Source organism: Bartonella sp. CL25QHWL (assembly GCF_042195335.1).
Taxonomy (GTDB): domain Bacteria; phylum Pseudomonadota; class Alphaproteobacteria; order Rhizobiales; family Rhizobiaceae; genus Bartonella.
The window spans coordinates 288,356-338,614 of record NZ_JBHIOE010000001.1 but is presented as its reverse complement, the minus strand read 5'-3'; the positions used below and the strand labels follow the sequence as shown (position 1 = coordinate 338,614).

Sequence of the window (50,259 nt, the reverse complement as noted above, 5' to 3'; positions counted from 1 at the left end):
AACAATAAAAAGAGTCATATTAAAATGAAGTCGATCATTCTTGTAATTTTGATTGCAAACCTTTTATCGGCTTGTGCTTTAGCACCAAAGCTAAAACAGCCAAATGATAGGAACCGAGTGCCTATTAATAAAACAATCCCTGCCGAAATTAAGCGAGGAGACAGATGAAAACAAAACAAGCAAAACCAGTGAAAGCCGAACAACTTAGAAGTTATTATGAAGAAAGCCGTGGCTTAGAACGTGATCTTATCAATGAATTTATAAGGTCGCGCAGAACGGCATGGCGTGTCGCGAGTACTGTGGGTCTTTTTGGCTTATTCGGTATGATATGTGGAGTTGTTGGATTTTCTCAACCAGCTCCAACTCCCTTAGTATTGCGCGTTGATAATACGACGGGTGCAGTTGATGTTATCTCAATCATGCGTGAACACGAAGAAAGCTATGGTGAAGTTGTAGATAGGTATTGGCTAAACCAATATGTGCTTAACCGCGAAACTTACGACTACGATACCATTCAACTGAACTATGACACAACCGCACTTTTAAGTGCGGCATCTGTTCAACAAGAATATTATAAAATCTATGATGGAGAAAATGCACGGGACAAAGTGCTTTCCAACAAAGCACGTATCACAGTTAAAGTACGATCAATCCAGCCTAATGGACTCGGTCAAGCAACTGTACGTTTTACGACTCAGCAACTTGACAGCAACGGTGCTGCTACTGGACCAAAACAGCACCAGATTGCAACAATTGGTTACACCTATATCGGTGCACCCATGAAATCATCTGATCGATTGCTTAACCCCCTTGGTTTTCAAGTAACAAGTTACCGTTCTGACCCAGAAATACTGTTGAATGATTAAGGAATTGATTGTTATGAAAAAACTTGCGTTCGTTGTTCTATTGTCTTCGTTTTCTTCTCTTTATACGGTACCTGTGCAGGCGCTCAAAAGTCCATCAAATTCACAATATGATCACCGCATTCGCTATATAACATATAACGAAGCCGATGTGGTTCAAATTGAAACAGTTCTTGGTGTGGCAACACATATTATTCTTGAAGAAGGTGAACAGTATATAACTCATGCCTTTGGCGATTCTGAAGCCTATGCCTTTGCTCATAAAGGGCGGCATATTTTTATTAAACCAAAAGCAGAGCTTGCCAATACCAATCTCATCGTTGTAACTGACAAACGGAGTTACAAATTCCGACTACAGTTTCGGAATGACCGTGCGGGATCAACTTATGAATTGGCTTTCCATTATCCCGATTCAAACGATGAAAAGTCAGAAGAAAACAATCGACGCCTTGCGATTGAACGTGGTTTTCACCAAAGCGTCAACGGCTATAATCTCAGTTATACCATGAGCGGTCACCAAGATATTGCTCCGATAAATGCTTGGGACAATGGGCGCATTACTTATTTCAAATTTCCCGCTAACATGGATATGCCATCGATTTATGTCGTAGATGCTGAAGGAAATGAAAGCTTAATACCACGCACCGTTATCGGCAGTTCTAATGATATTATCGCCGTTCATAAGGTCAATCCTAAATGGCTCATACGGCTTGGTAAACGCGCTCTAGCTGTTTTTAATGAAGCCTATGACCCCAATGGCGGCGTACCAAACACAACAGGGACAGTATCTTCGGTGGTTTATCGTATCAATAAAGGAGGAAAATGATGTTTGACAATAAGGAAGGAGAGGGAAAAGGTACAAAACTGGACAACGTCGAGCAAAAACATATTGAAGGTGCCTATGGAGGGTCCGAACTAGGTTCTGAACGTCGTCCGACAATTCCAGGTACCCGTGCATTGTTAGTGGTAGGACTTATTGTCATAGTAACGATACCGATTGCATTGACTTGGAAAGCTTTTACAATGCGTAATACCGTGGAAGTTGAGGAAGAAAAACCACAACAAATAGTACAGCAAATTATACCAAACTACGTCCCTCGGATTATAGAAGAGCCAAAGACTGTAGAAGAAGCAGAAAAATCAACACAAATAGAAGATTCAAACCTAGATATTCCACCGGCCTTGAGTAAGCTTCTTCAAACAGCCATTCCTCCACATATGCTCCAAGATTCTGAAGAATTAGCACGCAAACGTATGCTCAGTTCTAGCCTTAACAACGGTGGTAGCGAAGGATCTACAGATACGAATAATAAAGCATCGAATAATGATACAGGTAATGGCGCATTATTTGATAACCTTCAGCCCGTGCGTTTAGGTCAATCACATGCGATGCAACTTCGTAACCGTGACTTTTTGATTACACAAGGAACGCAAATAGATTGTACGTTAGAAACAAAGATCATTACATCACAACCCGGAATGACGACGTGCTATTTAACACGCGATATTTATTCCACAAGTGGACGTGTTGTTTTGCTTGACCGTGGTTCTAAAGTCGTTGGTTTTTACCAAAGTGGCATACAACAAGGACAAACGCGCGTGTTTGTGCAATGGTTACGCATCGAAACGCCTTCTGGTGTTGTTGTCAATCTTGACTCACCAGGCACAGGTCCTCTAGGTGAAGCGGGTATTGGTGGCTGGGTTGACAGACATTTTTGGGAGAGATTTGGTAGTGCAATTATGGTAAGCATTATCGGTGATTTAGGAGAATGGGTAAGAGGAAAAGTTAATAAAAGCAGCAAAGAAAATAAAGAGAATTCACAAAATAAAGATGCTCAGAATGCTGAATCTATAGCAATCGATGTTCTTCAAAATTCCATCAATATCACACCAACACTTTACAAAAACCAAGGCGAACGAGTAAATATTTTTGTTGCTCGTGATCTGGATTTCAGCAATGTCTACAGTCTCGTCACACGTTAACCCGATACAGAAAGATCAAGCAGTTTTTCAGCTTCTGCAACCGCTTGATTGTTTCTTAGAAGATCCCACGATCACTGAATTATCGATTTGCCGCCCCTATGAAGTATGGACGAAAAGCTTTAAGGGTTGGCAAGTACATAGCGTACCAGAGTTAACAACCACTTTTTTGCAAACGCTTATTACAGCTATTATCGTTTATAACGGTATGGCTCCCAGAAGTATTAATTATGTGCTCTTGCCTGGTGGACAACGTGGTACAATTATACAAACACCAGCTGTTGTTGATGGTGCTCTTTCCTTTGTAATTCGTAAACATTCTCTTGTAGTTAAGACGTTAGAAGAACTCAAAGAAGAAGGGGCATTTGACGATTTTTCTGATGTAAGTTTTAATAAGCCTTCAGCAAAAGAAGCCAATAACTTGTTATCGAAGCAGGACTTCACACGGTTGGAACCATTTGAAGTTCAACTTTTGCAACATAAACGTGATGGAAAAATTCTTGAATTTTTACAAGAATGCGTCCTTCACAAACGCAACATTATTATTGCAGGTAAAACAGGATCTGGTAAAACAACATTTGCCCGCTCTTTAATTGAAAAGGTTCCTGTAGAGGAGCGTATTATCACAATTGAAGATGTTCATGAGCTTTTTCTACCCAATCATCCCAATCATGTACATATGATTTATGGTAACAATGTAGGCCGTGTTTCAGCTGAAGAGTGTCTAGATGCGTGTATGCGTCAGTCGCCCGACCGAATTTTTCTCGCTGAATTGCGAGGCAATGAAGCATGGGAATATCTCAATTCGCTCAACACTGGCCATCCCGGATCGATTACAACGACGCATGCCAACAGCGCTTTGCAGACATTTGAACGATGTGCCACCTTGATTAAAAGATCAGAAGTTGGCCGGCAACTCGAGTTAGAAATGATAAAAATCGTTCTCTATACAACAGTTGACGTAGTGTTGTTCTTTAAAGATAGAAAACTCTCTGAAGTCTTTTACGACCCAATTTTTGCTAAATCAAAAATCGCTTAAGGGAAGCTTCCTCTCTCGGTAAGATGATACAAACAAACAATAGCCGTAACTAGTTGTTACGGCTATTTATTTAACTTTTCCTATTCTCTTTTCTTTTCCAATGGATCTTCTACACTCTTCATGAATAAAAGAAGAAAAAAGTTAATAGACAACAACTCTACGAGAAAACCAAATTATACATAAGGCTCTCTCTATTCTCTTACCTTTGATCATTCTTCCCATTTATCTTTTGAAAAAGTATGTTTAATGCAAAAAAATAGCTATAAAATAAATATTTCAACAAAAGAAAAGAAGCAATTTTGATTCGCATATCAATGAAAGCTTCGTAAAACAGGTCCTTTCAATCATAATAAATAATTATCGTCATCAAGACCAAAACTTATCGTTTAAAAATTCTAAGCGCTATTTTCAAGTGATTAATAAATATGTTTTTTCACCAAACAATCTCCAGATACGGAAAACCTCATACGAAATAAACTATCATTTCGATTTAGCATCCATAAACCACATTCTATTTGGTAATAAAAAGTATAGTGGCATATCGACGTCTTCTTCGGACGAAGAAAGATTCTTAACCTACGGCTGTTCGTAAACAACTAAATTTCTCTTAAGCAAGCTTTGCTAACCATATCACGTGGCTTATGTCCCCATCCTAAAGAGGATATCCATAGACTACACAGGTAAGCTCTACTCTCTGAATATTCCTGCTCTCTTCTCTGCACCTCAAAAAGCAAAAATTCCTAAAAGCACAGATATACAATCCCTCTTCTTAAGCCACGTCACATTGATTTATAAAGAGTGTTCATTATTTTGCGTGTTGGATAAAAGATCTTAGTACCGTAAGATTCTCTCATTTCAAAGCTGTCTATTAACCAAAACCATGCTCTTGCACATTACAAGCGAATAAAGCCGTATAGAATGAAACTGTACAAAAAAGCACTAAAAATACCTTTTATAAACCATCCAAAATGCCAAAAACTGTCGCAACATTGGGAGTTTGCAAAGTGTCTAATGGCACCCAACTTGCTCTTCTATGAAGTGTAAAAATGGAGATGCTCTATAAATTTTATATTATTCATCGGAGCTTTACCATTATACCATCCACGAGCACTGTCGCGAAATGAGCTGGGGCTCCTTAAAGAAAGGTTTCTTTAAAACAAGCGCATAAATTGACAAGCCAGGTGTATTTGGGTTGGGGCGTTCTGTTTTGTATAAGGATTGTGATCTTATTAAAAAACGAGAGAAACAAAAGCGTGAAGCAATGCATAATCTCTATTATTTAAAAGACATTACTCTAGATACTTTTGAAAGTCATAAAACTGAACTAAAAAATGACGGCAAAATAGAAACTGGTTTGCACCTTTACAGCTTCATATTCTCCTCAAATTAGGAGGCTGTATACCGATTTCAAAGATTACGCCAACGAGAGATACGTAATACTCTTAACTCCCATCTGGTAAGTAAAAGCTGCAACAGCAAAAGCTTTTTTAGAAAAACAACGCCATAAAGTCATTAATGAACAGGCAATGAATTGGAGAAATGTTCCAGATTTTTATCAAACACTCTGCAAAGCAACAATAATGATACAACTGGCTTTGCGTCTGCTTATTCTTACAGAGGTTTCTACCATCCCTTGCATCAATTCGTGAAAATCAGATTGAAGGGGATATATGGACAATTCTTGGCTTGAGAATATAAAAGGTCTGCGTAATACTACAGGAGATTTCAGCATACCCTTATGATCAGAAGCATTAAAAATTTTAAAACAAGCGTGCTTGTTTTTTCGCAATGATTTCTTTTTTCTGCAACCGGTCGTGGTCCTTATTAATGTGAGTTTCCTATCACAATATATAAGAGAGATTAGTCTGAAAACCTGTCCACGTAAATTTCGCTCTAGTTTACGTAATTGGCTAACAGACTCCACCTATCACACCTCAAAGGGTGAAGCTTTTTACACGCACTGATCTGCAAATTATCCGCCTCCTCGCCTAGCAGATTTCACCTTCTAACCACTTTAATTACCACATCCTAAATAAGATAGTGTTTTACAGCACAACAGAATAAATATCAAAACAATGACCGATTATACCGTTAATACTTGGACACCTCTCTTTCATGTTAAGAAATATCTTTTATGCTAAAAAATAAAATAAAAAACACTTTTACTGCTTAAATAACTTTCTTCAGCATATATACAAGAAAAAATGAAATCCCCTAACATAATAAATGAGACCTAAACCTAGAAACCTCTATTTTTTATAGATAAAAACATATAAAATCAAAACCTATGAAACTCATAAAAACACAACATGTTTTCTTTGATGATTGAATTCATTCAACTCAAACGAACCTATAAACATCCCTATTCCACATTCGCAACACGTGTTCTTAGAATTCTCACTAGCGTTTTCTAAATTTTTGGAAAAAACTATAAATTTGATATTTTTTAAAAACGTCTTATTTTCTCTTTAATGAATTTAAATCTATGACGTTACAATAGTTTTAAATTACAGCCCCCTTAACTGTATGATTATCTCTACACAAAAGAGAGGGATTTTACGTTCTCCATTTTGAGAACTATAAATTTTGTTTTTTAATGCGATTAACAATAAAATCTTTAAAATAAAAAATATGACCTTTATATATAATGCTTTTATCAAAAATTCCTAATCCATGAATATTAGCAATGTTTTCGATATTATAATAAATGTGTCGTAAAATGACGAACTGTCATAATAATCACTCCTGTGTATTTCATTTAAATAATTTACATGCGTTTAATATTTGTATCAGCATTTATTTTTTGTTCTATATTTATACAGAGTTATCATTTTTTATAAAAAATGATTAATTGAATCTGCATCAAAGTATAAATTATGATAATAATTTAATAAAAATAAAAACACATAACATATTGATTTTATTGTTTTTACATAGAACGCTATTTAAAGTATAGTCTACCCAAAAGACTATTGCCTTTTTAAAGGCAATAATAACTATGCTAACCGCCTCATAGAAGCCAATAAATTTTTAGAGATTAAGCCTCAAAGAGGCACAAAAAACACGCACAATTTTCTATTTTTCTTTTTACTGTTCGTTAAAAGGTCAGTTTTCAAAGATAATATTCAACTATGAGTTTTCTGCTCAGCCATTGCAAGAATTGCTTAACTTTTTAGGGATTACTTCACTTTTAGAATGATTATAGCTACTGCGCCCCCATAAGCAGCCGATCTTCTTTTAGAGATTTAATTGCTAAAAGGAGATACAATTTTCCACCTTGCGCTTTATTTTCATCAATCAGTAAATTTTCAAAGGCGGCGTTCAACCATGAGTTTTTTAATTTCAGCAATCGCTTTCGCTGGATTTAATCCCTTTGGACAAGTTTGCGCACAATTCATAATCGTATGGCAACGATAAAGGCGGAAAGGGTCTTCTAAATTATCAAGACGTTCACCACACATCTCATCACGTGAATCCGCAATCCAGCGATAAGCTTGAAGCAAAACAGCGGGACCCAAATAACGATCACCGTTCCACCAATAACTTGGACATGAAGTCTGACAACACGCACACAAAATACACTCATAAAGACCATCGATTTTTTGGCGATCGGAGTGACTTTGTAACCATTCTTTTGCAGGTTCAGGAGAAACTGTTTGTAACCAAGGCTCAATAACTCGGTGTTGCGCATAAAAGCGATTCAAGTCAGGAACCAAATCTTTAACAACCGGCATGGAAGGCAAAGGGTAGACTTTAATGGGGTGTTTTACATCATCCATACCTTTGGTACAAGCCAATGTATTGGTTCCATCAATATTCATCGCACATGAACCACAGATGCCTTCACGGCAAGATCGACGAAGTGTCAAAGTTGGATCAATATGGTTTTTAATAAACAAAAGCCCATCAAGAATCATAGGACCACAAGCAGAACGATCCACATAATAAGTATCTAAATGAGGATTTTCCTCATCATCAGGCGACCAACGATACACGTGAAATTCCGTCAGCTTTGTAGCACCTTCAGGTTTAGGCCAAACCTTTCCCGGTTTTACTTGAGAGTTTTTGGGAAGCTTAATTTGTACCATATTTCATTCTCCCCTTAATAAACCCGTTTTTTAGGTGCAATGCGCTTTAAATCGATCCCACCATCAGCTTCAGATGTTAATGGGTCCACATGGACAGGTCGATATGATAATGTCACCTTACCCTCTTTTGACAAATGTGAAAGCGTATGTTTACGCCAGTTTTTATCATCACGCTCTGGATAATCTTCACGAGCATGAGCGCCACGGCTTTCTAAACGTGCTTCGGCAGAATGAACAGTCATGATTGCATTCGCCATGAGATTTTCAAGCTCTAATGTTTCAACCAAATCAGAATTCCATATCAGAGAACGATCTGTGACTTTGAGATCCGACAATTCCCCCCAGATTTTATTCATCCGCTGACATCCTTGTTGCAAAGAATCTTCTGTACGGAATACTGCCGCATCTTCTTGCATCGTGCGTTGCATTTTTTCACGCAATAGAGCTGTTGGTATCGCCCCTTGTGCAAAACGTAAACGATCAAAACGCGCTATAATTTCGTCAACAGCTTCTTCATTGAGGGGTGGAATTTCTGCATTCCGATCAATAACTTCACCCGCGCGAATGGCAGCAGCACGACCAAACACCACAAGATCAATCAACGAGTTTGACCCCAAGCGATTAGCCCCATGAACAGAAGCACATCCTGCTTCTCCTACCGCCATCAGCCCTGGTTGAATACGATCAGGCGAATCAGCCGTTGGATTGAGAACTTCCCCGTAGTAATTGGTAGGAATCCCACCCATATTATAATGGACCGTTGGCAAGATGGGGATAGGCTCTTTTGTTACATCCACACCTGCAAAAATCCGAGCTGATTCCGAAATTCCCGGTAAACGCTCGTGCAAGATTGCAGGATCAATATGGTTGAGAACCAAATGAATATGGTCCTTCTTAGGTCCAACACCACGTCCTTCACGAATTTCAAGTGTGATACAACGCGAAACCAAATCACGTGAAGCCAAATCCTTAAAGGAAGGTGCATAGCGCTCCATAAAGCGTTCACCTTCAGAGTTGATTAAATAACCTCCTTCACCACGAGCTCCTTCTGTAATTAAGCAGCCAGAACCGTAAATCCCTGTAGGATGGAATTGCACAAACTCCATATCCTGAAGTGGCAATCCAGCACGTGCGATCATTCCACCACCATCACCCGTACAGGTATGCGCCGATGTCGCGGAAAAATAAGCGCGTCCATAACCACCGGTTGCAAGAACAACCATTTTAGCAGAAAAACGATGTATTGTACCATCATCGAGATTCCATGCCACAACCCCCGTACAAACCCCATCCGTCATGATGAGATCGAGTGCAAAATATTCAATAAAAAATTGCGCATTATGCTTTAAGCTTTGTCCATAAAGCGTATGCAAAATGGCGTGGCCTGTACGATCAGCGGCTGCGCAAGTACGCTGAACAGGTGGACCTTCACCAAATTGTGTCGTATGTCCACCAAAAGGACGCTGATAAATTTTGCCTTCTTGCGTCCGCGAAAAAGGAACGCCATAATGTTCTAATTCATACACAGCAGCAGGAGCATTACGCACCAAATATTCCATTGCGTCGGTATCACCCAACCAATCAGAACCTTTCACGGTATCATATAAATGCCACTGCCAATTATCAGGTCCCATATTTGAAAGCGATGCAGCAATTCCCCCTTGTGCTGCAACCGTGTGTGAGCGCGTTGGAAAAACCTTCGTAATACAAGCTGTCTTTAATCCTTGTTCCGCCATACCAAGCGTTGCACGTAATCCTGCACCACCTGCCCCAACAACAACAACATCAAATTTATGATCTACAGTGCGATAAGGGGCGTTACCTGCTTTAGCGCCCAGAGATGATCCTGTACCCGCCATATTTGTTTAACCCCCTAATGCAATTTTCAAAAGAGAAAAAATAATAATACCACCTATGAGAAAACAAAATAAAATATTTAACGTCAAAAAGAATATCCGGAAACCTTCACGTGGAATATAATCTTCAATCACCACTTGCATACCAAGTTTCATATAATAAAGGACCGAAAAAGTCATCAATCCCATCAAAATAGCAACAATAGGATGTGCAAGTCTTGCACGCACAATGCTATAGTCCTTTCCCACAAGCGAAAGAATAAGAACAATAAAAAATATCAAAAGTGGTAGATTGATAAACCCTGTCAAACGTTCTAGCCAAAAATGCTCTGTTCCTTCATGAGCACTGCCACGCCCCCGTACTTTTCCAAGTTCCGTTCGAAAATCTTTTTTCATATCTCTTTTCACCCCCAGCTAAACAACGGTATATCCAATAATCCAAATCGAAAAAGTAACAATAAGAGAAATAAACACTGTCGCCCAAGCAGTGACTGTTGCCTTTTCTTTTGCCAAAAGGCAAGGTTTCAGATCCCAAACAATGTGGCGAACACCACCAACCATGTGATGAACCCCTGCCAAAGTATAAAGAAACAAAATACACAATCCAAACCAAGAACTATAAATCTCGTGAACCGTTCTGAATGCCTCCTCCCCGCACGCAATAGCAATTAACCAAACAGCAAGAAAAACCGTTCCAACATAAAGTGCCATACCCGTAATGCGGTGTGCAATGGACATAGCCATAGTAATTGTCCAACGATAAATACTTATATGAGGGGAACGAGGGCGCTCTTTTATCCTAGTTGTCTCTGTCATAAAATATCCTGACCTGGTTTTTACTGCAACCGCAATGAACGAGAAAGTTCGCGCAAAACGACTAAATATATTCTCTCGTTTTCACTTGTTTGGCATCTCAAGATACCGATACTACAGGTCGGTTGTCTCAAATAACGGATTAAAGGTCACGCATAAAAAAACCGATTACTCCACGGATATGATCCGCAAAACTTGCTTTAATCTAATACAATTTTATCTTCACGTCAAAGGTCTAACATCTTTTCTCAAATATAAACAGGCATTTTTTCAGATTAAACTTATCCTTTTGAGTATCCATGATATATGCAATGGTATCTTAAATTGCACCCATGATTAAGGATAAAAAGAGGAAAAAATTGATAGATTAAACATTTTTATGTCCCCTCCAAGCCTTTTAAAAGGCAAAACGAATCACGAAAGACACAAATAAGCGGCATAAAAGCCGCTTTTGCATAAAGTTTAGCCGATATAATCTTTACTCAGCAACTTTCTTTTCAACATCTGTGCTGACAGATGCTGCTTCTACTTTCTCAATAACCTTTTCAGCTTTTTTCCGATAATCTCTCTTTTCAGCGATACGCGCAGCTTTACCTCTCAAACCACGAAGATAATAGAGTTTTGCACGGCGCACTTTACCACGGCGCACCAGCTCAACACCTTCAATCAACGGAGAATAAACAGGAAACACCCGTTCCACCCCTTCACCATAAGAAATCTTGCGCACTGTAAAGGTCTCATTCAACCCACCGCCTGAACGTGCAATACAAACACCTTCATAAGCCTGAACACGCGTCCGCGTACCCTCCGTCACACGCACCATGACACGAACTGTATCTCCTGGCTTAAAGGCTGGAAATTGGCGCTTTTCTTCAATTTTTGCACATTGTTCAGCTTCAAGTTGTGCGATAATATTCATTTCTTTTATCCTTCATGTTCTTTATCGAACAGTCAGAGCGCTCAACTCTTACCAAAAAAGCCTTTATTAAGAATAAGGAGCTCTTTAGGCTATGTCTTACACAGGAGCGAATACACCATTCCTTCATTTTAATTTTGGAACTACAGAAAACCTTTTATAAAAAACTCTCTAAAAAGAGAGCCATGCAATACACTACCTTATCATATGAATCAAGTTTTCTGATGATTTTTATCATAACGCGCATAAAGATCAGGGCGACGTTGACGTGTTAACAATTCGGCTTGGCTTTGACGCCAATCTGCGATCGCTTTGTGATGACCTGAGAGCAATACAGGCGGAATACCCCGCCCTTCGAAAAGAGAAGGGCGTGTATATTGCGGATGTTCCAGCAAGCCATTTTCAAAACTTTCACACCTTGCAGAAGCTGCATTCCCCATCACTCCAGGCAGAAGACGTATAATAGCATCTAAGATAACCAATGCGGCTGTTTCACCCCCTGAAAGAATATAATCACCAATAGAAACTTCTTCTAATTCTCGTGCTTCTATGACTCGCTCATCAACCCCTTCAAAACGTCCACAAACTAACGTTACACCTGTATCACGAGCCAAGCTATGCGCGTAAGCTTGGTCAAAAGGGCGCCCACGTGGACTCATCAACAATCTTGGCGAATCCTGTGGACAACAATCAAGAGCCGCCGCCAATACATCCGCCCGCATTACCATACCCGCCCCCCCACCAGCAGGTTTATCATCAACGCTATGGTGTTTGTCTAAAGCAAAATCCCTAATCTGCACCGTCTCCAGTGACCAAATTCCGCGCTCTAAAGCTTGCCCTGCTAAAGAATACCCTAAAAAACCAGGAAACATTTCAGGATAAAGGGTTAAAACGCGCGCCTGAAACTTCATTTTATTTCTCATCCTTATTTTCTTAAACAGACTCTTAATAGCAAAAATAGCACAAACAAGATTTTTAACGCTATAGCGTTAAATTGAATCTCCTTGATCTGCGCTTTATTCAATACGATCCTTCTAAATACTTGCACTAAAAAAGACTCTAAAAATTCAGAACTATTTCGAGATAAAGTGCTTACAATATCTGCTCAAAAGTGCATTTTTAATATTTCCACACATTCCACTTTTTATTGACGAAATTCATCTGTTATTTTTTCCTTCATCTTTATTTTTAGATTCAAGCTATTTCCTTTTTATCATTGTCTCCCCCATCAATTAAACCAGCGGCCATGGGATCAACAACAAGAAAACCAGAATCCATACAAATTTCTGGTACCGCCGCCTTACTAAAGGGAATAAGGACTCTTTTACCTGTATTCAAACGTATTTCAAGCAAATCACCAGCCCCGAAATTAAAAAAACCACACACTTCACCTAAGATTTTTCCCCCACAATCTTGGACACACAAGCCTATTAAATCGACTTGATAAAACTCATCCTCCATCAAATCATCAATTAATTGATCACGCGTCACATAAAGGCGAATACCTTTTAAAGACTCAGCCGCATTACGATTTTCTATCCCTTTAAAACGTACAATCGCCTTATTTTTTTGTATGCGAAGAGTTATAATTTCATAAGAACGCCCCATATCATCATAAAGAGTGCTGTAAAACTTAAAACGCTGTGGCTCAGCACTTAGAATTTTAACAAAAACATCTCCTTTTATACCATGAGGCATACCAATAATGGCAAGATAGACTTTATTTTTAAGCTTTTCTTTATTATACTTCATACGAAAATATTATCTCTCAAAAATGAACCCTTCAATCTTATAGTTTTCTATTCAATCTTGTTGCCATATGAGACAATCTTCTAAAAGACCTTTCTTGGTAACAAAAACAAATTAATAAAGGAGAAAGTCTTATGGCAAATATTATGCTATTTTACAAAGATATCACGCCAATCAACAAAGTTTCCCATAAAAATCTAAAATTTGCTCCTCCAAGTGATATGTCTTTTGCCAAGGATACTCACTGGGTTCCTTTAGCAAGTACTGAATATTTTCAAGCAGCACTAGACTATCCTATTTTATTTATGTGCGCCGAAGATGAACAAAAAAAACGGCACTACACATCCGCGGCTCTTGTCGGTCTTTCTAATGACGAAAATGACTATATCGCTTCTGATAAAAGTTGGAAAACCAATACTTATGTTCCCGCTTTTGTCCGTCGCTATCCTTTTGTTTTGGCACAAATTAGCAATGAAAAAGAACTTTCTGTTTGCTTTGATCAACAGTCAGGTATGTTTAATGAAGTTGCAGGAACAGAACTTTTTAATTCCGACGGCTCTATTTCTCCTTTTATGGAAGAACGTATTCGTTTTCTTGAAAGTTTTAAAATCGCTATGGAAAAAACCTCTGAGTTTATTGATGCTCTTGTAGAAATGGATCTTCTAAGCCAAAAATCTATCAATGTGAAAAACGATAAAGGTCTCTCAGCTCAATTAGAACATTTTTGGGTTGTTGATGAAGAAAAATTGAATAAATTATCAGCAAGCCAACTTGCCAAACTTCATAAAAATGGCTTTTTAGGATTAATTTTTGCGCATTTGATGTCAACGCACAATCTTGTGAAAATACTCTCTCTCAAAGGTGAAAAGCAACTTATCAATCGTGAAGAGCAACCCCAAAACAAGAATGGTCATTCTAACGATGAAAAATCTAAAAAGAAAGAAACTCTCAACTAGATAATGCCTATCAAAAACGACAAGAGAAAAGATGAAAATATTCCTCTCATTCCAGCAGACCATGCAATTTTAAACGCAAGGAAAAATTGGTTAGAGTGTCTTACCCAAACACGTCGTATGTCAGCACAAACAGTGCAAGCCTATGAACGTGATACGCGGCAATTTTTGTCTTTTCTCTGTCAACACTTAAGTCATACACCAACCCTTACAGATCTTGCTCATTTACGCATCAGTGACTTGCGTGCTTATCTTGCTTATCGGCGTACAAACAATGTAAGTGCTCGTTCTTTAAGCCGCGGAGTAGCAGGCATCCGTTCTTTTTTCAAGTACCTATCACGTGAAGGAATCGTCAATGTTCCGGCGGCTCAACTTATCCGAAGCCCCAAACACCCAAGATCGCTCCCAAAACCTTTAGCGATCAAATCAGCACTTCACATAGTCAAACAAGAAAACCAGCTAGAAAATGAACCTTGGATTAGCGCTCGTAATGCGGCTGTCCTCATGCTTCTCTATGGCTGTGGAATGCGAATATCAGAAGCCTTAAGCCTCACACCAGAACAATTTTCTGATCCTGAAAAAACAAGTTTATTTATAACAGGAAAAGGTGGAAAAACACGCCTTGTTCCTCTCATCAAAATTGTTTACGAAGCTGTACAAAATTATCTCAAATGTTGCCCATATCCTTTAGTGGATAACCAACCCATATTTCGCGGGGCACGAGGCGGTCCCCTACAGCCCGCCATTATTCAGAAAACTGTACGCAACTTACGAGCAAGCCTTGGTTTACCAGAAACTGCAACGCCTCATACACTGCGCCATTCTTTTGCCACCCATCTTTTATCACGGGGGGGAGATTTGCGCACGATTCAAGAACTTCTTGGGCACGCTAGTCTTTCCACCACACAAATCTATACCCATGTCGATACAGACCATTTGTTAAAAATTTATCAAAAGGCCCATCCCCGTTCCTAAAAGTGTCTCATCAAAAAATTAGAGTGTTTCAACCTCAAGTGCCAAAGCATGAACACAAGTAGCTAACTCTTCTTGTAAAACTTTATAAATCGCTCGATGTATTTCTACGCGTGTCATATTAGAAAAAGAAGAAGATAAAATTTTCACTCGAAAATGTGTTTCTCCTTTACCATCAAAAGCATGTTCATTATGAGAATGCCCCTCATGAAGATGACTTTCGTTAATCACTTCAAGCTTTTGCGGATGAAAAGCATCCTGAAGCTTTCTCTGGATTATTGTTTCTATAAACATTTTTCATTCCTCAAACAAAATGAACGTGCAAAAATACACCTTTTTCATAATAGAATAAGTGTGAAAACAAATTTTTCAAAAGTCAATTCTTGTAAAATTAATCAATTTTGCATAAACCAATAATATGACAATAACATCTAAATTATTCGATTCAATTCGCATAAGCTCAAATAAAAAACAAAACGCTGAGCCAGAAGCACAACAGTGTCAGTGGGAAGGTTGTGAAAAAACAGGGGCCCATAAAGCACCAGCAGGTCGAAATCACGAAGGACAATATTTATATTTTTGTATTGAACACGTACGTGCCTATAATAAAAATTTTAATTACTTCTCTGGTCTTAGCAATAAAGATATCGCAAAATTTCAAAAGGATGCTCTCACAGGACATCGTCCGACATGGCCTACAGATCTGAGCAATGGTACATCGAAAAAAACAGCCGCTAATTATGCAAAGATTCGCTCTGGAACAGCTGCCTATCAAAATCGTATGCGCGATCCCTTCACGCTTTTTACTGGGCAGCATTCAAGCAATAAATTCTCACGAAAATTAAAGCCCTTAGAAGCAAAAGCTTTTGATACACTGGGACTACAGGCAAACGCTTCAGCAGAAGACATCAAAATGAAATATAAAGAATTGGTAAAAAAGCACCATCCTGATTCCAATGGTGGTAATCGTGCTTCAGAAGAGCGCTTTCGTGATGTTTTACATGCTTACAATTTGCTAAAAAAGTCTGGTTTGTGCTGAAAACATGCGCTTATATGAGTCTATTTTCATTTAGACCATCATTATTTGCGCAAAATGTTATTTTTTTTGCAAAACATTATAGAATACGTAAAAAATCTTTCTTCAATATCTAAGGCTCTCATTATAGAGCATTGCATAAATACTCTAACTCTTGTATCGTTTCTAATGAATAAATAGCATCCTCTCCCTTCCAGAAACACAATGACAAATCTTACCGTTGAAAATTTGCCCGATATTACACTTTGTGCTCGCGATCTATTTCATATTGAAACAGATCTGAAAGTCCCTGCTTTTAGCACAAAAAGTTCCCATGTTCCTGATATCGATTCTGATTATCTTTTTGATCAGCAAACAACTTTAGCGATTCTCGCAGGTTTTACCTTCAACCGCCGTGTAATGGTTTCTGGCTATCACGGTACAGGGAAATCAACGCATATTGAACAAATTGCTGCACGTCTCAATTGGCCTTGTCTTCGAATTAATCTCGATAGTCATGTAAGTCGTATCGATCTTGTAGGAAAAGACGCTATCGTTTTAAAAGATGGCTTACAAATCACTGAATTTAAAGAAGGCATTTTGCCATGGGCTTATCAAAATAATATTGCTCTTGTTTTCGACGAATATGATGCGGGGCGTCCCGATGTTATGTTTGTCATCCAACGCGTTCTTGAAACCTCTGGAAAACTAAGCTTACTTGATCAAAGCCGAGTCATCTCTCCACACCCAGCCTTTCGTCTTTTTGCAACAGCAAACACCATTGGTCTTGGTGATACAACTGGTCTCTATCATGGTACCCAACAGATCAATCAAGCTCAAATGGACCGCTGGTCTATTGTTACGATACTCAATTATTTACCCCATGATAAAGAGGTTAATATCATTTGTTCAAAGGTCAAATCCTTTCAAACGACTGAAGGAAAAAAGATAATTTCACAAATGGTTCATGTTGCTGATATGGTACGCCAATCTTTTATCAATGGAGATCTTTCAACTGTCATGAGTCCACGTACCGTCATTACTTGGGCAGAAAATACAACAATTTTTCAAGATGTCGGCTTTGCCTTCCGATTAACCTTTCTCAATAAATGTGATGAACTCGAACGTGCCACTGTTGCAGAATTTTATCAACGCGCCTTTGGACAAGAGCTTCCCGAATCACTTATTCATGGTGTTTCGCCTTAAGGAATCTGTCACTCATGGCTACCGATATTGGCGACAACAAAAATCCGGCAAAAGATTCTTCCAACAACACTCTTAATATTGAAGCTTTTAAAAAAGCACTTTCCACCTGTATGCGTGCAATTGCAGGCACAAACAACCTTGAAGTTTCCTTTAGTCATAACCGACCATCTTTAAGCGAAAGTTGCGCGCGTTTACCAGAATTACCTCAATACGCAACGAATAAAGACATCACCATTACCCGCGGATTAGGTGATTCCATGGCTCTGCGCAAAGCATGGCATGATAACCGCATTCACATGCAATTTTCTCCACTAGAATCAGAAGCACGTGCTGTCTTTGATGCCTTAGAACAAACACGTGTTGAAGCAATTGGTACTTTAGCCATGGAGGGGCTTGCAAAAAATCTTGATATCATGCTCGCCGATAAATACAAAAGAGCCCATTATCATAAGATTAGCAACCAAAGTGAAGCCCCCATCCAAGAAGCAATTGCACTTTTATTGCGTGAAAAAATAACAAAGCGCGCAGCTCCAAGAGAAGCCGGTCCTGTCTTAGAACTGTGGCGTCAAGAACTCGAACAAAAAGCAGCAGCAGAACTCAATGAACTCCCACATCATATTTACAACCAACAAGATTTTGCACAGATTGTTCGCCAAATGCTTGTTACACTCAAAATGACAGTGCAACAAGCTGAAGCTTCTAACAGTGAAAACAATAAAAAATTAAAAAATGCGTGTGAACCTCAAGACCAAGGAGAAGAAGAGAGTAAAAACAAAAAACACGCTCAAAGTGAAGAACAAACCAGCACTGAACAAGAAAGTGATGTGCAAGATGACGGAAAAACACAAGCGACACAATCAAACAACAATGATCAAGCTGACGGCGAGCAAAAAAATGGACCTTGGCAAGAAAAGCCGAGCAAACCCAAACACCTTTTTTCTGATTCGGAACAAATGGAAAGACTTGGCAATTATAAAATCTTCACCCGTCAATTTGATGAAATTTTGGAAGCAACAGATTTTTGTTCTGAAAACGAGTTAGATCACTTACGCCGTTATCTTGATAAGCAAATCAATCATCTCCAAAACATCGTTGGACGTTTAGCAAACCGTCTCCAGCGCCGCTTGATGGCGCAACAAAATCGCAACTGGAAATTTGACCTTGAAGAAGGATATCTTGATACAGCACGGCTTCCACGTCTAATTATTGACCCCATGCAACCCCTTTCTTTTAAAATGGAAAGCAACACCCAATTTCGGGACACAGTTGTTTCACTTCTCATTGATAATTCTGGCTCAATGCGCGGACGCCCCATTAGCGTTGCCGCAAGTTGCGCTGATATTTTGGCACAAACTCTTGAACGTTGTGGTGTCAAAGTTGAAATTTTAGGTTTTACCACCAAAACTTGGAAAGGGGGCAAATCGCGCGAACAATGGCTTACCCAAAACAAACTCCATAATCCTGGACGCCTCAATGATTTATGCCATATCATCTATAAAAGTGCTGATACCCCATGGCGTCGCGCACGACGCAATTTAGGTTTGATGATGCAAGAAGGATTATTAAAAGAAAATATCGACGGAGAAGCTTTGATTTGGGCTCATCAACGCCTTTTATCACGGCGTGAACAACGTCGCATCCTCATGGTCATTTCTGATGGCGCTCCTGTTGACGATTCGACATTATCGGTCAACGCCAGCAATTATTTAGAAAAACACTTACGCGCAGTGATTCAAGAAATCCAAACACACTCCCCTATCGAACTCATTGCCATTGGAATTGGTCATGACGTCACACGTTATTATCAACGTGCTGTAACAATTATGAATGCTGAAGAACTCGCCGACGCCATAACAAAACAATTAGAAATACTTTTTAGTGATAAAAGGACTCATTTTCATAAGAAATAAACCTGCCTTAAATCAGCAACGATTACATTTAAAACATTATCTCTATCATTAAACCATCGGAATTTGATGGCTAACAACCTGAGAAGATAATCCCACAAATTGAATATCGAACTTTAAAGAAGCTTCTACTTTACTGGATGTATTATGAATCCTAAAAGAAATGCTCCAACCATCTTCAAAAATTATAATGAGTTTGTTTTTACTTTCTGGTTTTAGTGCAACTGATAAAACTTTTCTTGGAATTTTTCATTTACGTCCATATCCCAGAGTGCCATTCAAATTAAAAGACTGAATAATTACCCGTTTTTGTCTCGATCTTGTGTTATTTCATTATATTTAAATATTGAAATACACGTATATAGAAAAATATCTCCACTAGACATAGCTCTAAAGTGCTGCTCTCACAGAAAATATAATGCATAGACTTTCACCTTCAGTAAAACAAAAAGATAAAAGTTGTATTTATTATACGCAAAAAAGAATCATCCAAAGAGGATATTTTAAACACTAAGAATTATTTTATAAAAGAATCAGCATAAATGGATTCATAGCGATTTTTGCCGAAAAATCGCTAAAGCAAGCGAGAGCCAACCTGTTCCTAACCTTCCCAAAACAGTACTCACCACGGGTGATCTATCAACATAAGCTCCCATCTCCTGGATAAAAGAAAAAATCTTTACTCACATAAAATATAAGAAAAACACGAAAAAAAGAATATTACTTCATTCACGAAAAAGAACACACCATTATATATCTTATCCGCACTCCTACTTTAAAGAAACATTCTTCCTTGCTTCCAAGCTTATTTCACGACAGCGCCCATATATGGCATAATGCAAAATCCAGAATCATCCTTTACTTTACAAGCTACAAGCCAAAAGCAAAATCCTACTTTCAAGCTTCCAATGTTTTTAAGATAAATCAATATACTTCCAGCGCCTAATATTGCACTTCTATTACATTAAAGCTCTTCATAAGAGTATTGCTTTCTCAAATGACGTTGTCCGCACGCCAATTCCTCTTATAACATAGGCAAGCAAATGATTTTTATTAACTCAATATAAGAGTATTTAAAACGCGTAAAATTTTATGATATTGAGCTCTTTCACTCAAATGAAAAATATAAGTTATCATTTTAAATCAATCTATTAATAAACATCAGTTGCAATTTCTGTCACATTTAATCATTTGTAAAAAGTATATTAGCCCCTTCTCAAACAAATGACTTTATCTTTTCCTCACAAGAGAATTTTGAAATAAAAAACGCGTTTTGTGTTGGAACTCTTACTTAAGTTGGCAAATGATAAAGTATCCATTATAAATAACGTGCCACACCAAGCATAGCGTACAATTTTCTTGGCTTCATGAAAAAAAGACAAAAATCATTATTTATGACAAACAAAAGAAGAATCATCCTTTGAATGACTTTGATAAAGAGGAAGCTTTACAATATTAAGAATTGTCCCATAAGGAATCAACATCAACAGGCTCATAATAATTTTTACCGAAAAATCACCAAAAGCAAGCGATAGCCAAACTGGCATGCCTATCCCTCCCAAAACAGTACTCTCCACCAGTGAACTATCAGCATACCCTGTTATCTTATCAAGAACAGAAAACGAGCTAGAAAAAGCAAGAGCAAAAAACAGCACTGTATCCAAAGCTGAACCAACCAACGCTGCTGCTAAAGGTGCTTTCCACCATGTTTTACGTCGTAAAGGAGTAAAAACAACAATATCAAGGAGTTGCCCAAATAAAAATGCAAAACTAGAAGCAAGGGCAAGCCGTGGCGTCGCCAATATCCAAGAAACAAAGACCCCCGCAAAAAAACCAGCATAAACCACACGCCGCGCCGCAGATGGACCATAAAAACGATTGGTTAAATCATTGATCAGAAAAGCAAATGGATAGGTAAAAGCCCCATAAGTCAACAGCTCATTTAAATCAAACCAATAGACAGGATATTGAACCAAAATATTAGAAGCCGTAACAGCAAGGCACATTGCAAAAATAGAAAAAACAACATACCTTTTCTTTTGCTGTTCTAATAAAGGACCGCTTGAAGACATTTTTTTAACCTGGGATATGGAACCAATAAAATGAAACAATCAACCTGCAAAAAACTTAACTTCTAGAACAGAAAACCGAAATCAAAGCGTTAATAAACCAAAAAGAATAGCGCTAACAATTACGCTGCTTGTTCAGCCTTTTGCTCACCTTCTTGCTCAGCTTTTTTCTTAATGATTTGGCGTTTTAGCAAACGCGCACGTTGCGACAACTCTTTATCATCTGCTTTAACTAAAAAACCATCAAGGCCACCACGATGCTCAACAGAACGCAATGCACTTGCTGAAATACGCAAGCGATAACTTTGCTGTAACACCTCTGAAATCAATGTCACATTGCAAAGATTTGGTAAAAAACGACGCCGTGTCTTATTATTCGCATGGCTAACATTATTACCATACAGAACCGTTTTCCCTGTCAATTCACATGCACGAGACATAAACTTCACCCTTAAACTCTAAGAAACTTTCAAATCCCCATACCCAAAGGACACAATGAACGCAAAACACGCGCAATGCAACCTTGAACGGGCATCATTGGGAAGTTTCTTTCTAATAGGGGGTCGACAACAAAAGGTCAAGTCTTTTATAAAACCTTTTTCATCTCTTGTTGGCTCATTTTTCATCTTTTTCCTCAATAAGACGTGCAAATTCCGCCAAAAAGCGTACAAAATGTTTTTTTTTAAATACATACCATGTTAGAATAAAAGCCTATTGTCCCGAAAGGAAGCATAAATCATGAGCAAAAAAGGGCCCCCCATGACAAAGCTTCAGGGAAATTCTTGCCGTTTTTCTTCTTTTTTATTTGGAACTTTATGTATTTGTTTTTTTCTTCTCTTCAGTGCATTAGGTATATGGCAAGTACAACGGTTAAACTGGAAAACAAATCTTATCACCAGTGCTAATCAGCGCATTCATTTACCCCCCATAAAAGCCCCCAAAAAAAATCAATGGTCAGATGTTACTTTTGAAAAATATGAATATCAACCTGTTGTTATCACAGGAAAATTTTTAACAGATAAAAATATCTTAGTCACTGCTGCCGCTCAAAATACTACAGGCTATTGGGTTTTGACTCCTTTACAAACTGCTGATAATACACTGATCTTTATCAACCGTGGCTTTATCCCCATGGATGAACGTAATAATTTTCAAAACTCAGAGAAATCGCATACAAATGCCTCATCTCAGCAAAATTCTACCACGGACACAGAACAAACAATGATTATAGGTTTATTACGCATGAGTGAAAAAAATGGATTTTTCCCGCGTAAAAATAATCCTGACAAAAATTTATGGTATACGCGCGATCTCCCCGCTATGGCACAAAAACTTGGTTTGTCCACTGTTGCCCCTTATTTCATTGATGCCAGAAAAACATCTCCACAAGCAAATCTTCCCGTCGTTGGTCTTACGATTATTCATTTTCGAAATAATCATCTCGTTTATGCAATCACGTGGTTTATTTTAGCTGCTGGTGTGTTAGGAGGTTTTCTTTTTCTGCTACGGCAAAAAAACTAAAAAAATACCTCTTCCATCTCAAGTAACAAAAATTTTTAGAATCTTGAAAACTGATAAAGAGAATAAAATCTACCAACTTTCACCTTTGTTAAATAAAGATCATAGGCATACAATAGATCTTTATACCATTCACAAAAGATTTACGCGACACTCTTTAAAAAATCATCATAAAATGAGGGTTTATTCATTAAAAATGTAATGCCCAAAAATGTGAAGCAATGCATTATCTCCACTCTATAAAAAATTCACTCTTAAAAAACATTGTCATAAACGCTTTTGAAAAACATAAAGCCAAATTTAAAAATGATAGGAAAGATAGGCACTCATTTTTGCCTTTATAATTTTATATTCTTGCTTCATTAGATTGTTTCCCATTTCAGAGATTATTCCAATTGATATACGTAATACTTTCGCCTTCATATAGTATAAAAGCTAATATAGCAGAGAACATACGGAGGCATTTTTTGTTTCACAACTGCTATGAAGATGAGATGTTGAGTTATAAGCAACAAAAAAACATTTAATTTCTCAACGCGACTTTTATACCTATCACCACACCTCAAATGAGAGGTTTTTACAGGATAATAGAAAAAGGTGAGCATCCTATATTCTAAAAAGACAGTTTATCCTTTCAGTGTATTTTGCTAAAGGCTTATGCTATAAACGTATAAGCGTGTTTTACTAGAATTTTAACTCTTTCATTTTTAAGGCTTCTGTTATGGGTGTTGTTGCCAAAAATTTTCCCATACCTGATCTTCATCGGGTTCGTCGTGTTCTCTTTTCTGTGTCTGATAAAACGGGTGTGGTTGCTTTTGCACAAGCCCTTCATGCTACTTACAATGTTGAATTAATTTCAACAGGAGGAACAGCAAAAACCCTCATAGCAGCTGGTTTACCCGTAAAAGATGTTGCTGAAGTTACCGGATTTCCTGAAATAATGGATGGGCGTGTAAAAACACTCCATCCTTTGATTCATGGTGCTTTGTTAGGGGTAAGAGAAGATCCTAGCCATAGGGAAGCTATGGAAAAGAACAGCATTCATGGAATTGATCTTTTGGTGGTGAATCTTTACCCTTTTGAAGAGACGATCCTATCGGGAGCCGATGGGCAAACGATTCTTGAAAATATTGATATCGGTGGACCGGCGATGATTCGCGCCGCGGCAAAAAATTATGCTTATACCGGTGTTGTAACAGCGATAAAAGATTATGATTCGATTCTAGCTGAATTAAAGCAGCATAATGGATGTTTAAGCTTATCTATGCGTCATCAGCTAGCAATGCGCGCTTATGCACACACCGCTGCTTATGATACGGCAATAGCAACGTGGTTTGCACGGGATTTAAAAATTGAAATTCCATCATGGCAGAGTTTTTCCGGTCATCTTGAAAGTGTTATGCGCTATGGGGAAAATCCACATCAACAGGCAGCATTTTATCGCAATAATGAAAAACGTTTTGGTATTGCAACAGCAAAACTTTTACAAGGCAAAGCGCTTTCTTATAACAATCTGAATGATACAGATGCAGCCTTTGAGCTTGTGGCAGAATTTGATCCGCAAAAAACCGCTGCTGTCGCTCTTATTAAACATGCCAATCCTTGTGGTGTTGCGGAAGGAGAAAATTTGAAAGAAGCTTATTTGAAAGCTCTTATGTGTGATAATGTATCGGCATTTGGTGGAATTGTTGCTTTAAATCAAACCCTTGATGAGGAATGTGCTGAAGAAATTGTTAAAATTTTCACAGAAGTGATTATTGCTCCTGATGCCACAATGGCGGCACGTGAAATTATTGCCCAGAAAAAAAATCTTCGTTTGCTCATTACAGGTGGAGTTCCTGATCCACGCTGTGGAGGACTTCTTGCGAAAACACTTGCAGGAGGCATTTTAGTGCAATCACGTGATAACGTGGTGGTGGATGATCTTAAATTGCAAGTAGTGACAAAGCGGGCACCAACTCAAGATGAAATGCGTGATCTTCAATTTGCTTTTCGTGTAGCAAAACACGTTAAATCAAATGCTATTGTGTACGCGAAAAATAGCGCAACAGTTGGAATTGGAGCCGGACAAATGAGCCGCATCGATTCAGCAAAAATTGCTGCAAGTAAAGCAGCAGAAAGTGCGCAAAGAGCAGGCTTAACAGAAACTCTCACAAAAGGATCTGTTGTTGCATCAGATGCATTTTTTCCTTTTGCAGATGGTTTATTAGCAGCAGCTGAAGCAGGGGCAACAGCAATTATTCAACCAGGAGGCTCCATGCGTGATGAAGAAGTTATCGCCGCTGCTGATGCACAGGGTTTAGCAATGGTTTTTACAGGAACACGACACTTCCGCCATTAATAATTTTGCTGATTCCCTCTTCGTATGAGACAAATGTTTCAAGGAATTTTTCATAATCATCGTATAACTATTGATAACTATTGAAATGGAAGCAGTTATTCAATCCAAAGAATCTACACGTGAAGAAGTTTATCACCGAAGAAAATGCACATAATTTAGCCATTGTTTAGGGAAAGAATATTGTTCTTGTTGATATTTTTAATGGTTGCCCTTTCACATGAGGAAAATGTTAAAGGGATGTTATCTTGTATGTAGATGCATACCTGTTATGATATTATAACACAACTCTTTTTAGTAATATGCTCTATTCTTAAACTAAAGAGTGTAATGAAAAGTTTGAGTAGAGGATATGAATATTCTACGTTTTTATAGTAATTGGCGCCGTTATCGTCGAACCGTTAATGCGTTAAGTCGTCTTTCAACATATGAACTCAGCGATCTTGGAATTTGTCGAGGTGATATTGATTCAATTGCACGACGTTATTCGCGTAAATCTTTATGAAAGTTGTTTGAGATATTTGAGAGAATGCTTTGCTCTGAAAAAGCGTGCATTTTGTGATTTGTTATTACGCCTTCATTTTTAAGAGCAGAAGAGTTGTTTTTCTCAGCCATTGCTGTGTATTGTTTCTCAAATTTTCAGTGTTTCTGTGATATACAACATTTGATTTATAATGATAATTTAGCGTTATTCATATTGAATTAGAACTCCGAATACCGTGAGATTCTTCCATTTCAAATCTATGTATGTTGAATCAACCAAAACCATTCGCCTGCACGTTACAAGCGGGGAGAGCTGTATGGATAAAAACTATTAAGAAAAGGCTAAAAATGCCTCTTATGAACCATCTCTAGTGCCAAGAGTTGTTACAAACATTGGGCACTGATAAATAGTGTGATAGTGCCGAACTGCTCCTTCATAAGCGTAAAGATGGGGGGTGCTTAATGGATTTACCGTTATACCCATCACGGGCATCGTCGCAAAATAAGCTTGGAAGCGTTAAGGGATTTTTCTTTAAAATAAGTCCGTAAATATACAATACAATAGCGCTCTGTTTTTCGTGAGGAGTGTAGCCCTATTAATGCAACTCTCTCAGAGATAAATATTGATCCCAACAGCACACTTAAAAACTTATCGAAGATACGCAACGGCTTAATTTTCTCTCCATATCTTTAAAGGATCAAAATCTTTAACTAGTACTCATCTGTCAACAATGGTCTTTCAAAAAACTTTTTTTCTGGAGCCAATCCCTTTTAGCATCACCTCATGAGATTCTATGAGCAAACCTTGCCTAAAAACATCCAACCCATACTCTAACAAAACTCTTCATGTATAAAATTGATATGATCTTCAAATTTTGAGAATATTACCACAATAAACGATAATGTTTTGCGACACGCAAGATAAAACGCAATATACTATGGGTTGGAATAATGTTCTAATTTTTTATCAAACGCTTTACGGATAAAACGCCAACGAACTTTTTCCTGAAATGCTGGACGAAAATATAAAACAATCTGTTGTGTCCGTTGTGGACCTGTTAATTCTGCAAAATCAATCGAATCTTCAAGACAAATATCTGCGTCAGGCGATATAAAATACCATACTTGTTCGCTCTTCACGTTCTCATTCTTTACGGCTAAACACACACGTTCGCCATCATAGTTAACTTCAACTTGTGGATGAAGATGAAACCGAACAGCAACATGATTTTTTTCATTTTGCACACTCTTGTGTCTCTTTCCCCCTTTATTGGGCATAAAAAAGCGATCAAAACCCTCAATCATATCTCCATTTGTCGCCAAAATAAGACCACGCTCATGAATAAGATTAAAGGGTCGCATATAACCATTATGACTCGCAATAAAACCCGTCTTCTCTGAATCCTCTATACGGCACACTTGAACATCTGTTGGTCCATCAAACAAAAATGGCGCACCATTTTTCTTTTTATGATAAAAAGCACCCACTGAACAATCATTAAGCGTAGCTGTTGAATGTGCTGCAGTAACACGCCCTAAATGTCGATAATCTTCCCGCCCATCAGGATTAACACCGGTATTGATAATAAAACGGTGCCCTTGTGAAGACATTTCAAAAGACAAACACCCCGAACAAGCCTGCTGTGCTACAGAGCGGGGTGGAAACTTTCCTGTATCTGCAAGCACTGTTGTTTGATTGGCTTTTAAGCGCTGAAATCCTGAATAACGGGCATAACTAAAAGGATGTCCTCCTGTTTCATCAAGCTCCAAAAGTGATGATAACCGTTCCGATACAAGGGGACCAACCCCATTAAAATGGGCCAACGTTTGATCCTCATGGATAAAGAATCGTAAAGCTGGCAACATACGCTCAACAGAATCAATCAAAATACGGGGTGCTGTTTCATTGCTACGCATAAAAAGATGCCGTAACGACAATAAATCCGATAACAAATTCAGCAAAATAACAGGACTACGGGAAATATGCCCACCATCAACTAGGATTTGACGGGAAAGCTCCTCTATAAGTGTGGTTTGTACCTTTTTTTTCACTGCCGCAGAAACAGGCAAAGCAAGAGATGCGAATGTCAAAGCCACTGCTGCTTGTAAACGTTGATCATTGTGCTCCATACTACAAATTGTTACGCGCAAATAACGAAATTGCAAACCAAGTGCACGTAAAAAGCGTTTTTCAAACCGTTCACTTGCCCCTTCTAACAACATTTTCGAATGACAAATCCATGAAATCAAGCGCCGCGCCACAACAGGATCACTCCAAGCAAGCCCTTTTACCTTCTTACCAGCATGGTCAAACCAGTCTTCTAAAAGAGAGCGTGCATGTGCAGAAGCTAAATCACTTCCTGCTGCCTCCATATGGCGCAACCAATGAAAATCATGTAGAGCCGCTTCCCATTCTAGCGTTGGTGGAACCAATGAAAACGGAGAAACAGCACCAGAATGAACAATGTGACCAGCAAAAGCAAAACGACCATGATAAAATTCATGCGCCATCATCGGATCAGCTACATGCAAATCCATGGGATGCGCTAAAATTTTATGAGGACGAAACCCTGAAAACCGCCAACGAAACAATGGTCCAACCCATAAACGCCGCATAACATTCTGTATCGTATCGATACAGGCTGCCACTTTTACCTGAGGAGCTTTTACCGCAACCGCCAAAATTTTATCTCCATTTATGCTGAATCAAATACAATTTCGACCATTTTTGTAAATGAAGCGTTAATTAAGCAATTTTTCGTAAGCGCGCAGCAAAAAAACCATCCATTCCTAAAAATACGGTTTTCTCAGCATCAAAATTTTTATGACAAAAATCCGCAGGCGTTGTCCGTAACATCCCCCCACAAAGCAAATGTTCCAGTGCTCCCATTTCCTCTGGATAAATAGGGTCTAAAACAATGTCATTGCGTGTCGATAAAATTTTTTCAATAAGATCTTCACCTTCTTCTCTTGCCAATGAACAATTGGAAAAAACAATCCGTCCCCCCTCCTTTACCAAAGAAATTGCTGCGACAAGCAAATCATATTGCAACGCCGCTAACTTGACGATATCTTCCCTCGATTTCGTCCATAAAATATCCGGATGACGACGGATTGTTCCTGTAGAAGAACAAGGAGCATCAAGAAGAACTGCATCAAAAAGCTGTGTGGGATAGAAATTTCTCACATCGCCCTGCCAAATGTGAACTGAAAAATGAAGCCGTTCCATATTTTCTTTTAAACGCTTTACGCGGTTAGCAGAAAGCTCAATTGCTGTCACCTCTGCCCCTTGCAAAGCCAATTGTGCTGTTTTTCCCCCAGGGCTCGCACAAAGATCAGCAACGCGTTTACCCTCAATACTCCCAAGTAAACAAGCAGGCAAAGCTGCTGCAAAATCTTGGACCCACCAAGACCCTTCACGATAGCCTAGTAAATCAGAAACAGAACACTCCAGACGCTTCAATCGAACAGAACCATTGGGCAATACCACACCGCCAAGCCTTTCAGCCCATCCACCACTATCAGATTTCACTGTCAAATCGAAAGGAGGTTCCACACTTTGAATTGCGATAATCTGATGTGCCTTTTCTGTTCCATAAGCTGATATTAAAAGCTGTCCAAACCACGCTGGCACACCTTCAATGGTAGGAACTTGTTGACGTAAAGGCTCTGCCTCACGTGCAACATTGCGCAAAAGAGCATTCACCACCCCTGAAAAACGGCGCATTCGAGGATCAAGTTTCGCCACACGCACAGCTAAATCAATAGCCGCATGATCGGGAATATCAAGATAAAGAATTTGTGCAACACTGATATGCAAAAGATGCTGAAGTGAAAGTGCTTGTGAAGGCAAAGGACGCGCCAAAAAGCGTGAGAGAGCCGCCATAATCTGCCCTCGATGACGCAATGAAGCTGTTAAAATAGCCCGACATAACAAACGATCTCGTTGTGAAAGCTTCAAATATTGTGGATGTCCGTGTTCATTATCCGTCAAACCAGACAGAGGCGTGTACTTATCAACTACCGCCCCCAAAAGACGCACACACACCTGTCGAACAGCTAATCCTGGAACATTTTTTTCAGACACATGCCCCGCTTTTTTGTGTTTCAAACCACCACCTTTATATCACAGTTTTCTCAAGAGCTCCCTCAATAACTCTATGAACGAGATCTTTTTGAATTGTCATAACGAAGCCAAGAAGGACGTTTTGTAACACGCTGAAAAGAACTATTTTCTTTCTCACCTAATGCATGAGCCTGACCACTATGAAAATCTCCATAGTTCATCCCGCTGCTTTTTTCATGTATAGCGTCTTCTTTATTCCATCCCACACTTTTGGCAAGAGCCCCTTTCATCTCTTCTGCTTGCTGATAAAGAGCAGCAATACGATTTGCAGTTGCTGGATGTGTCGAAAAAAGACTATCCGCTCCCTCACCGCTCAAAGGATTAATAATAAACAGATGCGCGGTTGCTGGATTATGCTCTGCTTCTTCATTATATACCCCACGTCCCCCATCAGCAATCTTACGCAATGCCGAAGCCAACCATAAAGGATTACCACATATTTCAGCCCCTCTCCGATCCGCAGCATATTCCCGTGTACGGCTAATCGCCATTTGCACCAGCATCGCTGCAAAAGGCGCCACGAGCAATGCAATAAATCCTCCAATTGCCCCAGCGCCATGAGAATCTTCTGAAGAGTTACGCTGTCCTCCCATAAAGAAAGCAAAATTACCAAGCATTGAAATTGCCCCTGCAATCGTTGCGGTTAGAGTCATTGTTAACGTATCACGATGCTCAATATGTGCGAGCTCATGCGCCATAACGCCGGCAATTTCCTCAGCGCTTAACCGCTCTAACAACCCAGTACTTGCAGCAACAGCTGCATTTTGCGGATTACGTCCCGTTGCAAAAGCATTTGGCTGTGCATTCTCAATAACATAAACCTTTGGTTGAGGAAGAGAAGCCTTTTGTGCTAAATCGCTTACAATCTTATAATAAACTGGTGCTGAATGCTGATCAACTTCACGCGCCCCGTACATGCGTAAAACGATTTTATCTGAATTCCAATAAGAAAAAAAGTTTAAACCACTTGCCATCAAAAGAGCAATGACCATGCCACCGCCCCCTCCAACAAGATAACCAACTCCCATAAAGAGAGCAGTTAAAAAAGCCAAAAGCATAGCTGTACGCATTATATTCATTACTCAAAAAACTCCATGATAAAAGTCAATCAATACTATATGATGGTGTTTTCTTTCTGCTTCTTCAATGGAATAGGTGTAAAATGAATAAAAAAGATGAGAAAACAAGCAAAAAAAATGCAACTGTCGTTAAACAGCAATCTCTTTCTCCCGCAGCACAACGCGCCCTTAAAGAAGCTGAAGAAAGACGAAAACGCGCAGCAAAAAAAGAACAACCTTTAGAAAACGGCGGACGCGGCGGCAAAGACCCTTCCCGCTATGGAGACTGGGAAATTAAAGGCCGCGCCATTGATTTTTAAAACCATTGATTTAAAAAAAACGGCGCAATTTAAACAAGCAGCTTTTTAATGAAAATCCGTTTTTGATAGACAAAAACGGATAATATTTATTTTTCTAAAGCTTTTAAAAACACATTGATTAAACAATCATGCTTCTTATGCTGAAGCAGATTCTGCTTCAGCCGCTGCCGCTGCTTCTTCTGCTGCTTGCTTTGCTGCTGCTATACGTTCTTGTGCTTTTTTACCCGGTTCACCTTTATGTGGATTATTACGAGTTGGACGCTTTTTCAAGCCAGCTGCATCTAAAAACCGTAAAACGCGATCTGTTGGTTGAGCCCCTTGCCCAAGCCAATATTGGATACGTTCTTCATTAAGTTTCACCCTCGGTCCATCTTTAGGCAACATTGGATCCCATGCACCAACACGTTCAAGAAACCGCCCATCGCGCGGACTACGAACATCTGCAACGACGATATGATAGTAAGGACGTTTTTTTGAACCTCCACGGGACAAACGAATTTTCAATGCCATATTTTATCTCCTATTGTCAGCTCTGGCTTTCGTTTAAATTGACTTTTTTTGTTTTTTGCTCTTCAGCAATAACTTCATGATGACTCACAACTTCTTTAATAATAAATTTTAAAAATCTTTCAGCAAAATCAGGATCAAGATCACTATCCATAGCCAATTGCCGCAAACGCGCTACCTGATATTGCTCACGCAGAGGATCTACTTTAGGCAAATCATAACGGGCTTTTAAGCGCCCAACAGCTTTCGTACAACGAAACCGCTCTGCTAAGATATGAATCAAAGTTGCATCAAAATTATCAATGGATGCTCGTAAATGTGCCAATTCGTTTAATACTGTTTCCTGCATTATATTCCTTTCCCTCTTTACATCTTATTTTTTCTTAGGATGCTGAGGAAAATTTCCCCCATCGACAATGCCATTGGAAAGACTAGGAAAAGTAGGTCCACGCTTGGGAAGTCCGGGCAAGAGCTTCCCTCCATTACCATTTTCAATTTGCTTTTGAAGCGTTGAGAATTGCTTTGGATCCAATCCCGACAAATCCGGCATAGTTGGAGAATCCCCTCCCAAGTTTCCCATACCACCAAAACCCATTTTGGAACCAAGGCCTCCCAACATCTTTCCCATAAAACCACTTTTTCCTTTACCACCCATGGCTTTCATCATATCAGCCATTTGGCGATACATCTTCAAAAGTTTATTAATATCAGCCGCCGTCGTACCAGACCCCTTAGCAATTCGTTGTTTGCGGCTATGTTTTAAAAGCTCTGGATTCGCCCGCTCTTTGGGTGTCATAGATGAAATAATGGCCAATTGACGATCAAACAAACGATCATCAAACCCCGCAGCCGCAATCTGCTCTTTGACTTTCCCCATTCCTGGCAACATGCCCATAATACCGCCCATTCCACCCAGTTTTTTCATTTTCTGCAACTGTTCTGCAAGATCATTCAGATCAAATTTTCCGGCTTGCATTTTTTTTGCAAAAGCAGCAGCTTTCTCATGATCCATTGTTTCAGCAGCTTTTTCAACCAAAGAAACAATATCCCCCATTCCGAGAATACGATCAGCAATACGACTGGGATGAAATTCTTCTAAAGCATCTATTTTTTCACCAGTTCCAATTGCTTTAATTGGTTTACCTGTAACAGCACGCATAGAAAGAGCAGCGCCACCACGCCCATCACTATCCATACGTGTTAAAATAATCCCCGTAATCCCTACACGCTCATCAAAAGAACGAGCAAGATGAACGGCATCTTGCCCCGTCAAACTATCAGCCACCAACATAATCTCATGAGGAAGGGAACATGCTTTAATTTCAGCCAATTCGAGCATCAAAGCTTCATCAATATGATTACGTCCTGCTGTGTCAAGAAGAAGCACGTCATAACCACCTAATTTAGCAGCCTGCACGGCACGTGATGCAATATCAACGGGCAGCTGACCCGCAATAATAGGCAAGCTTGCAAGTTTTGCCTGCTCTCCCAATTGGCGCAATTGCTCCTGTGCAGCGGGACGGCGTGTATCTAATGACGCCATGAGAACTTTTTTATTGTGCTTATCAGTAAAACGTTTTGCAAGCTTTGCTGTTGTAGTTGTTTTTCCGGAACCTTGCAAACCAGTCATCATGATAACAACTGGAGCTGGTGCATTTAAATCACTCAGAACGCTTTCATTTCCAAGAATATGAACCAATTCATCATGAACAATTTTAACCACCATTTGGCCTGGTTTAATTGATTTAACGATTTCGGCCCCAACAGCTTTTTCCCGAACTCTATCGGTAAAAGAGCGCACAACATCAAGAGCAACATCAGCTTCCAATAAAGCGCGACGAATTTCACGCAGCGCCTCTACAACATCCTGATCCGATAAAGCGCCACGTCCCGTCAAATGAGACAGGATAGAACCAAGTCGCTCTTGCAAGGATTCAAACATCATTTACCTCATTGTTGCATAACAAACAAACCAAAATAGCATCCGAGAACGCATCGCGCCGTCGGATGTTGACCTCTGAGATCTCTTTATACCCTTAAACTGGGGTCTCAGTCGGTGGCTCCAAGTTAATTTTGTCACTGAAAGCTTGCTCCTTCAAACAATAAAACCCCAGCTTTGTCAAGTTTTATCATAAAATATCTTTTTATACGAAGAAATAAAAACAACAAATACTATACTTCAAAACTTTCAACTTCAACACGCATAAAACAACCTGTTTCCTGTTCCATGCTCCATAATTTTCCACTAGAGATATCAAACCAAACACCATGCAATGTCAAAAAACCTTGATCTTTGCGAAGCTTAATCCACGGAAACGTCTCTAAATTTCTCAACGAATGGCGAATAGAAAGCTGCTCTAATGCCGTCTGTTTTTCTGGCCAAGACAGCGACTTATTATTCAAAACGATTTCTGCTGCTGGTGCTAAGAGACTTATCCATTGACCGATAAAATCATTTGATAATAAAGATTTATATGTCTCATTAAGAGCAGTACGAATGCCTCCACAATGGGCATGACCAAAAACGACAATATGTCTCACCTCAAGCAATTGCACAGCATATTCAAGAGCTGCTGATGTTGCGTGATATTGGTCATCAGGAGAAAAAGGAGGAACCACATTCGCCACGTTGCGCAGGGTGAAAATTTCCCCTGGCTTAGCATCAAAAATCATTTCTGGTACTGCACGCGAATCACAACAAGCAATGACCAAAACTTCAGGTTTCTGCCCCTCAATCGCCAATTGCTGATAATCTGCTATTTTATATAAAAAATGATTGTTTATAAAGTTTTGGTAACCACTTAAAAGTCTTTCTGGTAAACGCGCCATTCTCTCTTTACTTTTGCTTCTTTTTTTACTTTTATTTTGTATATTTTAAAAAACAAACTATTAACATACAAAAATACTAAAAGTGCCCTTTCCTTGAAGCAAAATATTTCTTTAAAGTGCAAAATATTACTAAAAAATAGCAAAAACAAACTCATTCTTTCCAAATAAAGAGCTATTTTCTTTAGAAAGAAGGTGTTACAGTATATAAAAAATATAATGGTCTGCTTTTAATTAAAGACCCCTTAAGAGCAAAAAGGGAGAGTGAATGTGTTGCAACAAAAAAAAACAGAGACAAAAAACACCCAAGATAAAATAGAACAAATCCTTTTTGCCCAAACCGATAAAGAAGATATTGCTTATTATGAAAATGAAGAACTTCAAAAAGCCACAGCCATCGCGGTAAAAGCTTTTAATCTCCATCAGACGGGAAAAAATACCATCTGCTTTGAGCAAAATTTAACCCGTAGTAACAGACCTATAACCGTTATCACGCTTGTCAATGATAACAAACCCTTTCTTCTCGATTCTATTTTAAATGTTTTTAATCAACACAAAAACCATATCTATTTGATTGCACACCCCATTATTGATTGTGCTTCTGGAAAACGCATCAGTCTGATGCAAATTCACATCGAGTCATTAAACAAACAGCAAATACAAAAACTTGAAAATGAACTCACCTTAGTTCTTGAACAGGTTAATGCTGCTGTACAAGACTGGAAACCTATGCTTGAAGAAGTTGAAAAGCAGATTCATGCCTACCAAATAAGTCTTCCCCCACACTACAAACAAGAAGGCGAAAAAGCTATTGAATTTCTTCACTGGCTAATGGACGATAATTTCATTTTCCTTGGTATGCGCACTTACAACTTCATCAAAGACCAAAAACCCCTAAAATCCTTTACAGCCAGTAATATTGAACTTGGTATACTCACGGATGCTTCTATTCATATTGTTGACGATAAAAGCATGAAAGAACCTCCTCAAGAAGTTTTATCCTTCATGGAAAGCGATAATCTGTTTATCGTGACAAAAGCGAACAGCCGCTCCAAAATTCACCGTTCTGTTTGGCTCGATTATATTGGTCTTAAAATCTTTGATAAAGAAAACCAACTCTGTGGAGAATTACGCATTGTAGGGCTTTTTACCTCCTCAGCTTATACACGTTCTATTTTGCAAATTCCTTTCTTAAAAGAAAAAGCCCGAACTATTATTCAACGACTTGGACACAATCACGCCGATTATTCAGGAAAAGCACTCATCAGTGCTTTAGAAACCTATCCAAGAGATGAAATGTTTCGCTCTGATGTTGATACATTGACAGAAAACACTAAGCTTATTCTACAATTAGATGAGCGCCCACGTTTACGGGTTCTTGCCCACACTGATTCTTTTGGACGCTTTGTTTCTATCCTTGTCTACGTACCGCGTGACCAATATAGCAGCAGCTTGCGTGAAAAAGTTGGCGAACATTTTGTTGAGCTTTATAAAGGTGACTTTTTTGAATCTTATCCGCTATTTTTGGAAAGCACCCTTATACGTGTCTATTATATCATCCATCGCAAAGGAAACGAAACTGTTCCCCTTCATGAGCGCTCCACACTTGAACAACATGTACGTTCGATTGCACGAAGTTGGGAAGACAGGGTTCAAGCCATCGCTCTTACCCAGAAAATAACAGAGCAACAAACACGTCTAGCCAGTGAATTCCCCAACAGCTATCGTGATTTATTTTCAGCTGAAGACGCTATTAACGATGCCGGACATATTCTAAGTCTTCATGATGAAAAGCCCCTTTTCGTGATCTTTTATCACGCACAAAACAAAGAAAAACAGTACATTTCTCTTCGGCTTTTTCACCGCCATGAAGCTCTTGCCCTTTCCAAACGTGTACCACTCCTTGAAAATATGGGGTTTCGCGTTATTGCTGAACAAACCCTTGAATTACCAGATGGCAATGGGCGCTCTGTGTATCTTCATGATATGCAGCTGGAAAGTACTTTCCAGCGCTGTATCGATTTTGAAAAAGACGGGCAAAAACACGCCGAAACCTTTGAAGCCATTTGGGCACAAAATGCTGATAATGACGGCTTTAATGCTCTCACACAAACAGCTGAGCTTGATTGGCATGAAATTGTTATTTTGCGCCATTATGGGCGCTATCTCCAACAAGCTGGAATTCCTTATTCGCAAGATCGCGTTGCCCAAACTTTAAATGCTTATCCTGACATTACCCAAGATCTTTATGCTTTATTTCATTTAAAATTTCATCAAAGCCATACAGAAAAAGAACGGGAAAAAAACCAACAAGTCATTCAAAAGCGCATTGAAGAAAAATTACGGAAAGTCTCTGGTTTAGATGATGACCTGATCTTACGCCGTTATTGTAACCTTATCGAGGCGAGTTTACGAACGAATGCCTTTACGCCTCTTCCTGATGGAAATCCACGGCGTATTTTAGCCACCAAATTAAATCCACGCCAGATTGAAGGTTTGCCTGAACCGCGCCCTTACCGAGAAATTTTTGTTTATGGACCAGAAGTTGAAGGGGTCCATTTGCGTTTTGGACCTATCGCTCGTGGCGGCATTCGTTGGTCTGACCGTGCATTAGATTATCGCACCGAAGTGCTTAGCTTAGTCAAAGCCCAACAAGTTAAAAATGCAGTTATCGTTCCTGCAGGTGCAAAAGGTGGATTCTATCCCCATCGGCTTCCCCAAACAAATGACCGTGCTGTCATCATAGAAGCAGCACGACAAGCTTATACAGACTTTATCACAGCTTTGCTCTCCATCACAGACAATCTGATTAACGGCAAAATAAGCTCTCCCCACAATGTCATCTGTCATGATGACCCTGACCCCTATTTTGTTGTCGCGGCAGACAAAGGAACAGCAACTTTTTCTGATACAGCCAACGCCATCAGCCAAGCAAATCACTTTTGGCTCGATGATGCTTTTGCCTCTGGAGGCTCAGCAGGTTACGACCATAAAGACATTGGTATTACAGCTAAAGGTGCATGGGAAGCCGTCAAAAGACATTTTAGAGAATCATTTAATCACGATATTCAAACAACGCCCTTCACCTGTGTCGGTGTTGGCGATATGTCTGGTGATGTCTTTGGCAATGGGATGCTGCTTTCCAAACAAACAAAATTGATTGCCGCTTTTGATCACCGCGATATTTTTATTGATCCAGATCCGAACATAGACGAAAGCTATGCAGAGCGTATGCGTCTCTTCAAACTGCCTCGCTCAAGCTGGCAGGATTACGATAAAACCAAATTATCAAAGGGCGGTGGTATCTTCTCACGAAAAGAAAAAACCATTACTCTCTCACCTGAAGCAGCACAAGCCATTGGTTTCGAAAAACAAACAGGAACACCCTTTGAAATTATCTCTGCTCTTCTCAAAGCCCCTGTTGATCTTTTATGGTTCGGTGGCATTGGTACTTATATCCGTGCTGCAACAGAAAACGATGCCCAAGTAGGTGATCGTGCAAATGATGCAATACGCATTACCGGAGAACAAGTGCGTGCAAAAATTATTGGCGAAGGGGCTAATCTTGGTGTTACACAACGTGGACGAATTGAATATGTCTCAAATGGTGGTCGATGCAATACGGATGCCATTGACAATTCTGCTGGTGTTAATTGTTCTGATATTGAGGTCAATCTCAAAATTGTTCTTGCATCAGCACTACGTGCCAAAACGTTAACCCGCGAAGATCGCAATAAGCTCTTGAAAAAAATGACGCCTCAAGTCGAGCAACTCGTCTTGCGCAACAATTATCTACAACCTCTTGCGCTTTCTTTGGCGGAAAACCAGAGCACTGCTGATTTGCCCTATCAAATACGCTTTATGCACGACTTGGAACAAAAAAAGCTTCTAGATCGCAGAGTTGAAATACTCCCTGATGAGCAAATTTTACGACAAAGAACAACCCAAGGCAAAGGTCTTCTCCGTCCAGAACTCGCCGTTATTTTTGCCTATGCTAAATTGACCTTAAAAGAAGAAATTGCTAATAGCCCCATTGTTGATGATCACTATTTCAATACAACCTTGCTGAACTATTTTCCAACCCAAATTCAAGAAAATTTTAAGAAGGAAGTTATTAACCATCAATTGCGTCGTAATATTATCGCAACGCTGATTGCCAACGATATTGTAAATCGTGGAGGCCCCACTTTTGTTAATAGACTACACGATGCAACAGAACAAAAGACTGAAAATATTATTCGCGTTTTCATTGCCATCCGCGATGGTTTCGAAATTCCTCAATTATCTGAGCAAATTGATAAGCTTGATAATAAAATACCCGGTCTTGTCCAAAATAAATTCTACGCAGCAATGACCCCAATGCTCTTTGAAACAACCAATTGGGGTTTGCACAACATAGATCTCTCACGTCCATTAGAAGAAATTGTAAAAACAATAAAGCAAGCCCGTAGCGTTATTGAAAAAGAGCTTATGCATTCTCACGACAACGATATTAAGCAAAAGATTGAAGAAAAAGCATTACACTACAGCGAAGAGGGAGCACCAAAAGCATTAGCAAAACAATTAGCTCTCTTGGAAGCTGCTTCAACAATATGTGATATTTCTTTAATTGCAAAAAAAAGCAACAGTGATCTTATTAAAACCGCAGAGATCTACTTTTCACTTGCGCAAATCATTCGTATAAACCGCATTAACGAAGCAAGTCGTATAATTCCTGTAGTAGATTATTATGATAGTATGGCTTTAAGCCAAGCCAAAGAAAATGTTTCTGAAAGCTTTCGGCAAATCGTTATGAAAATCCTCAAAAATTATGGAAAGAAAAAAGATCCTTTTGACACTTGGAAAAAAACAGAAGAAGATCATATTCACAGCATTACAAACCGCATTAGCGCCCTTATTGAAAATGATCTCAATATTTCTCGTTTTACTTTTGCAGCAGGATTGATTTCTCAACTTCAAAATATTGGCTTTCAAACCTAAAGCAAATACAAAACGACCCACTCAATCTCCCGTTCTATCCCACCACCACGACAAACCAACTAAGACAGAGCAGAAGTTTGCATTTTAGACATAACACCAACAATAAAAATCTCGCTATTTATCACAATAGAATTGTTTGCAACAATTTCAAAAAAAACACCAGGATTGATTTCTCTCCCTAAAAACATAAACTTTCAGACTTAAAAGCAGTACAAAACAGCTAAGCTTTTGCTCCGTTCTATCCCCCCATGACTAATCAGCAAGGGAAGAACGAAAGCCCTATCCCGCATTTTTAGACAGAGCACTCAAAATAAAAAATAAATTCAGATTTTACTGTCAAATATCCTTCATCATAAAAATATAATATATTGATTTACAATCATAATTTTATCATTTTTATGATAACTGATAACCCGATATTCTAAAATTGTCTCATTTAAAATCTGTTTATATTCAATCAATTAACCCCATTTCCCCTTGCATATTGCAAATGGGAAAGCCGAATAGATAAAAACAGTAAAGAAAAGACTAAAAATGCCCCTCATAAACCGCCTCAAATGCCAAAATCCGCAGTAACATTGGGAGTTAGCAAATATAATATGATGGTGTTGCCCCAGCTTATTACTCCATAACCGAAAAGATGGTAGCCCTTAATGGCTCTATCGTTATACCATTCATAGGCGGCATCGTAAAATAAGAAGCACTGAGAAATATTTTTTTAAACAAATACGTAAATATGCAATACAAATATATTCTGTTTTACGTGGAAGACACATGGCTTCATTAAAAAACATCAGAAATAAAAGGATAAGCTTAATCTATCATTTAAAATGATATAACTGTAACTGCTTTTGAAATGCGTAAAATCGAATAAAAAATGACAGTAAAGATGGATGTTGATTTTTCCCTTTACAACTTCATATTCTCCTCCAACTAGGCTATTTACTGGTTTTAAGAGGTTACTCCCAAACAGATATATGCAATATACTCATTCCATATATAAAGAAAAAGGTTCCTAACAAGCACCACACCACCTGTATAAAAAGGCAATTCAGCATACTTTAAAATGCCACTTTTTCCATACAAACACTGTTACTATATGTAGTTTGATATAAGATTTTGTACTAAGTGAAAAGAGGTTGGACGAATTAGGAGTAGGTGGTAATTTTTTATTTTTATAGCTATTTTTTTTTACCATTAAATACGCATTTTGTTAAAATAGATTTTGACACTCTAAAATTGCAAAAAAGTATGAAAATCAGAAAAAATCGAAATTTTGTGGTAAAAATTAAAAAAGGCTTTGGTACAACACCTAAAGCGGAGCAAGACGACCAAGTTTTAAAAAGCCTAATTTTACCCACCCATTGTTAATGAGCAAGGAAAGAACGGGAGCGCCGTCCGCATTTTTAGGCAAAGCACCTAAAATAAAAAATAACGCTTGAAGATTATTGGTTTGCGCGGGAAATAAGCGCTGCAGAGTGTCAAGAAGCTTCATAGACTGAATAAGGACAAGTTCAAATTTTGCTGTCAAATATCCTTCATCATCAAAAGAAAAAGGTCCACTAATACGCACTGCACCACCTGTATGAAAAGTCAATTCACCTTGCTTTAAAAGTCCACTTTTTCCATACAATCGCTGTTGCCAATTTTTTTCTTCATGTTCAAACAGAAGAGAGGCATCATTTAAAATCCATCTCAAATTGCCATCAATTTTAGGAATATCAACAAAAGAAGATTTTAAAAAGGGAGAAGCATCAAAACCGTCAAAAGTTATATGTCCCGATAAATCATTCTTTTCATGTTTAAGATCAAGTCGAAAAAATTCTGCCGTTATTTTTGGGGAAGCTTCTTTTGGCTCTAACGGCTGAATAATCACGTTATGCGTATTTTGCAAAGATGCCTGATCTTCAATATTTTCTTGTGTCGTTTTTTTATCTGTCGTTTGTGCTCTTAATGCTTCTTGAAGCTTTTGATCTTCAGGGGAAGAGGAAAAAGGTGAAATCTCAAGCCCTTCAGCTATAAACTTCAATGTCTTACCCGTTTTCCAATAAGGTTCTGTTTCAATCATCAAATTGCGCCAACTGGATACTATGGAAGTTTTTCCAGAAAAAACAATTAATGCAGGGGAATGAACATTAAACTCGACCAAATGAGGTGCATAAATTGGTGCACCAGCTATCAAACGCCCCGTCGATAAAGAAACCCCATGTAAAGGCCAAGAAAATTGAAACTTGTCACAAACAACACCGACACGTAAAGGATAACCATCCTTGTGCACATTCTCACATACCGCCACCATATTATGGGAAGATATTTTTGTGAATATATCAGAAACATAGTCTTCTATTTTACGTGAAAAAAAAACCAGAGCGCGCTATAAATAAATACCAAAGCAAGACAAAAGAGCCCACAAATTAAATAACTCAAAGAAAAACTTTTTTGTGATGATGGTATTTGAAAGGATTTAGACAATATTCAAACTTTCTTTATCTCTTAACTTCCTCCCCACCCTAAAAAGGATAAAGATTCCCAACCACGGTCAGTTTATACACAATCCAACTTCTTAATCGACCGGATTTTATCTACTGGTCACTTCAAGAAGTCCCTATACATCGTTCTAAAGTACAGTATCTCATAAGCTCAACAAACAAGATTTTCTTAAAAAACCCTTTACACCCTTTAACAAAAAACACCTCATGTGTAAAGTTTTACATAGATTTTCTACCTCTGCCTTAAACCATACTGTTTTACAGCACAAAAAAATGATAATGAATAGTGTTTCTTAACGATAAAACCATTGAGCACCCCCATCTTTACGCTTATTGAGGAGCAAAGCCAGCACCATCATTATATTTGGCTACCCCCACAATTTTGCGATAGCCCTTGGCACTTAAGACAGTTCATAAGAAGCATTTTTAGTCTTTTCTTATACAGTTTTTGCCCACACGCCAGCCCTACTTGTGACAGCAAGCAAGAGGTTTTTATTGAGTCAACATACACAGGTTTGGAATGAGAAAACCTTACGATATTCGGGGTTCTCATTCAATATGCAAAACAGTAAATTATTTATATAAATCAATGCGTTGTCAATAATCACACAAGTACGGGCGGTGTACAAAAAATCTGGTGTAATGCGCTTTCAAACCATTGGCTCAAAGCTCGATCATAGATTAAACGACCTTTCAAATGTGCACAAGCAGGTTGAGCACCTTTTTCAGTCAATTTATGTGCCGAACGCACGACCAAACGCCGCATCATAGCGCGTGTAAACTCAGCATGAAACTGCAAGCCCCATGCATTGTTTCCATAACGAAAAGCTTGTGTAGGATATGTATTCCCTGTTGCCAAAAGCATTGCCTCTTTCGGTAAATCATAAATACCTTCATCATGGAAATGGTAGACCATTTCTGGCCAATTCATCAATTCCTTCCCTTGTGGGGTTGCTTCTAGTGGATACCAGCCGACTTCAACAGTCCCATCACTTCTTGTACCAACGCGCCCCCCTAGATTTCGCGCTAACATTTGTGCTCCAAGACAAATACCCAAAAAAGGCTTATTTTCCTTTAGTGATAACGAAATCCAATCAATTTCCTCACCAATATAAGCTTCGCTGTCATTCACACTCATCGGCCCCCCTAAAATAACAACACCGGCATAATGCTCTAATGTATCAGGGAGTTTTTGTCCAAAAATAGGACGATAAATATCAAGAACAAAACCTTTTTGTTGTAAAAATTTTCCCAAACGACCAGTATAGGTAGACCGCCGATGAATAACGACAGCAATCCTTGGTTTGTTATTTTTTTGTTTTTTATCAAGACATCTCTGATTTAAAAACATTTTTTAACCAATCACCTCTGCTACCAAGCAAAACTTTATTTTTAAAGCATAAGAGAATAATTTTATTGGAAAAGACTAACGATATTTTTTCTTCTAGGTCAATTGTTTCTTCTGAGAAAACATTCGTATTATCACATTGGTGCAATTTAAAATAAACGAAACTTTTTCCTCGATAAAGATGTGTCTTCTTCTGTTTTAACCCCTGGATCATCAACATTTAAATGAATTTGACTGAACATTTTTACATCTTGTTCTTTTATATCTTGTTTCTCCACCTGCGCATTATGCAAAAGAGAATTATCTATAGGTGTTAATTTTTCAAGCTTCTTATCTTCAACATCATCACTTTTTCCCATAACATACTCTTTGTCTTGCTTTTTCGGCACAATATTGTCCGCCTCTAATGTGAGAGAAGGCATACAGGGAGGCGCCTTCCATTCAAAACAGCCCAAACGTCCACTGATTGGAGAAACCGCTGACCAAGAAGAAAAAATGGACCCATCACACATCCATACTGGATCACGTTCAGCACGAAGTGCTAAAGAAAGCCATTGACGCACAGCACCTTGATTGTTTCCCTGTGCCTCTTCAATATCTGCCAACAATAAATAAACACTTTCCCGTGGATGACATTGTAATGCTTTTTGTGCCTTCTCTCTTGCTAATGCTGTTTCACCAGCATCCAAAGCTGCTTTAGCAATAAGGAAAGCCGACTCAAATGCATCTTTATTATAAGAAGCAAGTGTCTTAGCCCTTTTCAATCGCCCAATGGCTCCTTCTTCTCTTTCAAGATAAAGCGTCCCCAAATCAGGATGAGGATTCTTTTGCCAAGCCGCTATAATCATTTTATCCGCTTTACGCGTTTCATTTAACTTATAAAGAATATCAGCAGCAATAACTATTATTGGAACAAAATCAGGCGCCAATTTATGGGCTTTCAAAATAGCTTCACGTGCTTGTACAGGATGTGTATCAAACAAAGAAAGTGCCTGCCCACTTAGTAGTAAAACCTGTATATGCTGCCGCTCTGGAGTCGCGCGAGCAGAACGCGGGAGAGCTTTTTGCGTTCTTTCAAAAACAGTAAGTGCCTTATCCCATTTACCTTCAGCACTTAACCGATCAAGCACCGCCTTATGCGCCCATAAAAGTGCTGGCGATAAGGTCAGTGCCTCTTCGGCATATTGTTGCGCTGCCTCATAAGCTTTACTCTTCATTGCTTCACGAAACAAACCATAAAGTCCAACCAGTTTTGTCGGATCTTCCTTTCTCATCTCCTCATAAAGACCGATGGCGCGAACAGAGTCATTTTGTAAAGACAAGGTTTGCGCCTGTAAGAGTTTTACCAATGGCTCTTGTTTTCCTGCAAGATATTTAGCAACCCGTGCTTCCATTTTTTGCGCAACCATACTATCACCAGCAAAAGTTGCAAGAATCCCCTTTGAAAGAGCTTCGTAACCACGCTTTTGGTGGCGTTTATAAAAATAATTGGAAAGAGCACTCGGTATGGAAAAAAAGAAAGATAATAACCACCATAAAAGCACCAGCGTTATAAAAAACAAAATAAGCACACTTAACACTGTAAGAAATGAAGCAGAAAATCTGAAATGCAAAAATGTGAGAACAAAAATACCATTGTGATTAGCAACCCACGTGAAAGCTAAACCGAGGATACAAACAACAAAAATATAAATAAAAACACGTATCATCTTGGGCCTATTTACATCTTTGTTGCTTTAAAAGATCCTTGTTGCACAGACAATAACAATTGCTGCAACAACTGTTGAATAGCAATATGTCTTTCAAGCTGCTTAACAAAATCCATTGAAACATCTTTTGCACTTTGAGGCAATGATTGCCATTCGCTCAAAGCCTTTTCGTAATCACCAGCTTGAATGGCAACTTCCATGCGTGCCGCAATAGCCTCCAGCGTTGTCCCTTCAACATTTCCAATCGGTCGCGAAACAATGAGCCCTTTTATCCACGCTAAAATTCGGTCAAAAAAACCAGCATCTGACGCAACAAGATTTTGCGTACCAACAATTGCATCGGCAACATGAGCAAAATCAACTGAAAGTTGTGCTGAACTTGGAAGACCCACAGTAGCTGTTTTTTGCAACACATCAAGTCCATTAATCGAAGGCGATAATTGCTGTAACAGCTTTAGTTCATTATTATAAGATCCACCACGCTCTACAGCATTTTTTAATGAACTAATTGCAGTAAAGAGCGCGGTATCTATTTCTTTTTTCTTACTATTTTTAACAGCAGTTTCTTCCTGTAGTGCTTCTAACTGTTGTTTTAACGCAGCAAGATCATTTGCATTGCTCTGCCCAACAGACAAAGCCGTCTCTATATCTTTCGACTTTCTAACAAAAGTTTGTACAATTTCTTCAAGAGCTTTTACTTTTTCCTCTAAAATCGCAAAAGCTTTTTTGCTTTCTTCTTTCGATAGTTCATCATTTTTCGTTGTTTTAAACTGTTGTGATGAAAAAGAAGACAGCTCTGTTTTTAACGCATCGATTTCTTGAAAGACCCGCCTCAATTGTTCCTTTGTGTCTTCACCTTGACTTTTTGCGGCTTCAGCAATCTGCAAAGCTTTTTCTCCTCCAGCAGAATTTTCCACAAAAGGAGAAGGAAAAAAACCAGCCCATTGAAGCCCCATAAAAATTCCCAAAGCAATGAATCCTCCCAAAATCCCAGAAAGGGACAAGAAAAGCCAAGTTGTACTAGAGGTACTTTTATCCTGACCTTGCATATTCTGTTTTTCTCGCGCATGAGCTTCTACAGAATTGTGGATTTTTCCCTCTGAATCATGGGGAACAGCTTCATGTTCAATAACTGGTTTCTTACGGCGCGTACCAGCATAATGTGGTTTAACTTTTGGTTTTGAAGAATCGACCATCTCTGTCACTTTTCGTGCACACTTTTTTTAATGATAAAATAATAAAATGAAAAAAGTTTTAAAAACGCAGCTTTTCTCAATAATATTTACAAGTATCGCCTTTAATAGACAAGTTTTTAAAAAAACATTTGCATTTTATACTCGAAAATACAGCTTTATTTTTTAATCAACGATATCATAAAATTCAAAGAAATAGAAAAAACAATTCTAAGAGAAATACTTTCCATCTTTTTCTGTTCATGGTACGCACGCAAGAAAGAAGCTTCAATATAAGGTTTTGTTTAAAATGCGTCTGCTGGGAATAGAAACAAGTTGTGATGAAACGGCAGCGGCTGTCATTGAATATAACAATGAATCAAACAGCCGAATTCTTTCCAATGTTGTTTGGAGTCAAATTGATCACCATGCACCTTACGGCGGTGTTGTTCCTGAAATTGCTGCTCGAGCCCATGTTGAAGTTCTTGATCATTTAATTCTGCAAGCACTAACAGAAGCAAACACAAAATTAAAAGATATTGATGGCATTGCAGCCACCAGTGGTCCTGGTTTGATAGGAGGATTGTTAGTAGGCGTTATGAGCGCAAAAGCACTCTCTCTTGCCACTGGCAAGCCATTTATTGCGGTAAATCACTTAGAGGGACATGCTTTAACAGCTGTGTTAACGCACAACGTCAGCTTTCCTTATTTATTACTTTTAGTTTCAGGGGGTCATACACAAACAATCATTGTTCATGGAGTAGGTAACTACCAACGTTTAGGAACCACTATTGATGATGCATTAGGAGAAGCATTTGATAAAACAGCAAAACTTTTAGGTCTTCCTTATCCTGGTGGACCAGCACTTGAAAAAGCAGCTTTATTTGGTGATAAAAATCGCATCCCTCTTCCACGACCTTTAAAAGGTGAAAAACGGTTAGACTTTTCTTTTTCAGGACTCAAAACTGCTGTTCGACAAGCCGCAACAGCCATAGCTCCCCTTACAGAAAATGATATTGCTGACATTGCCGCAAGTTTTCAAGCCGCTGTGACCGATACAGTACATGATCGTATTCACCTAGCCCTACAACACTTTACCCACCAATATCCTCTCTCTCATGATCAAGAAAAGCGTTCTCCTGCTTTGGTTGTCGCAGGCGGTGTTGCCGCAAACCAAGCCATTCGCTCTACGTTGCAAGAACTTGCCCATCAACATGGTTTTGAATTTATAGCCCCTCCTCTTTCCTTGTGTACCGATAATGCTGCAATGATTGCTTTTGCCGGTGCACAAAAACTCGCACGAGGAGAAACAAGCTCTCTTGACATTGCACCCCGCTCACGCTGGCCATTAGATGAAAAAGCCGCGCCCTTGATCGGGATGGGACGCCGTGGAACAAAAGCATAATAAAATTGACGTCCCACACACACCTTAAAGAACGAAGATTTCTACTCAATCCGGTTTATAGATAGCCCGAATTCTCTATCGAGCAGATTCCAACCTGCTTCCCATTCACACAATTCACTTAACCCAAAGCTCGACACGTAAACCTAAATATTCACCACATATTCTGAAAACCTTCATGTTTCAAGAAACTGCCTTATATCATTACATTTCAAATGACGGTATTTTACAGCATAATAAGATCTACTCTCTCCCACGAAGCATAGATATGAATGCCATTCGTTGACCTCTTCATCTTTGACCATTCATTCGTTTCATTATCATTGTAATCTTAAAGCTTTTTAGAACCAATTTTCTTCATTTTTTCCCAAAAACTCTTATAGTGACCGCATTTCAAACCATAGCTGAAAAGATAAGAAAAGAGCAAAATACCTTTATACAACATGAAATATCAATGGAGCGCGTCTCTCTATTTTGAAACAAGAAAAAACAGATAATAGCCGTTCTTTACCCCATTTTAAAAATCATCGTTGATGGTATTACAAAGATACTTATAAAAATACATAACAGTCTATGAAAAAGGAGAACTCATGGCTTATTGGCTTTTTAAATCTGAACCCCATAAATGGTCATGGGAGATGCAAAAGAAAAAAGGAGTTAATGGCGAACAATGGGATGGTGTACGCAATTATCAAGCCCGTAATAATATGCGCGCTATGAAATATGGCGATAAAGGTTTTTTTTATCATTCAAATAAAGGTTTAGAAATTGTAGGAATTGTAGAAATATGTGCTGAAGCGCACCCTGATTCTACAAGCTCTGATCCACGCTGGGAATGTGTGGACATCCGTGCACTTTGTGACATGCCAACACCTGTTTCATTAAAACAAATTAAAGCCAATCCCAAACTAGCAAATATGGTGCTGGTCAAAGCCAGCCGCTTATCAGTGCAACCCGTAACAGAAGATGAATGGAAAGAAGTCTGTTTGATGGGCAACCTTAAGGAGGAAATGCTTTTATCTTAAAACAATAATTTTTTATTCATTAACTCATATAAAAAGATGCTTCATAGCGCAGAAGAATAAGCTCAACACATCCTTCTGTTGAGGTATTCTTATGCTAAATGCATAAATATGATATTTTTTATCCTGCACTCTTTCTCAATACAGTCTCCTTCCAAATTACACAAAAAGCCTCTTTATGATGCATCTTTTCGGCATTGCTAAAGGCAAAGCTTGCTCAACGATTATAATAAGCACCACCACGAACATAACACACAGCCCCCTTCACACACAAATGCAACAAAAAAACAAAACTGAACGTGGATAAAAACAATAAAAACGATCGTGAAGTTCTCCTAAACAGTGCATATGTGCTAGGTGTTGCACAATTCTCTTCACGCTTAAAAAACGCATCATATTGCGTGTTCATTGTTTTGCATGTTGGACGAGTGCGCCTCATGCCGCAGGATTCTCTCATTCCCAACCTGTTTATATTGAATCAATCAAAAGCTATTTGCTTGCACATTACAAGCGGAGAAAGTCCTGTATGGATAAAAACCGTGAAAGAAAGGACTAAAAATTCCTCCTATGAATCGTCTCAAGTGCCAAGGACTATCCGCAACACCCACGAGCTGGCAAAGTGAATGATAGTGCTAGCTTGTTTCTCCATAAAGCGTAAAGATGATGACACTCAATAGCTAAAACACGTTCTAGAACATAAAAAACGCTTCCAACCAATACGTAAAATACTCTGCAGACGGAATACCTTCTTTTCAGCAAGCAACCATTAGAAATTATAAAAGTTTATTTTTTAGAAACGCTCTTTTTTAATTTTTCTCTTTTAATTTTTCTTGCATGAAATCTCATTTTTCATGAAACTATACCAATCAGTGCATCAACATGCCTATAAGGAACAACATGAACCACTATACTCTTTTAATCGTTGAAGATGATGATCTACGCCCCATTTTAGTAGAACAATTGCAAATGCATCAAGAGTTTAAAATTTTCCAAGCAAAAACAGCAGAAGCGGGAATGAAAATAATCCAAGAAGAAAATATTGATCTCACTATTTTGGGACTTCAACTTCCTGATCTTGATGGTTGCAAAGCAGTTAAACAATTACGCTCCCAAGGATTTCGTGCCCCCATTATCATGATAACGAATTATGATACAGACTGCGATAATATTTTAGATCTTGAAACAGGCGCCAATGATTATGTGACAAAACCCTTTCGCTTTGCGGTGTTATTAGCGAGAATTCGAGCACAGTTGCGCCAATATGAACAAAATGAAGACGCAACCTTTCATATTGGTCCCTATACTTTTAAACTAAGACAAAAACTTCTTCTTGATCAATGCAACAATAAAATCTGTCTCACAGAAAAAGAAGCAGCGATCCTTAAATGTCTCTATTATGCCAATGATAAAATTGTCAGCCGTGAAACATTGTTAGAACAAGTTTGGGGATATAATGAAAATATTGTCACCCATACTTTAGAAACCCACATCTATCGTTTGCGACAAAAAATCGAAAACGATCCCTCCAATGCACA

40 protein-coding genes (1 of these 40 running past the window's edge) are annotated in these 50,259 nt (G+C 38.7%); 18 read left to right on the top strand and 22 right to left on the bottom strand.

What is annotated here, in order from left to right:
- Positions 1–24 precede the first annotated feature (24 nt).
- Genes ACFILY_RS01240 through virB11 form a run of 5 tightly spaced genes read left to right on the top strand, consistent with a single transcriptional unit; the run spans position 25 to position 3,882 of the window.
- Positions 25–168 carry a TrwH protein gene (locus ACFILY_RS01240; RefSeq protein WP_273791747.1) on the top strand — a complete coding sequence of 48 codons (144 nt, stop codon included), beginning with the start codon at positions 25–27 and terminating at the stop codon, positions 166–168.
- On the top strand, positions 165–866 hold the full coding sequence (locus ACFILY_RS01235) for a virB8 family protein (RefSeq protein ID WP_273790051.1): 702 nt from the start codon (positions 165–167) through the stop codon (positions 864–866). Before ACFILY_RS01240 ends, ACFILY_RS01235 begins: the two co-directional genes overlap by 4 nt.
- Positions 867–879: 13 nt before the next feature.
- Positions 880–1,689, top strand: a complete 810-nt coding sequence (gene virB9 / locus ACFILY_RS01230) for a P-type conjugative transfer protein VirB9 (RefSeq protein ID WP_273790052.1) — start codon at positions 880–882, stop codon at positions 1,687–1,689.
- Positions 1,689–2,846: a type IV secretion system protein VirB10 gene (gene virB10, locus ACFILY_RS01225; RefSeq protein ID WP_273790053.1), complete on the top strand. Its 1,158-nt coding sequence runs from the start codon at positions 1,689–1,691 to the stop codon at positions 2,844–2,846. The genes virB9 and virB10 overlap by 1 nt, the downstream gene beginning before the upstream one ends.
- A complete protein-coding gene (virB11, locus tag ACFILY_RS01220; protein WP_273790054.1) occupies positions 2,821–3,882 on the top strand; it encodes a P-type DNA transfer ATPase VirB11 in 1,062 nt (353 codons plus the stop codon). Before virB10 ends, virB11 begins: the two co-directional genes overlap by 26 nt.
- A 3,308-nt stretch (positions 3,883–7,190) precedes the next feature.
- Here the strand turns inward: virB11 and ACFILY_RS01215 are convergent.
- The 7 genes from ACFILY_RS01215 to rimM form a co-directional block, all read right to left on the bottom strand.
- The gene (locus tag ACFILY_RS01215; protein WP_273790055.1) at positions 7,191–7,970 is read right to left on the bottom strand and encodes a succinate dehydrogenase iron-sulfur subunit; all 780 of its coding nucleotides are present in this window, start codon (positions 7,968–7,970) and stop codon (positions 7,191–7,193) included.
- A 14-nt stretch (positions 7,971–7,984) separates the two neighbouring features.
- Positions 7,985–9,829, bottom strand: a complete 1,845-nt coding sequence (sdhA, locus tag ACFILY_RS01210) for a succinate dehydrogenase flavoprotein subunit (RefSeq protein WP_273790056.1) — start codon at positions 9,827–9,829, stop codon at positions 7,985–7,987.
- A gap of 6 nt (positions 9,830–9,835) precedes the next feature.
- Positions 9,836–10,222, bottom strand: a complete 387-nt coding sequence (gene sdhD, locus ACFILY_RS01205; RefSeq protein ID WP_273790057.1) for a succinate dehydrogenase, hydrophobic membrane anchor protein — start codon at positions 10,220–10,222, stop codon at positions 9,836–9,838.
- A gap of 18 nt (positions 10,223–10,240) precedes the next feature.
- Complete coding sequence (gene sdhC / locus ACFILY_RS01200) at positions 10,241–10,642, bottom strand: succinate dehydrogenase, cytochrome b556 subunit (protein ID WP_375630718.1); 402 nt, start codon at positions 10,640–10,642, stop codon at positions 10,241–10,243.
- A 475-nt stretch (positions 10,643–11,117) separates the two neighbouring features.
- Positions 11,118–11,558 (bottom strand): 50S ribosomal protein L19, encoded by a 441-nt coding sequence (rplS, locus tag ACFILY_RS01195; protein ID WP_273790058.1) that lies wholly within the window; start codon positions 11,556–11,558, stop codon positions 11,118–11,120.
- A gap of 209 nt (positions 11,559–11,767) precedes the next feature.
- The gene (trmD, locus tag ACFILY_RS01190) at positions 11,768–12,466 is read right to left on the bottom strand and encodes a tRNA (guanosine(37)-N1)-methyltransferase TrmD (RefSeq protein WP_273790059.1); all 699 of its coding nucleotides are present in this window, start codon (positions 12,464–12,466) and stop codon (positions 11,768–11,770) included.
- A gap of 283 nt (positions 12,467–12,749) precedes the next feature.
- The gene (gene rimM / locus ACFILY_RS01185) at positions 12,750–13,307 is read right to left on the bottom strand and encodes a ribosome maturation factor RimM (RefSeq protein ID WP_375637343.1); all 558 of its coding nucleotides are present in this window, start codon (positions 13,305–13,307) and stop codon (positions 12,750–12,752) included.
- A gap of 131 nt (positions 13,308–13,438) precedes the next feature.
- Here rimM and ACFILY_RS01180 point away from each other — a divergent pair, with 131 nt between their 5' ends.
- Together ACFILY_RS01180 and ACFILY_RS01175 are read left to right on the top strand one after the other, a co-directional pair.
- Positions 13,439–14,260, top strand: coding sequence for a SapC family protein (locus ACFILY_RS01180; protein WP_375637341.1), 822 nt, complete (start codon positions 13,439–13,441; stop codon positions 14,258–14,260).
- A gap of 3 nt (positions 14,261–14,263) precedes the next feature.
- Entirely contained in the window at positions 14,264–15,232 is a 969-nt protein-coding gene (locus ACFILY_RS01175; RefSeq protein WP_375630711.1) for a tyrosine recombinase XerC, read from the top strand.
- A gap of 18 nt (positions 15,233–15,250) precedes the next feature.
- On the opposite strand, the gene ACFILY_RS01170 is transcribed toward ACFILY_RS01175, so the two are convergent.
- A complete protein-coding gene (locus tag ACFILY_RS01170; RefSeq protein ID WP_375622119.1) occupies positions 15,251–15,523 on the bottom strand; it encodes a BolA family protein in 273 nt (90 codons plus the stop codon).
- Between the two features lie 124 nt (positions 15,524–15,647).
- Here ACFILY_RS01170 and ACFILY_RS01165 point away from each other — a divergent pair, with 124 nt between their 5' ends.
- The 3 genes from ACFILY_RS01165 (at position 15,648) to cobT (ending at position 19,360) form a co-directional block, all read left to right on the top strand.
- Positions 15,648–16,268, top strand: a complete 621-nt coding sequence (locus tag ACFILY_RS01165; RefSeq protein WP_273790064.1) for a J domain-containing protein — start codon at positions 15,648–15,650, stop codon at positions 16,266–16,268.
- A 201-nt stretch (positions 16,269–16,469) separates the two neighbouring features.
- Positions 16,470–17,450: a cobaltochelatase subunit CobS gene (gene cobS, locus ACFILY_RS01160; protein ID WP_273790065.1), complete on the top strand. Its 981-nt coding sequence runs from the start codon at positions 16,470–16,472 to the stop codon at positions 17,448–17,450.
- 14 nt (positions 17,451–17,464) lie between these two features.
- Positions 17,465–19,360: a cobaltochelatase subunit CobT gene (cobT, locus tag ACFILY_RS01155; protein ID WP_375637339.1), complete on the top strand. Its 1,896-nt coding sequence runs from the start codon at positions 17,465–17,467 to the stop codon at positions 19,358–19,360.
- Positions 19,361–19,408: 48 nt separating this feature from the next.
- On the opposite strand, the gene ACFILY_RS01150 is transcribed toward cobT, so the two are convergent.
- The 3 genes from ACFILY_RS01150 to rpmB all read right to left on the bottom strand — a co-directional run bounded on the left by ACFILY_RS01150 (position 19,409) and on the right by rpmB (position 21,866).
- The gene (locus ACFILY_RS01150; RefSeq protein ID WP_375637359.1) at positions 19,409–19,603 is read right to left on the bottom strand and encodes a HaeIII family restriction endonuclease; all 195 of its coding nucleotides are present in this window, start codon (positions 19,601–19,603) and stop codon (positions 19,409–19,411) included.
- A 1,142-nt stretch (positions 19,604–20,745) separates the two neighbouring features.
- Positions 20,746–21,429, bottom strand: a complete 684-nt coding sequence (locus ACFILY_RS01145; protein WP_375637337.1) for a VUT family protein — start codon at positions 21,427–21,429, stop codon at positions 20,746–20,748.
- 119 nt (positions 21,430–21,548) lie between these two features.
- A complete protein-coding gene (rpmB, locus tag ACFILY_RS01140; RefSeq protein WP_273787609.1) occupies positions 21,549–21,866 on the bottom strand; it encodes a 50S ribosomal protein L28 in 318 nt (105 codons plus the stop codon).
- A gap of 298 nt (positions 21,867–22,164) precedes the next feature.
- On the opposite strand from rpmB, the gene ACFILY_RS01135 reads away from it, so the two are divergent.
- From ACFILY_RS01135 to ACFILY_RS01125, 3 genes are all read left to right on the top strand, one after another.
- A complete protein-coding gene (locus ACFILY_RS01135; protein WP_375630704.1) occupies positions 22,165–22,947 on the top strand; it encodes an SURF1 family protein in 783 nt (260 codons plus the stop codon).
- Positions 22,948–23,665: 718 nt separating this feature from the next.
- Positions 23,666–25,285 carry a bifunctional phosphoribosylaminoimidazolecarboxamide formyltransferase/IMP cyclohydrolase gene (gene purH, locus ACFILY_RS01130; protein ID WP_375637335.1) on the top strand — a complete coding sequence of 540 codons (1,620 nt, stop codon included), beginning with the start codon at positions 23,666–23,668 and terminating at the stop codon, positions 25,283–25,285.
- Between the two features lie 349 nt (positions 25,286–25,634).
- Complete coding sequence (locus ACFILY_RS01125; protein WP_273790070.1) at positions 25,635–25,787, top strand: DUF1127 domain-containing protein; 153 nt, start codon at positions 25,635–25,637, stop codon at positions 25,785–25,787.
- 914 nt (positions 25,788–26,701) lie between these two features.
- On the opposite strand, the gene ACFILY_RS01120 is transcribed toward ACFILY_RS01125, so the two are convergent.
- The 3 genes from ACFILY_RS01120 to htpX form a co-directional block, all read right to left on the bottom strand.
- Positions 26,702–28,447, bottom strand: coding sequence for a heparinase II/III family protein (locus ACFILY_RS01120; RefSeq protein ID WP_375630700.1), 1,746 nt, complete (start codon positions 28,445–28,447; stop codon positions 26,702–26,704).
- 64 nt (positions 28,448–28,511) lie between these two features.
- Entirely contained in the window at positions 28,512–29,876 is a 1,365-nt protein-coding gene (locus tag ACFILY_RS01115; RefSeq protein WP_375637333.1) for an RsmB/NOP family class I SAM-dependent RNA methyltransferase, read from the bottom strand.
- 47 nt (positions 29,877–29,923) lie between these two features.
- Entirely contained in the window at positions 29,924–30,970 is a 1,047-nt protein-coding gene (gene htpX / locus ACFILY_RS01110) for a zinc metalloprotease HtpX (RefSeq protein WP_375637331.1), read from the bottom strand.
- An 83-nt stretch (positions 30,971–31,053) separates the two neighbouring features.
- Between htpX and ACFILY_RS01105 the strand changes: the two genes are divergently transcribed.
- On the top strand, positions 31,054–31,269 hold the full coding sequence (locus ACFILY_RS01105; protein WP_273790074.1) for a DUF1674 domain-containing protein: 216 nt from the start codon (positions 31,054–31,056) through the stop codon (positions 31,267–31,269).
- 135 nt (positions 31,270–31,404) lie between these two features.
- Here the strand turns inward: ACFILY_RS01105 and rpsP are convergent, their stop codons facing one another.
- The 4 genes from rpsP to ACFILY_RS01085 form a co-directional block, all read right to left on the bottom strand.
- Positions 31,405–31,779: a 30S ribosomal protein S16 gene (gene rpsP, locus ACFILY_RS01100; protein WP_273787601.1), complete on the bottom strand. Its 375-nt coding sequence runs from the start codon at positions 31,777–31,779 to the stop codon at positions 31,405–31,407.
- A gap of 16 nt (positions 31,780–31,795) precedes the next feature.
- A complete protein-coding gene (locus tag ACFILY_RS01095; RefSeq protein WP_273790075.1) occupies positions 31,796–32,125 on the bottom strand; it encodes a chorismate mutase in 330 nt (109 codons plus the stop codon).
- Between the two features lie 24 nt (positions 32,126–32,149).
- Positions 32,150–33,718 (bottom strand): signal recognition particle protein, encoded by a 1,569-nt coding sequence (gene ffh / locus ACFILY_RS01090; protein ID WP_375637358.1) that lies wholly within the window; start codon positions 33,716–33,718, stop codon positions 32,150–32,152.
- A 230-nt stretch (positions 33,719–33,948) separates the two neighbouring features.
- Positions 33,949–34,605: a carbonic anhydrase gene (locus ACFILY_RS01085; RefSeq protein WP_273790076.1), complete on the bottom strand. Its 657-nt coding sequence runs from the start codon at positions 34,603–34,605 to the stop codon at positions 33,949–33,951.
- A 267-nt stretch (positions 34,606–34,872) separates the two neighbouring features.
- Here ACFILY_RS01085 and ACFILY_RS01080 point away from each other — a divergent pair, with 267 nt between their 5' ends.
- Complete coding sequence (locus tag ACFILY_RS01080) at positions 34,873–39,582, top strand: NAD-glutamate dehydrogenase (RefSeq protein WP_375637329.1); 4,710 nt, start codon at positions 34,873–34,875, stop codon at positions 39,580–39,582.
- A 1,312-nt stretch (positions 39,583–40,894) separates the two neighbouring features.
- On the opposite strand, the gene ACFILY_RS01075 is transcribed toward ACFILY_RS01080, so the two are convergent.
- From ACFILY_RS01075 to ACFILY_RS01060, 4 genes are all read right to left on the bottom strand, one after another.
- Positions 40,895–41,881 (bottom strand): DUF2125 domain-containing protein, encoded by a 987-nt coding sequence (locus ACFILY_RS01075; RefSeq protein ID WP_375630692.1) that lies wholly within the window; start codon positions 41,879–41,881, stop codon positions 40,895–40,897.
- A gap of 794 nt (positions 41,882–42,675) precedes the next feature.
- Positions 42,676–43,422: a glutamine amidotransferase gene (locus ACFILY_RS01070; RefSeq protein WP_273790078.1), complete on the bottom strand. Its 747-nt coding sequence runs from the start codon at positions 43,420–43,422 to the stop codon at positions 42,676–42,678.
- A gap of 146 nt (positions 43,423–43,568) precedes the next feature.
- Positions 43,569–45,128: a heme biosynthesis protein HemY gene (locus ACFILY_RS01065; protein WP_375637327.1), complete on the bottom strand. Its 1,560-nt coding sequence runs from the start codon at positions 45,126–45,128 to the stop codon at positions 43,569–43,571.
- 11 nt (positions 45,129–45,139) lie between these two features.
- Positions 45,140–46,324: a COG4223 family protein gene (locus ACFILY_RS01060; protein WP_375637325.1), complete on the bottom strand. Its 1,185-nt coding sequence runs from the start codon at positions 46,322–46,324 to the stop codon at positions 45,140–45,142.
- A 286-nt stretch (positions 46,325–46,610) separates the two neighbouring features.
- Here ACFILY_RS01060 and tsaD point away from each other — a divergent pair, with 286 nt between their 5' ends.
- The 3 genes from tsaD to ACFILY_RS01045 form a co-directional block, all read left to right on the top strand.
- Positions 46,611–47,705, top strand: a complete 1,095-nt coding sequence (gene tsaD, locus ACFILY_RS01055; protein ID WP_375637323.1) for a tRNA (adenosine(37)-N6)-threonylcarbamoyltransferase complex transferase subunit TsaD — start codon at positions 46,611–46,613, stop codon at positions 47,703–47,705.
- Between the two features lie 587 nt (positions 47,706–48,292).
- A complete protein-coding gene (locus ACFILY_RS01050; protein WP_273790082.1) occupies positions 48,293–48,727 on the top strand; it encodes an EVE domain-containing protein in 435 nt (144 codons plus the stop codon).
- An 894-nt stretch (positions 48,728–49,621) separates the two neighbouring features.
- Positions 49,622–50,259, top strand: partial view of a response regulator transcription factor gene (locus ACFILY_RS01045; RefSeq protein WP_375630684.1) — the 5' portion only. It continues 43 nt past the right edge of the window; the window shows 638 of its 681 coding nt (coding positions 1–638); it begins with the start codon at positions 49,622–49,624; its stop codon lies off the right edge, out of view.

Excerpts from the sequence above, each read along its gene's own strand:
- virB9 (WP_273790052.1), top strand. The coding sequence starts at position 880 with ATGAAAAAACTTGCGTTCGTTGTTCTATTGTCTTCGTTTTCTTCTCTT.
- ACFILY_RS01180 (WP_375637341.1), top strand. The coding sequence starts at position 13,439 with ATGGCAAATATTATGCTATTTTACAAAGATATCACGCCAATCAACAAA.
- virB10 (WP_273790053.1), top strand. The coding sequence starts at position 1,689 with ATGTTTGACAATAAGGAAGGAGAGGGAAAAGGTACAAAACTGGACAAC.
- cobT (WP_375637339.1), top strand. The coding sequence starts at position 17,465 with ATGGCTACCGATATTGGCGACAACAAAAATCCGGCAAAAGATTCTTCC.
- ACFILY_RS01215 (WP_273790055.1), bottom strand. The coding sequence starts at position 7,970 with ATGGTACAAATTAAGCTTCCCAAAAACTCTCAAGTAAAACCGGGAAAG.
- ACFILY_RS01050 (WP_273790082.1), top strand. The coding sequence starts at position 48,293 with ATGGCTTATTGGCTTTTTAAATCTGAACCCCATAAATGGTCATGGGAG.
- ACFILY_RS01145 (WP_375637337.1), bottom strand. The coding sequence starts at position 21,429 with ATGTCTTCAAGCGGTCCTTTATTAGAACAGCAAAAGAAAAGGTATGTT.
- rimM (WP_375637343.1), bottom strand. The coding sequence starts at position 13,307 with ATGAAGTATAATAAAGAAAAGCTTAAAAATAAAGTCTATCTTGCCATT.
- ACFILY_RS01085 (WP_273790076.1), bottom strand. The coding sequence starts at position 34,605 with ATGGCGCGTTTACCAGAAAGACTTTTAAGTGGTTACCAAAACTTTATA.
- rpmB (WP_273787609.1), bottom strand. The coding sequence starts at position 21,866 with ATGTCTCGTGCATGTGAATTGACAGGGAAAACGGTTCTGTATGGTAAT.
- sdhC (WP_375630718.1), bottom strand. The coding sequence starts at position 10,642 with ATGACAGAGACAACTAGGATAAAAGAGCGCCCTCGTTCCCCTCATATA.
- tsaD (WP_375637323.1), top strand. The coding sequence starts at position 46,611 with ATGCGTCTGCTGGGAATAGAAACAAGTTGTGATGAAACGGCAGCGGCT.
- ACFILY_RS01170 (WP_375622119.1), bottom strand. The coding sequence starts at position 15,523 with ATGTTTATAGAAACAATAATCCAGAGAAAGCTTCAGGATGCTTTTCAT.
- rpsP (WP_273787601.1), bottom strand. The coding sequence starts at position 31,779 with ATGGCATTGAAAATTCGTTTGTCCCGTGGAGGTTCAAAAAAACGTCCT.
- ACFILY_RS01175 (WP_375630711.1), top strand. The coding sequence starts at position 14,264 with ATGCCTATCAAAAACGACAAGAGAAAAGATGAAAATATTCCTCTCATT.
- cobS (WP_273790065.1), top strand. The coding sequence starts at position 16,470 with ATGACAAATCTTACCGTTGAAAATTTGCCCGATATTACACTTTGTGCT.
- ffh (WP_375637358.1), bottom strand. The coding sequence starts at position 33,718 with ATGTTTGAATCCTTGCAAGAGCGACTTGGTTCTATCCTGTCTCATTTG.
- ACFILY_RS01095 (WP_273790075.1), bottom strand. The coding sequence starts at position 32,125 with ATGCAGGAAACAGTATTAAACGAATTGGCACATTTACGAGCATCCATT.
- ACFILY_RS01065 (WP_375637327.1), bottom strand. The coding sequence starts at position 45,128 with ATGATACGTGTTTTTATTTATATTTTTGTTGTTTGTATCCTCGGTTTA.
- ACFILY_RS01070 (WP_273790078.1), bottom strand. The coding sequence starts at position 43,422 with ATGTTTTTAAATCAGAGATGTCTTGATAAAAAACAAAAAAATAACAAA.
- ACFILY_RS01240 (WP_273791747.1), top strand. The coding sequence starts at position 25 with ATGAAGTCGATCATTCTTGTAATTTTGATTGCAAACCTTTTATCGGCT.
- ACFILY_RS01060 (WP_375637325.1), bottom strand. The coding sequence starts at position 46,324 with ATGGTCGATTCTTCAAAACCAAAAGTTAAACCACATTATGCTGGTACG.
- trmD (WP_273790059.1), bottom strand. The coding sequence starts at position 12,466 with ATGAAGTTTCAGGCGCGCGTTTTAACCCTTTATCCTGAAATGTTTCCT.
- sdhD (WP_273790057.1), bottom strand. The coding sequence starts at position 10,222 with ATGAAAAAAGATTTTCGAACGGAACTTGGAAAAGTACGGGGGCGTGGC.
- sdhA (WP_273790056.1), bottom strand. The coding sequence starts at position 9,829 with ATGGCGGGTACAGGATCATCTCTGGGCGCTAAAGCAGGTAACGCCCCT.
- purH (WP_375637335.1), top strand. The coding sequence starts at position 23,666 with ATGGGTGTTGTTGCCAAAAATTTTCCCATACCTGATCTTCATCGGGTT.
- htpX (WP_375637331.1), bottom strand. The coding sequence starts at position 30,970 with ATGAATATAATGCGTACAGCTATGCTTTTGGCTTTTTTAACTGCTCTC.
- ACFILY_RS01135 (WP_375630704.1), top strand. The coding sequence starts at position 22,165 with ATGAGCAAAAAAGGGCCCCCCATGACAAAGCTTCAGGGAAATTCTTGC.
- rplS (WP_273790058.1), bottom strand. The coding sequence starts at position 11,558 with ATGAATATTATCGCACAACTTGAAGCTGAACAATGTGCAAAAATTGAA.
- ACFILY_RS01105 (WP_273790074.1), top strand. The coding sequence starts at position 31,054 with ATGAATAAAAAAGATGAGAAAACAAGCAAAAAAAATGCAACTGTCGTT.
- ACFILY_RS01075 (WP_375630692.1), bottom strand. The coding sequence starts at position 41,881 with ATGGTGGCGGTATGTGAGAATGTGCACAAGGATGGTTATCCTTTACGT.
- virB11 (WP_273790054.1), top strand. The coding sequence starts at position 2,821 with ATGTCTACAGTCTCGTCACACGTTAACCCGATACAGAAAGATCAAGCA.
- ACFILY_RS01125 (WP_273790070.1), top strand. The coding sequence starts at position 25,635 with ATGAATATTCTACGTTTTTATAGTAATTGGCGCCGTTATCGTCGAACC.
- ACFILY_RS01165 (WP_273790064.1), top strand. The coding sequence starts at position 15,648 with ATGACAATAACATCTAAATTATTCGATTCAATTCGCATAAGCTCAAAT.
- ACFILY_RS01235 (WP_273790051.1), top strand. The coding sequence starts at position 165 with ATGAAAACAAAACAAGCAAAACCAGTGAAAGCCGAACAACTTAGAAGT.